The organism is Pseudoalteromonas sp. NZS11 (genome assembly GCF_015864765.1).
GTDB classification, from domain to species: Bacteria; Pseudomonadota; Gammaproteobacteria; order Enterobacterales; family Alteromonadaceae; genus Pseudoalteromonas; species Pseudoalteromonas arctica.
The window spans coordinates 57,672-115,342 of sequence record NZ_JADYWP010000002.1; the positions used below are offsets into that span (position 1 = coordinate 57,672).

Here is a 57,671-nt window from a genome sequence, read left to right on the forward strand (position 1 = left end):
TTCAGCCCCTTTAAAAACATTAGCTAAAAATGGCTTTTTGAGCGACGACTATTCAATATTTGATTACGGGTGCGGCAGAGGCGACGACTTGCGCGAACTCGAAGCCCATGGAATAGATGCATTAGGTTGGGATTTAAACTACCGCCCTGATGCTGATAAAGTTATTTCTGACATTGTTAATATTGGTTTTGTTATTAATGTAATAGAAGACAGAGATGAGCGAATAGAAGCATTACTTGGTGCATGGGAACTTTCACAAAAGCTGCTAGTTGTGTCGGCAATGTTAGGAAACGAAACGCTGATAAGCCAGTTTCAACCTTATAAAGATGGCGTAATTACGAGTCGTAATACCTTTCAAAAATACTACACGCAAGCAGAGCTTAAAGCATTTATAGAAATGAGCGTTGATGAAAACGCCATTGCTGTTGCACCTGGTATTTATTATATATTTAAAGACAAACAGCTTGAACAACACTTTTTACAAAACCGTTATAAACGTGCTTATAAATGGCTGCACCTAACAGCGCCAGAACCTGTTAATGAAGAACAAGCGCGAATTTTATTTACGCAACATCAGCAACTTTTTGAATCGTTTTGGCTCACATGCTTAACGCTTGGCCGCTGCCCAGCAAACAAAGAGTTTGCGCAAAGTGACAAAATAAAAGAAGTTATCGGTTCAAATAAAAAAGCCCTGCAACTTGTTTTAAAATGGTTTGAAGAAGACGAGCTAACGACCGCCGAAACAATGCGTAGAGAAGATTTACTTCTTTACTTTGCACTTGCTATGTTTGAAAAGCGTAAACCTTACGCACAACAGCCAGAAGACTTAAAGCGTGACATAAAAGCATTCTTCGACACTTACAAAATAGCGCAGCACCAAGCCACTGAGCTGCTTTTTCAAATAGCAGATAGTGCATTAATTGAATCACTGTGCCTAGAAGCTGAGAAGATATTACCCGCGAGTAAAGTCGACTTTGAAAATGGGCTACCACACTCTCTAACGCTTCATAAGGATTTTATAACCCTGCTACCTATAGTACTTCGCGTGTATATAGACGCAGCACTACAAATGTATGGTGAGCTTGATGATATTCAGCTTATTAAAATTCACATACATTCAGGCAAGGTAACGTTGCTTGGTTATGAAGGGTTTTATGATTCCCCTCTCCCTCAACTTAGAGAACGAGTTAAAATCAAAATGGCAGATCAAGATGTTGATTTTTTTGATTACATTATTGAAGAAAAACGACCGTTACTACTCAATAAAATTGACTATATTGATGACACTTTTGAAGACTATAAAAAGCAAAAGGCGTTTAATAAACGCCTTTTGAAAAACTTTCAAGAAAAAGGTATTAGCTTTACCTTTAATAATATCTTGAGAATACTTTTACAAAAAAAATTAACAATAAAAGGTTATAGGATAGTTAAAACCCTAGAAAAATAACTTAATTATCTACACATAAATTAACACTTGAATTGAGTGATAGTTTCTCTGCACATTCAATCCATAGTATTTCACAAATATTCTGTTGCCTTCCTTCTATAACTTCTTTATTCCAGTTATCTACAGAAAGTAATGATGTAACTAAAATCCCTAATGAATGGTTTTGATTCATCATTTGTACTACAGGTTTACGGATGTTTATGCCCTGTTTTTTTAGTATGTTTATAGCTATATCAACCTCACTCTCACTACCAGCTACAAAACATTCTAAGTATAACTTTTTAACTCCCCACTCATTATTTCCTATAGCGTCGTTTTCAGCTTGGGGTAAAAGGGTTAAGTTACCCAAACTATTAGCTAAAATGTCACCTCCGGAATAAATATTACTATCCCAATCTTTAGCATCCTTTAAATTTTGGGGAGCTATATGCTCAAGTGTTTTATATCTAAGACTTTTAAAACAGTTAAAATTAAGTAAATTATTGTCATCTCTGAGTTTTACTTTTTCTTTATTTATTGAAGCTGTATCTTTATTTAGTATGCTGGATTTATGGTGTGCTAATAATAACGCAAACCTAGCTGTTGGTTTACTAACATTGTATATTTGAATGCCTCTACATTTGTTATTCCACTCATTAAAATTAGATATTTTCTTCTTCTCTAGCTGCTTAAATAAATAAAATTTAAAATCTTCGATTGATAGTATCTCATTGTCATTGCATAACCCCTTAGAAAAAGCAGTTCTATCCAAGTTTCCTGACATCAACCCTCGTAGAGCATCATCTATACCAGAGGTATTTGAATGCGATAATCTCCATAATAAAACAAAACTAGCTAATGCTTTAATATATTGACAAAAAAGAACGTTTTCACTCCCATAAAATACATTATATATTCTGGTTAAAATAGGAACTAACAGAGTGCTATTTAGTTGCTTAAAATAATAAAAATAAGCCAGCAATTCATCTCTTTCATCCAACTCATCTAGCATTACAGCTAACGTTTTTTCATTCCAAAAATTCTTTCTAAATAAAGTTACTTCCTCTAATGCACTAATGATATGGCTTACTCGATTATTTGAAAATGCATCACTATAGAGTTCTATTAATTTATTTCTTTGCCAGCTTAAATGTTCATTTGGTATTATACCATCGAGATAAAGTACAAAAGAAGATACTAGCTCTCTTATTTCTTTAGTTCTAGATTTCACTGGTATACTAAGCGAATATTTTTCTATATTATCCAGCTTCTGGATGTCATTAGAAGAAATTCCTGCTCCGGCCACTTTACCACTTAAAACTTTTGCTCTAAAAATATCTATCGCAGTTAGAGGCACCCCTGAAGTATTTAAAGCCTCAAATGCATCAAACTGATACTTTTCATGGGTTCTAACTTCAGTAATAACTACATTAAAAAATAAAAACTTGGAGAATGAGATTACCTTCATAATTTGAGACAAATCAGAATATAAACTTTCGGCAACATTACTTATATCGGCCGAAATAACATTCTTATCAAATGCACTTAAACTATAAAACTTATCTTCGTTCAATAGCCTATCGATAGATACATTACAATCACTTAAGAATGAGTCCTCCGAAATAGAAGCTTTAAATACCTTTAAAGCATTCTTTAAACCGAGGTTTTCATCATTGCTTTCTGGTGTATATTGGAAGACCTTCCTACTTTCAAATATAAAATTCGCATATGCTTTTAGGTACTTTGCAACTGGTGATTCATATTGAAAATTATTTTTTCTAAATCCTAGTATATCTACATATTCACGTGTAATCTTTGGAAGCAAATCATATACCGCTTTATCCCTGTCTTTATCTTCAAATAATGTTTTGCGAGTATTCCTATGCAATTCTTTCAGCTCATCTTCCAACCAATTTGATAGCGACTGAGGAATACTGTCTTTAATACCTTCAAACCTTTCTTTTAAAAATGAATCTATTATGGAAATTAAAAGCAGAGTACTGGTCAACCGTTGTTGCCCGTCAACTATATTCAAAGGACACGAAACAACATCTAATTGCTCGTTGATATTAACTGTAATAATGCTACCTAAAAAACAAAGAGTTTGATCTGTTCCCTCTAAATATTCTTTTGAATACCCGATAGCAATATCCTGAATTAACTTCTTTAATTCTGCATCTGACCATGCATAATTTCTTTGGTAAGAAGGGATCTGAAATAAGACTCCATTTTCTGAGAATAAAGTAAATATATTCTTAGTCGAGGGTCTGAAAATATTTTCAACTTCGTTCATTTTTTTTCCTTATAATTCTTAAAACTTCACTTCGTCTACCTGGCATATAAACTTCTACTTCATCGCTCGCATAGAGCTTTAGGTAAGAATATAAATTCGCCTGAAGATCTTTTATTTCTTGCCGGTAAGGCGCTGGGTCGTCTGCTAAAGCATCATGCAACAACCTTGATATTTGCCCAAAGCCTAAATCTCTTTCTGATTGATTTTCAGTGATTTTTGTTTTTAACCAACGGTATGCCTTTGTTTGCTTAAACAAATTTGAAGCTAATACTAAGTCGTTTTTAGTATCTTCAATTTGCGCAAAAGGCAATGAAGGATTGAGTTGATATTCATTCAAACTAACGCCTGGTTTACCTAAAGGGAAGTCTGATACAAACAGTTCTGTTGCTTGTGGTAGGATTTCTTCAGGCCATACTGCAGGAAGTTCAGGTTTATCTGTATCTTCAAATTGATCTAAATAAGCTTGCATTTTATCAAGCGTATTTAGAGTTAGATCAGTTGCAGATTCGACAATCTTATTAATGAATGCTTTTGACTGTTCGCAGGCATTAACTCTGCTACACGATTCTAAATTTCCATTATTAACTAAAGCTAACCCTTTACCTGTTAAATTAGCGCTACCATTAAAAATAGTATCGTGATCAATTTGATAAATTTTTGCATGTAGGTTTGCTAATGCTTTTACTTGGTAGCCATTATTGATGCAATCACGAAGTGCATTTAAATCACTTGCACCTTTGACAAAATCATTTGGTGTAAAACGACCTACCAATTTAACTTTGGGCTTATTAGCTGTAATTAAATGGCCCAACCAGCGCGTGGCTGGTTGGGTCATAAAAGCTGAGATGATGATTAAATCAGCACAATCTGGAAGAAGAATCTCTAATTGTTGCGTAAGCTCAGTATTAGATATTAAACTCGACATCAAAAATCATCCAACTCATCATCCTCAGGCCCTTGAAGAAATTCACTAATTACTAATCCCCACTCCCGGCGAATAGTATTTAGATAATTTAAACGTTTTTCATCTGTTGTTTCATTCATCACTCGTGCAAAACCTGCGATAGTAGTTTGCATTATTTCGAGCTCATCACCACCAAGCTTACTTACAAGTTTTTGATAAAAAACATGATTTGTATTGAATAAAACTAACGTTAAACCTTTACTTGTTGATACATCAAAAAATGCTTCAGAATCACGAGCAACGTCTTCGATTAAAAAGCGATTACCTGTAAGAATTAAGCGTTCTGCCTTTTCTTCGGCTTCTTCTTTGCTCATTCCGCCCTGCTGAGTAAGGTGCTTTACAACATCGTCTTTATTAAGCTCTTTTGATGATTCATCATTTGTTTTATGGCCATGAGTTTCACGATGCGCCGAACCTTGTGTTGCTTTAGATGCGGCACCCTCTGAGGTTGTTTTTGGTTCTTCGCCTTTGATTGCCTTGCCTTCTACATTTATCGTATCTAAGGCCTTTGTTAAAGCAGAAACATGCTTTTTTATAACCGCAACAACTTTTAGCACTTGTAATAAGGAGTCAGAGTTTTCTTCTAAATCCCTTAAATACTCTTGCTCAGAATCAAAGCCTGCTTGCGTAAAGATGCTTTTCATCTCGTAAGGAATTAATCTAATTGCATCTTGTTTGTTATTGGTAACTCCAAACACCGCATCTAATGTTGGAGGGAAAGACACTTCTATACCAATAAATCGCCCTTTACTTTCTCTCAAAGCAGAAGTTAGAAATGAATCTCTTAAAACTAATTCTCTGTTAGCACGAACAATTGAAACGCCTACATTTTTACTACAATGTTTGCCCCAAGCAGTACCACCTAATTTTCCGATAGTATCTTTTAAAATTCGATTTGATATGTTTTTCTTAACCATTGACGTAGTAACGGTTACATCATCTCGTTTAGGTTCACCGTTTTCATCTATGTATTCAATAGATACTATTTCTTTATCCATTTCCTCAAAGAAGGCTTCATTTTTATAACTACCAGGTAACTCTGGTAATGAAGTATTCTTTTTAAGATACATTGGATCATTAGCTTTAAAAGTTTCTTTATCGTAAACATCGAGGCTGTCATCCGCTGATTTACGGTAAGTGATGCTGTCTATTTTTATATTCTCATCGCTAATGAAATTACGATACATCCTCCCAACTAAATGTTCACAGTGGCGATAAATTGACTTACCGGTTTTCCAACTAAGGCGATCTAGTTTAGACCAAATAATTAAAGAGCCAGATTCTGGTTTTTTGGTGAAAAAAGCTTTCTCGTACTTTGCTGGAATTGCTTTTGCTGTTGGCATTGGAACGTCTTCAAGTGAGCCGCTTTTCATTTCATCAACATCTAAATATGTATGATGCGGCTCTCCGCCGGCTTGCCAGCTCCACACATCAACACGCTTACACTGTGAAATAGATGAGTTAGGTAAACCCATACCAAACTTACCCATACCACCGGCATCTTTACGGTGCGTACCGCCACCAAACTGCATGGCAACTCTCAAAGTATCGAGGTCCATACCAACACCATTATCCCAAAGGGAGATTTCTGAAACGGTGAAATTTTTACGGGCTTCTTGTTGTTCTTCTATAAAGCCGACCTCTACACGAGTAGCGGTTGCTTGCAAGCTATTATCAATTAACTCGGCAAGCGCATAGGCAGTATTGTTGTAACCATTATCTCTTAAAGATTCGATTACGGTTTCTGCACTTAAAAATCTATTACTCATTTTTTAGTTTCCTTTTCTGCCCACATATCATTCCAATAGCCAAATGCTAGGCTAATACTTTGAAATTCGGGTATGTTGTCCATTACGGTATAAATATTACACTCTTTATTACCGCCACTTTTATAACCACGCATAGCACGGCCAGCCATTTGTAAATACTGTACTAATGAGTTCATTGGCTTAGCGATGACTGTGACATTTGTTTTAGGGGCATCAAACCCTGCAGTTAGCACGTTAAAATTAACTAAAACTTGTAAATTACCATTTTTGTATTGTGCTATTTTTGCTCTTCGACTCTCTGCTGTATCATTTTTACTATCAATAGAAGCTGCTTTGATACCTTGGTATGCAAGTGCTGTCGCTAAATTTATTCCATGCTCGACAGTACATGCGAAAACAATAATTTGAGAACCAAGTTTACATTCTTCGATTATAGTTTTTAATATTTGCTGATTACGTTCTATATTATTTGCAAGTGCATTCATTGTTTCAACGCCGCCAGCATCTTTTAAAGCGTATGCAGCAATACCTGAATGATCATAATTTAACGACTTAAAATTAGCTTTTGCTAAATATCCCTTCTCAACTAAGTAATCTATTGGTGATAAATAGCCTGAAATTTGCATAGAAACTTTATTGTTATAGAAAAAATTTGCTAAGCGAGCATCTTCTTCTGATAAACCATCTTCAGAATAACTTCTACCAGGGGTCGCAGTTAAGCCGATCAGGTCTGCGTGGAATGATTCATCGTCAATAAAATCTTGAACAACTTCTTGAAACTTTGGCGCGACAGCCTTGTGAGCTTCATCAAAAATTACTAACGTTACTTTTTCAGCAAGCTTGCTATATAAAAGTTGGAGTTGCCTTGAGTTACTTTTACGTAGGCTTAGAAATTTATGTAAGCCAGCAACTACAAAGCCAGAATCAATACCACTCAAACTTTCAGTTGAACTTGAGTAAAAGCCATAAAGTGAAGTAGAGCGATTACCTAATGACTTCCATGCTTTTGAAAACTCGGTATAAGCCTGCGAACAAAGCTCTTCTCTATCGGCTAACCAAAGTACTAAGTTATTTTCAGATTGCCTTAAATGCTCAGCAGCAATATTCATTGCCGTACGTGTTTTACCAGCACCTGTAGGTAAGTGAATTAGAACGCGTTTTTTTTGTTGTTGGAGGTCGTATAATACTTGTTTGCTTATATTTTGCTGGTAGGGATAAAGCCCATAGTCAGGAGTAATACACGTAATACTCTCTAATAGATTATCTTGTTCAAGCTGGCTTTCATATAAAGAAGAAAGCCCTAATAAAGCTGCAAACTTGTCAGGATTTTCTGCTGACCAGCTTATAACAGCATTGTAATGTTCGGGTTTAATTTGTTTGGCTTGAAGCTCAAAGCTTGGGAATAAATCAACCAATTGTAATGCTGATAAACGTTCAATTAATTTATTACGGAGCTGCAAATCAAATATAAAATCAACTTGTTTAACACTTGCAACAATACCTGCTAGCTTATTTTTATTATAAGAACTACTCTCTGATACTTGATTCTCAGCTGCATTAATATTGAGTACAAAAGACATTACATTTTTTGGAAGAAAGCTTAATAGCTCATCCTCAGAAAAGTTTGATAGAATTTTTGCCAGCATTGATATCCCTTTCAATATGAAGTCTAATCTTTTTATTGCTAAATCAAAGTATTAGATAAGTAAAAATGTATAATACAAATAAAGGTACAAATTTGTAACCCAAAAGGCAAATTTTTTATTAATAACAACTGTACAAATAACCAGTTAATTGTAAATTAGAGCTTTCTCTCAGCTGATAATCCGTATAATATGTGCGGCGTTGGACAATTTCTCCAGGAGCAGTTTTAAGCATGAAAGCTAAATTTACAGGGCACGACACCTTCCCCTTACGCTACGGATGGCTATTCAAAGCTATTAATCACTTGAATAATAAAAGCAATTTTTCGTCTAGCGAAGATAGTATTCGCAATTCTGTTGTTGAATTAGGTGTTGGTAAAAATATGGTAAAAGCGATTCAGTATTGGGCTGAATCAAGCAACGTAATAAAAAGAAGTCCTCAAAGTGATTATGGTCATTATGTGACAGATAGTGGTAAATACTTGTTTGGTGCTTTAGATAAAAAAGGACAAGATCCTTTTTTAGAAATGCCTGGTTCTATTTGGTTACTACACTTCTGGTTAAATTTTAATAATGAAAGCCTTACAGCTTATCGTTACTTTTTTAATTATTCTAATGTTCAATATTTTGAGAAAAGTAAACTTACCGATGATTGCTATGACGATGCAAAACGATTAGTAAAAACAGAAATTGGTAATCCTAGTACTCTAAAAAAAGATGTAGACTGCTTTTTAAATACTTACAGTAAAAAACAAAAAAATAGTACTGCTAAAAAAATAACTAAAGTCGATGAAGATCACTTTACTTCACCTCTTTCTGAGCTGAACTTATTACAAGATAACGGTGGTGGATTCTATATAAGCAATCTATCTGAGCGCCCTGAATTACCTGTTGAGATATTTATTTTTGCGTTACTTGAATTTTTTAATAACGAAACTCAAGATTCAAACGTTGGTACTATCGATTTTGACTCGCTTCTAACAAAACCTTGCTCTCCGGGAAGGATTTTTAGGCTTTCAGAATCGGGCTTAGGTCAAAAGTTAGACGAGGCTCAAGAATTTACTGATAAGCACGTAACTTGGGTTGATTCATTAGGATTGAGACAAGTAAGTATATCAGATGATATAAAAAACAACGCTATCAATTACTTAGATATGTACTACGGTAAATAATATGTCAGACACTTTAATTACAATAAATCAACGCTACAAAAGTTCGACACGAATTGATACTGAGAGTACTGATTTTTCTCCATTTATTGATGAATTTGTATTGCATGGCACAGCCATTAATGTACTTGATACCATTAGCCGTGAATTTGAAAATAGCACTCAACGCGCTTTTACTATTACTGGGCCTTATGGGTCGGGTAAATCAACCGTTGCCTTATTTTTATCATGCTTGCTTTCTATAGATGTTGAGCAACGTACCTATGCATTGCAAAAGCTGAATAATGGTCAAAATATTATTACTGATTTTGATAAACGCTTTGCATTAAAAAATGGCTGGCAAACAGTTAAGCATGTATGTGGTTTAGAAGCGCCAGCGAACAGTATTTTAGTTAGCTTACTTAATGCATTTGATGAAGACTTTGATAAAACAGAAATAGCTAATTTTGATGATGATAAATGCTTAGCTGAAATAAAAAAATTATTACAGAAACCCAGTAAAAATGAAGACGGTGTTTTAATTTTACTTGACGAAATGGGTAAAGCTTTAGATTACCAGTCTCGTGAGAACAAAGACTTACATTTATTTCAATCTTTAGCTGATATTGTACAACAAGCAAAACGCCCTGTGTTGCTTATGGGGTTTTTACATCAAGCTTTTTCGGATTATGCTAAAAATAAAGATGTTAAAACTCAAAAAGAATGGAGCAAAGTACAAGGCCGCTACCGTGATTTGAGCTTCAACCCATCAATTGATGAATCTTTAACTCTCGTGGGTGATTCTATTTATAGAGCACCTAAAATAGCTGATGCTATTGAATCAAAGTATGCCAATTTAGTTAATACTGTAAGTGGTGCTTTTGCTAATCAAAATAAAAACGTCAATGCACTGAGTAAAACGTTACCATTAGATCCTATTGTCAGCTTATTGCTTGGCCCTGTTTCTCGTCGTCGTTTTTCTCAGAACGAGCGTAGCTTATTTGGCTTTTTAGCCTCACATGAAAAACATGGTTTTAGAGAGTTTTTAAATAATAGCTACAGTGAGTTTAATGAAGAGCTCGCTTTGTATCGCCCAGAAATGTACTGGGATTACCTTTACCATAATTTACATCACCTAATTGTTACCTCGCAGGACAGTAAAGCATGGCTCGAAGGCTCTGATGCAATATATAGAGCAGAGCAAAAAGGTGGCGTGCTCCATATAGCTATTACTAAGCTTATTGCGCTATTAACTATTTTTGGTTTTCATCATCAGTTACATGCAAAACGAAACTTCATAAAAGAATATTTTGTATGTCGAGGCTATAAAATTGAAGATGTTAATGATGCGATTGCGGAATTAGAAGCAAGCACTGTTGTTATTTATCGCCAGAAACATGATGCTTTATTTGTGTTTCAGGGCAGCGATATAGATATTAATAACCTTATTAGTGAACAGATTGAAGTTGTTAGTGAAGGTATTGATTGGACTGAAGCATGTGCGACACCACAGAATATTTTAGCGACAGCACATTACCACAAAACAGGTACCATGCGCTGGGCAACAACTAAACTTTTAAATAAGTTTGATGCTCAAGTATTTGAGTCGTTTGTAACAAAACCTAAAACAGGTGAAGCATTTTTATCTTTTGTTCTACCAACAAATCCTGATGTTGCCAAAACACTTAAAGAAAATGCTAAAACAATGCCATTTGTTGTAATTGGTACTTTTAATGATTTTAGTAATTTAAAAACAGCTGCAATTGAGTTGATAGCACTTCGCAAAATATTAAAAGATGAGAAAAAAATTGCTCATGATTTAATTGCTAAGAATGAGCTTGAGAGCCGAATAAAGTTTGCGCAATCAAATGTAGAAACTGAACTACAAAATGCTTATAAAAATGCTAGCTGGTCATACTTAGGCAAAAAGTTAGCATTACTTCCTGTGACAAAAATAGCGTCTGATATTGCAGAAGTCATATTTAGTAAGTCGCCTCCGGTAATAAATGAGTTAGTTAATCGCTCTAAACCTTCGGGCAGTGCAAACAGTGCAATACGAAAATTAATGAATGCAATGTTTGAGAGCGGCGATAAAAAAGATCTTGGGTTTGATGATAAATCATTCCCTCCAGAAAAGGGTCTTTACCTATCTTGTTTGAAGAGTAAAGGTTGGCACTGCGAAACACCTGAGGGTTACTTATTCCCGAGTGAGTGGAATAAAGAATCTATAAATGCTAACCCCAAAATGCATGAATTATTTGAAAGCGGTTTTGAGTTCATAAAAAATAACTCAGCTACAAAACATGTAACAATGGCTGAACTTTATGAAATGTGGATGTTACCACCGTTCGGTTTAACCGCAGGGTTGTGTCGCATATATGGTTTAGCATTATTAAAGGCGCTTGAAGGGCAAGTTGCTTTTTATGACTGGGATTCGACAAAGCAGTTTGTTTTTATACCTGAACTTGACGAAGAATTAGTTAATAAAATATATAAACACCCGATTGAAGCAGGCGTTAGGTACTTTAAAATATCAGAAATCCAAAGCCATTTATTGGATAACCTCGCTAAAGCAACTTTAGGTGAAGCTAAAAAAGATGATGCCATTTTAAATATTGCTAAGCATATTGTAGGTATTGTTCATAAACTACCTACATGGGTAAAGAAAACAAGTGGCGAAAGCTTTACTAGCTCAAATGAAAGTGGATTAACTAAGCAAGCGAGAGACTTTAGAAATAAAGTGATCGCCGCAAATGATCCATATAAATTAGTGTTGGATGATTTACCCGCTGTTTTTGGCTTTAAACAAGATGACCCTGAAGTTGAAGAAAAGCTAGGCGCATATCTTAAAACTGCGATAGAAGATTTAAGCGCGCAGCACGAAATGCTACTCAACGGCTTTAAGCAGATTATTATTAACATGTTAGGCGAAGATTTTAATAGTGTTTTAAAAGCTCGCTGCGACATAGTTGAAAAAGAAGCTAAACGCCCTAAAGTAAAAGATTTAGCAAATCGCTTGTCACAATTCATTGATGGTAAATCTAAATTTGAGTTTGTAATTAATATATTAACGGGTGTGCCTGAGCCTAAATGGACAGACAAACTTTTGCGTACTGGACTAGATGAACTACAAAATTTATGCGTGCAATTTAGACGTATTGAATCTTTTAGCAATTTTCAGGCTAAAGGCTCATCGAAACCCATTGCTTTTATAACTACAGACAACGATGGTAATCATCAAGAATATAGTAGCTTTACTAAGCATGATTTAGCTGCTGACGGTGACGTTCAAGCAGCTGTGAATAACATTGAACAAGCTATTGCCGAAATGCCAAAAGAAAAGCAACTGGCTGCACTTACGAACTTATTAACTAATTTGATGGATCAAACACAAATAGAGGTGCCAAATGACACAGAAAGTTAAACATGTTTTAGGCCTCTCTGGCGGTAAAGACAGTAGCGCTTTAGCTCTATTTGTTAAAGAAACTTATCCTGAACTAGACGTAGAGTACTTCTTTACCGATACGGGTTATGAGTTACCTGAAACAAATGAGTTTATTGATCAACTTGAAGAAAAGCTTGGTTATATTCATCGATTAAACGCGCGTTCTTTAAATAATATTGAAGGCCGTGGTGAAAAAGACTTTGCTCATCTTTTAAAAGAGCATGGTAATTACTTACCTTCTCAAAGAGATCGGTGGTGTACTGTTCAAATGAAGCTAAAACCTTTTGAACAGTGGTTAGATAGCTTTATTAAAGATGGTTACAAAATAAAAAACTATGTTGGCATAAGAGCAGATGAGCCTGAACGCGTAGGCTATATGACAATTGAAAAGCCAATTGAATCTGTTTTTCCCTTTAGAGAACACGGCATAGTAAGAAGTGACATCGAAAATATATTACAACGCAATGGTTTAGAACTGCCTGAATATTATAAATGGCGCTCTCGCTCTGGTTGTACATTTTGTTTTTATCAGAGAAAAATTGAATGGGTTAAGCTTATGGAAAAGCACCCTGATTTATTTGAAGAAGCCAAAGCTTTTGAAAAAGGCGATGACAACAATACTACTGTAGGTGAACGCTTTTATTGGATGGGTCAAGGCCAGCCATTAGAAACATTAGAAGACCCAGCAGTACAAAAAAGAATTATTGAAAATCACGAGAAGAAAGTTGCTCGCTTTAACAAGAAAAAGCGTCGCAATGCACTGTTAGGCGACTTTAACGGTGTATGTGAATTCAATGAATTAGATGATATTTATGATGAAGCAGAAGGCGGTGGAGCCTGTGTAACATGCTATAAATAATAAGAAAGCGGCTAAATAGCCGCTTTTTTTATAGCTGAAATCAATAGATTAATATCTGCGGTGGTGATTTCGTTCGTAAAACTTATGCGAAAAGTAAATTCAGCTTCTTCACGACTCAGACCTAATGCAGTTAAAACATGTGACGCTTCAATTTCTTTAGAAGAGCAAGCGGAGCCTTGAGCTAAACAAAAGAGCTCTTCATTGTCTCGTACCAAAATACCTACATTTGTTTTAGGTAAAGTTAAAGAAACCATATGCGGTAAAGCTTTTTCATTACCGTTTATAGAAAAAGGGATTTCAGCAATAGTAAGCTGCTTTAACAAGTAGTTACGTATCCCTTTATCTACAAAGCTTAGATAACTGTGTGGAAATGTATTTATTGCCGTTCCAAAACCGACTATTAGCGGCGCTGCTACTGTTCCGCCTCTAACTCCTTGCTCTTGCCCTGCACCATGAATAACAGGTGTTAGAGAGCGTTTACGCAAGTCTCGAATATAGACAGCTCCAATACCTTTTGGACCACCGATTTTATGAGCTGAAAACGACATAATATCAACATTCAGATCATCTACATCAATCTCAGTTTTCCCGAAGCTTTGCGCAGCATCACTATGAAAAAGAATATTGTGCTCAAAACATATTTCACCAATTTCGGAAATGGGATTAATCGTTCCTAATTCATTATTGACATGCATTACAGAAACAACTGCTGTAGATGGTTTGATCAGGCTTACTATGCTTTTAGGCTCAATAATTCCTTCTTTGTTTGGCAAAACAATGGACACTTCAAAGCCTTCGCCTTTTAAATACTCGCAAATAGCAAAAATACATTTATGCTCAATAGCACTAATAATAATATGATTTTTGTCTTTTGGATGATCGCTATTAAGTAATATGCTCTTGAAGGCTATATTATTAGACTCAGTAGCACCGCTAGTAAAAATAATTTCACTTGGATATGCACCAATCATATCAGCAAGTTCTTCTCTTACTTTATCTACTTTTTGCAAAGCCGCTTCACCTAAAATGTGACCTGAGGCTGAGTTTGCATAACAATTATCGAATGCATCTATTAAAGATGTTTTAACTTCTGGAAGTAGTGGATACGAAGCCGCTGAATCAAGATATATCATTTAATTAATCCTTAATCTGAGCGTTTAATAATACCATAAAGTACTTAATCATTAATTTAAACCCGCTTAATAATGAATTTAAAAAAGCTAAAGCTCACGACCTTCTCTGTCTTCCTCTAGTGTGTTGTCATATTCCAAGGGGCGCTTGCCACCCTTTGTGCTAACTAGGCATGGGCTCGCCTCTCACTAAACTTCTGCTCTAAAATACCCACAAACAAATTACCAATAACTTTTAAATCATCACTTTTATTTGCAAACAAGCCAAATACCGCTAAAATAATCATTAACACCTTAATGACCGAGTAGGCACTCATTAATGAGATCGGAACAAGCTTTAAAAATGGCGCAGCGATTAGGGGATTTAATACGCCAGCACCGCACTTTGCATTACACGCAAAGCACCTTTGCAAAAATGATTGGTGTGTCGCGCTCTACTGTGCAAAAACTTGAGCAAGGCGAGACAGTTAAAAGCGATATTTTATTTGAAGCTTTAGTCGTGCTGCAATTACAAGGCTCGCTCATGGATGAAGTTAATGAATTAGCCGCCGATGTAGGTGGCTACAACGCACGGCAACGTAAAACCAATAAAGTGCAGGTTATTAACGATGACTTCTGAATGTTATGTGTTTATTGACGGACTTGAAATTTATTATTTAAAGTATGGCGCTTTACGAACACAAGCGACATTGATGTTGTACGCTTAACAAGCGTGATTTCTACTATTGAATAAAAAACTCAAAAAGCGGTTATGCACTTCAAAATTGAATCTGCGTTATGTTTAGCGCGATATAAATCACGCTAAACGTTTTTTGTTACTTTTTTCTTAGCCAAAAAAGACTCGCAGGCACCGAAATCCACGCCTGCTTACCTAACGAATCAAGATAAACAGCTACTTCTTCTTTACTGCCTGGGCTGAAATATGACGGCTGTTGTTCTTTTAGTTTTTCTTGCCCTGTAAGTATTTTGCTAAAGTGTTTATTTTGCTGCTGGAGCATTTTTTTATATTCGTTAGCTGGTTTTGAATCACCATGTTTTACAAAAGCACTTAGCGCACGGCTTGCTGTTGCATGTAGTTCTTGAAAATCAAAGTCGGCCAATAGAGCATCCAACTTGTCCCATTGTTTATCAATGATTAGGCAGTTCATTAATAAAAAGCGGTTTGCTTGATTGTCGTTTGGGTTTAGCGTTAACAACTCTTCGAGTTCTGACTGTGCTTTTTGGGTATAACCGTGCAGTGCGTGTATTCGCGCGCGATGCGCGCGCAGCATCATATAAGGGCGGGTTTCGTGCAAGCCCCAAAAGTGCCCTGTGTTGTCTTTAATAAATTGCTTTGTTATGAGCCCTTCCATCATTTCTAAAAGCATCTGCATTGGCTCAAGTGCTTTTAGTTCTGTATCGGCAAGTACCAGTTCAAGTAATTCATCAAGCTCATCTAATTCATTTGATTCTTCGTCTAAAAAGTTGTTGTTAAATTGTGCCTCATCTTCATCACTTAAAGTTAGGTCGTTACTAAATCGAAGTTCAAAAATAGCGTCGGCCATAAAATACACATAATTACGTTTATATTCTTGGGCGTTGTATTGGGCAAATTCACCAAATTCTTTGGCTGCTGCTTTTTCATTAGAAAATGCTTTTAAAACACTGCTTAAGTTATTAAGTGCCTGTTTTTGCCCTGCATCAAGCATACGTTTATTTATATTTTTAAGCGCCTGTAAAACCCCTTTACAGTAACTTGGTAGGGGCATGTTCGGCTTTAACGAATCCCGATAGTCTTGCTTGGATAGGCTGCATTTTGCTGGCATTTTTAATTCGTTTTGAATTACTTTATCCATGCTTTGGTTATACAGAGCCATTAAGCTTTCGAGGTATTTTAGCTCGCTTTCTTTTTGAAAGTTAATATCTCCAAATAAATCAGGTTGCCACTCACTCGGGGTGAGCATTTGAGGTAATGCACCTAACCCCATTAAATAACCTTGTATAAAATAGTAGTTTGGTTGTTTAGTGCTTAATTCACTGAGTTTTATAACATTGTTGCGAATTTTAGTTGGCGACATAACGTGCCCTGCTATGTATAAATTTATTATTAGTGTACCCATAGATAAGGTTACCAACAACGCTAGTTTGGTTGTTTTATCCTAAAATGAATTTTTAACGAAATATTTACAAATTTAAACAAACCCGCGCCGCTAAAATACAAAAGCTGGTTTATACTGTTGTAATAATGAGCAAAAATAATAACTATGAGGCGTAATGAATAAATTAATTACCGTATTTTTATGTTTGCTGTTTACGGCTCCATTTAATGTATTTGCTTGTGAAAGAACCTTTAGCGTGGCATCGCACGATGCTTTTTGGCCGCCTTATGTAATGGGCATTAACGGTAAGCTGCAAGGCTCGGAGGTTGATGCACTTAACATTATATTTGCTGACTCCCCTTTTTGTTTTGAAGTTAAGTTGCTACCAAATTCTAAGCGGGCTTTTATTGAGCTTAAATACGGCCGTATTGATTTAGGATGGGCTGCAAGTTATACAGATGGGCGCGCTAAATATGTGCACTTTAGTGATAACTACCGAACTGAAGTTATGCGCTTATACGAAAACAAAAACAATACGCATGTAGTTAAAAGTTTGGATGATATTTTTAATCAAGGTTTAACCATAGGCGCTAACTTTGGGAGCTACTACGGCGAAGAGTTTGAAAAATATAAAACAACGCATAAAAAGCAGATTGAATACACCAGTGCAACCAGTAAACGCTTTGAAATGCTTAATAAACAACGTATTGATTTTGCTATTGAAGACGAGTTAGTGGGTGCTTATTTTGGCCAAAAGGGCTCAAATATAAAATTAGTAACCAACATTGAGTATGTAAATAAAGACGATATTTATTTAATGTTTAGCAAAAAAACGGTGTCGGTTACTGAGCTTGCAGTAATTAATGAGCATATAAACAAAAACAAAACAGCACTTAAAGCGCTGTTTAAATACTAGGAGTGTAATGAAAACTTTATTTTTAACATTTACTACACTGCTATTTACTCACGTTAATGCCCTTGCGTGTTCAAAAACATTGGTAATGGGCACTAACGAAACCAATTGGCCGCCTTATCTTGTTAAACAAGGTGATACATTTTTAGGCACAGAAGTGGATGCTGTAAACGCTATTTTTAAAGATTCAAAATTTTGTATTAAATGGACTTATTTTCCGAGTTTTTCGCGTGTTCAAGCTGAGCTTAAAAATGGCCGAGTAGATATGACCTACGCGGCAAGTTACACAAAAAAACGCGCACAATATGCGCACTTTAGTTTGCCCTACCGCGAAGAAGTTATACATCTTTATAAACATAAAGATTCGCCTGATGTAACAAGCTTACCTGAGCTTTTTAGTAAGGAGTTTACAGCTGGTATTAACCGAGGAAGCTTTTTTGGTAACGAGCTTGAACAGTTAAAAACTAAGTATTCAACACAGGTCGTGCTTACTGCTCAAGCAAATAATCGATTTAGCATGCTAGATAAAAAACGAATTGACTATGTTATTGAAGACTCTGCTGTTGCGCAGTACTTTGTAAAAAAACACCCCTCAATTACGCAGGTAAAATCCATTACACCAATTAACGTTAACAACGTACATTTTATGCTAAGTAAGGAGTCGCTAACACTTGATGACTTGGCAACCGTTAATCAATTAATTACTAAAAATGCAGCCGCTATAAAGTTAATTTATCAACCTGTGCATTAAAGCATGGGTAATAACTTAGCTCTTTGACTGCAACACTTCTTTAATATTACTGTAGGTGGTGCTTACGCTCCCCTCTGTAAGTAAGCAACACCGCTCACGCTAAAAATAGTGGCTTAAAATCGAGAATTGCCGTTATTTTCGCTTGGTTATAAATTAGCTGCCTTTTATCTTTCATTCGTTGTGGCTGATCTGTATAATTCGCCAGCTAATTTACCCTATTGTCTGGTTCTTGTTTGTGGCGTTTTGCTGCAGCGTACTCCTGTCAGTACTAATCTAGGATTACCCTTTTTGATCTCCACCGCAAATATTACGATGCAGTTTGGCGCAGAGCCGTTGTTTGAAAACATTTCAGCTAAATTTGGTAACGGTAACCGTTACGGTTTAATTGGCGCTAACGGCTGCGGCAAGTCGACTTTCATGAAAATTTTAAGCGGTGCGCTTGTTCCAAGTGCGGGTAATGTATCTATTACTCCAGGGTTGAAATTAGGTAACCTAAGCCAAGACCAGTTTGCTTTTGAGCAATACAGCGTTGTAGACGCGGTAATTATGGGCGACGTGGAGCTTTGGAAAGTAAAGCAAGAGCGCGAACGTATTTACTCGTTACCAGAAATGAGCGAAGACGACGGAATGAAAGTAGCCGATCTTGAAAGCGTATTTGCTGAAATGGACGGTTACACGGCAGAAAGCCGCGCTGAAGAAATTTTGCTTGAAGCGGGTATCGATAAAGAATTTCATTACGGGTTAATGGCAAACGTAGCACCAGGTTGGAAATTACGTGTGCTTTTAGCACAAGCGTTATTTGCAAATCCTGACATTTTGCTACTGGATGAACCTACCAATAACTTGGATATTCATACAATTACATGGCTTGCTAACGAGCTTAACAAACGTAAATGTACGATGATTATTATTTCGCATGACCGTCACTTTTTAAACTCGGTATGTACACACATGGCCGACATTGATTACGGCGAGCTGCGTATTTATCCTGGTAACTACGAGAAGTTTTTAGATGCTGCGGGCCTACAACGCGAGCAACTTTTAGCTGAAAATGCTAAAAAGAGTGCTGAAATTGACGAGCTACAAGACTTTGTTAACCGTTTTGGTGCTAACGCTTCTAAAGCTAAACAAGCAAGTTCGCGCGCTAAAAAAATGGATAAAATTAAGCTTGATGAAGTTAAATCTTCAAGCCGTATGAGCCCATCACTTTCGTTTGACGAAGGTAAAAAAATGTATCGTCAAGCGCTTGAAGTTAATAAGCTTGGCCATGGTTTTGATGGCGAAACATTATTTACTGGTGGCGACTTACTACTAGAAGCTGGCGCTAAGCTTGCTGTAATTGGCGAAAATGGTGTGGGTAAAACTACATTTTTACGCTGTTTAGTAGACGAGCTTAAAAGTAATGAAGGCGAAATTAAATGGTCTGAAAATGCGACCTTTGGTTATTGCCCGCAAGACAGCACTAAAGATTTTGAAAACGATTTAACGTTGTTTGATTGGATGTCGCAATGGCGTACAGCTAAGCACAACGATTTAATGGTTCGTGGCATGTTAGGCCGTTTGTTGTTTACAGCAGACGATTCAAACAAAAAAGCGCGTAACTGTTCTGGTGGTGAAAAAAACCGCCTGTTATTTGGTAAGTTAATGATGCAAGACGTTAACGTGCTTGTTATGGACGAACCAACTAACCACATGGATATGGAAGCTATTGAAGCGCTTAACAATGCGCTTAAAGACTTTGAAGGTACGCTTATTTTTGTAAGCCATGACCGTGAGTTTGTATCGTCATTAGCTACGCGTATCATTGATATTAAAGATAAAAAAGTAATCGACTTCCAAGGTACGTTTGACGAATACCTAGCAAGTTGTGAAGAGAAAAAAGCATAAACTTTTTCTAATTGCTTATAAAAACGGTGCTAAATTTAGCACCGTTTTTTTATGTGTGGAATTTGAGTTTAACTATAAAATTAATTAATAAAGGCTTAAATAAATAATTCACTAAGAGGTTAAGAGACGCTACGCTTTTAGAGTCAGTGATAAAATACTCGTTTCTGGCTTGGTTCTTCTCATTTACTCTTCTTTGGCTTCTCCTAGTGCAATAGTTTTTCAAGTAAATAATTCACTAATGATGATATAAGACGCAGCGCTTTTAAAGTAAATGATAAAATACTCGTTTTCAGGCTTGGCTCTTCTCATTTGCTCCTCTTTGGCTTCTCCTAGTGCAATAGTTTTTCAAGTAAATAATTCACTAATGGTGATATAAGACGCATCGCTTTTAAAGTGAGTGATAAAATAAAAAAGCACTGTTTTTTTGACTTTATTTTTCTTAGTTACTGCTGCTTCGCTTTTCCTTATGCAATTAATGGCTCTTATCGCAGAGCTAATTATTCACATTATTTTATTGGTAAATTCTGCATACATCACTGCTTTAAATCTAGTCATATTCTCCTGTAAGTCTTTGTCACTTAATGCTAATGTTTATGGAGTGAGTTATTTAAAACTTTAATGGCTAAACCAAGAGGTAACTATGTCTAATTGGGTTGAAGCAACAGTAAAAAGCGTAACATGGTGGAGCGAAACGCTCTTTAGCTTAACCGTTAATGCTAATGTAGAGCCGTTTAAAGCAGGGCAATTTACAAAGCTTTCTATAATGGATGGCGACAAGCGTATTGCTCGGGCTTATTCATATGTAAACGCCCCTGAAAACCCCGATCTTGAATTTTACCTTATTAACGTTATTGACGGTTTGCTTTCTCCTCGTTTAGCTACATTACAACCTGGCGAAACCGTATTAATAGAACAACACGCAACTGGCTTTTTTACCCTTGATGAAATACCACAAAGCGATCAGCTTTGGATGTTAGGTACTGGCACTGCCATAGGGCCTTTTTTATCAATATTGCAACAGCCCGATGTGTGGAAAAAATACAAAAGCATAAACTTAGTGCATGGTGTACGTTTTAATAACGATTTAAGCTATCAGGCACTTATTAACGAGTTATTAAGAGTGTACCCCGAGCAACTCAACTATATTCCTGTTGTAAGTAGAGAAGAGCCATTACAAGGCTTAAGTGGGCGGATTACTAACGCAATTGAGAGCAACGGCTTGTTTGAACATGTAAAATTAAACCCTGAGCCTAGTAATGCACAATTTATGATTTGCGGAAACCCACAAATGGTAAAAGACACCACCGCGCTACTTCTCGATAAAAACTTTACGCGTAACCGCCGTAAAGCACCCGGTAACATTACTGTAGAGCAGTACTGGTAGGCTACAGTGGTGGTATTAACTACCCGATAACGTTAAAATTTGCTATGTTGCACCCTTATACCAATATTATCAAAAATATGATCATTCTATCGCATTAAATAACTCACTAACTGCGTTAAAAATTATTCATATAGAACAACTATATGTCACAATTTTCGCCTTATTATTGTGCTATTTTCTTGACGCTATAATAGATCGCTTATTTAATGTAATTGGTATTACACGTGTTTAGTGTTCATTTTAGGAAAGTTATGAAACCGTTATCTATTATTTTTGCCTCGTTAATTACCACCGTTGCGCTTATTACTTACGCCGCAGAACAAAGCGAGCCTGAGCAAAAAGAGCAGCAAGTTGAAGCTCAAGCAAACGTTGAAAAACCAAAAGTTGAAGATGAGCAATCAGTAACTCAAGTCAAAGCTGACGACAAAGTAAATACGCTTGAATACAAAGCACCTGAGCTTAAAAAGCCAACAATTGATGCGACTAAACCAGACGATTCAAAGGTATTGGGTAACGAGCAGATTAAACCTACTGAAAAGCCTAAAAATAAAATAGAAAAAGCAGTGGCTGTAGCCGAAGCTGAAAAAGCAGTTACGCAAGCAAAAGAAGCGCTGACAGTTAAGCAACAAACTAAAGCTAAGCAATCGCGCGAATCACTTGCGGTAGTAGAGCAGTTAGTTAAAGCGTATAACGCGCGTAACATTGAAGAGTTTCTGCGGGTATATGCCGAAGATGTTGAGTTTTATATTTTCCCTAATGAGCTATTATTTAAAGGTAAAGAAAAACTAATAGAACGTTATGGGCTAATGTTTAAAAAGTTAAAGTGTATTCACTCATCACCCATTAAGCGCATAGTGCACGGTGATATAGTGATTGATCACGAACTATCAGAAACCTGCTCAACTGACGAAAAGGTAGTTGATAAACGCTCAGAACTGATTTCGAGTTACCAAATTAAAGATGGAAAAATAGTACGCGTACTGTTTTTTAGATAAAGGCTTTATATGCAAATAAATGACGACAAAAAAATTCGCTTAATGTATCGCATTGAGCCCGGTTGCCTTGGCCCTAAGGGTGCTGAGCATGTTGAAGATTTTTGTCGTTTTGCAAATAAACATATTAAGTCACCATTTTATGGCCAATTTGTATTTTTACCTCGTTACGATAAAGCCATAGACGAGCGACAATATAGCGTTAACAGCCGTAATTTATCACTTGCTCAGGCTCGAGCTTACTTAAAGCACTTTGATATTAATATTGAAGAATTTGAAGAACAACTCGACGAGCTCCTCACTAAAGCGATTGATTTATACTTTAAGCGATAGCGTTTAATTGCTGTTGCTTAGGTATTCTCCCCCTTCCACAATGCGTTTTTATTTATTTTAATTATTATTAAAAGTATAAGTAATTTCTTTCACAAAGATAAAGTAATCAGTAATAACTGAGAAAAACCAGATCGGCCAATATGTATCACTTACTTTAAAAGCGCAGCGCCTCTTAACCTCTTTGTGAATTAATTAGCTCTTTAAAAGCTTTTATTTGCACAATGAGAAGTAAAAGAGGAGTAAATGAGAAAAGCCAAAAACAGTATTTTTATGTTTTATCACTACTCTAAAAGCGCAGCGCCTCTTAACCTCTTTGTGAATTAATTAGCTCTTTAAAAGCTTTTATTTGCACAATGAGAAGTAAAAGAGGAGTAAATGAGAAAAGCTAAAAACAAAAACCAGTATATTTATGTTTTATCATTACTCTAAAAGCGCAGCGCCTCTTAACCTCTTTGTGGATTAATTAGCTAAATATTTTAAAAGCCCTAAAAACAAAAAAGCGGTGTTAATTTTAACACCGCTTAATGCGAAATATATTTAGCTGTGTGCTTTAGTAAGCTTGGTTACAACATAGGTTTTATAACATCAAACACAGCTTCTATATGGTCGTCTCTGTCGTTTAGTGCTGCTATGTAACGGTATTTTTCGCCGCCTGCGTTTTCGAATATTTCACGATTTTCGCCTTCTAGCTCTTCAAGTGTTTCTAGGCAGTCGGCGCTAAAAGCAGGGCTGATAATAGCTACATCGGTAATACCCTCATCAGGCAGGGCTTCAAGGGTTGCATCGGTATATGGCTTTAACCACTCGGCTTTACCAAATCGACTTTGAAAAGTACTAATTACTTTGTCTTTATCAAGACCTAGTTTTTCTACAACTAAGCGCGTGGTTTGTAAACATAGGCAATGGTACGGATCGCCGCGCTCTAAGAAGAGTTTAGGCATACCGTGATACGAAAAAACAATTTTTTGTGGCATACCATTCGCTTCTAAATCCTCACTAATACTATTAGCAAGGGATTCAATGTAACGGGTGTTTTTGTGATAGCCATTAACAAAATGCAGCTCTGGCACCCAGCGCCATTTACGCAGTACGCTCGATACGGCATCAAAGGTTGAGCCTGTAGTTGGGCTAGAATATTGCGGATACATTGGCAGTATAATAATACGCGTTAAGCCTTTATCTCGTAGCTCTTCAAGGCCTGCCTCTATTGAAGGATTGCCATAACGCATAGCCATTACCACTTCAGTATTTGTATACCCTTGCTGTTTTAATAAGGTATTTAGCTTTACGCTTTGTTGGCGAGTGATGTGAGTAAGCGGTGAACCATTTTCGGTCCATATACTTTCGTATAATTTAGCCGAACGCTTAGGGCGCACACGTAAAATAATGCCATGTAATATTATCATCCATACTAGGCGTGGTATTTCTACAATGCGTGGATCTGATAAAAACTCACGTAAGTATATACGAAGCGCAGCAGCTGTTGGTGCATCAGGGCTACCTAGGTTAGTAAGCAGTATTCCCGTTTTTTGGTTAAAACGCCCATCATGGGGATTGTCAGTAACCGCAGAAAATCGCGACACAGAGTGCTCCTTCAAGCAAATTCAATAATGTATTTTATGCACATTGTAACGAAAAAAACTGCCGTTTAGATCAATCATTTAGCAGTTTTAACCATAATTCTAAATGGGGCTGGTTTTTTAGATTCTAGTTGCTGCAGTTTTTCTATTGATTTACGGCTAAATACATGACCTTTAGGCAGCAACATTATACCCGAATGGCTGTGCAGAGCATGGCCGAGTATCATTTGCTCTTTGAGTTCATGGGCATTACAAATTAGTACTGATCCTGCTGAACTTTTTTGTTCGTGTAGTTTTGCATGGCTTGCTTCAAGCGCACGAACTATTTTAGGGTGGTAAAACGAACCACTATAAAGTTTTACACTTTCGAGTGCGTCCTCATGGCGTTGCTTTTCATCGCTTGCATTACTTTGTTCAAACGCATCCCAGTAATCGCGCGCTAACCCTAATACCATAGCCCCTATCGGTATGTCGTTTCCAGCAAGGCCTTTGGGCATTCCATTTCCGTTAAAACGTTCAAACTGATAATAAATAGCATCCGACAAATCGTGTAAATGTATTGCTGGCATTAGCATTAATTGTGCAGTACTTGGGTGAGTATAAAAGGTCTTACGCTGTTGCTCATTTAACCGATTTAACGGTTTTTTATAAAGTTCAGGGTCCATAGCAAGCAAACCTATTTGTGCTAAATAACCAGCCATTGGGGCAAGATCAATGCTTTTTTGCGACAGGTTTAGGTAAAGCGCTATTTGTGTGCAGGTATTTGCAATATTTTGTGCTTTGTTGCCATCAAGGTAAGGATTCGCGTTAACAAAATTATATAGCAGCTCAACGGTCGATTTGTGCTCTTGTTTTTCGCGTTCGTTGGCGTCTTCAAGCTTTTTTAAAACTTGTTTGATTTGTAAGGTACGTTTTTCTACTCGTTGCTCTAACGTGTTGTTTAGCTCAAGTAGTTCTTGGTTTTGTGCCTTAACTTGTGTTTCTAATTTTTTGTTTTGCTTTTTTAGCGCAAATTTTTCTAGGCTATCTTTAATGCTTCGAAGTAATAAGTCGTTTTGCCATGGTTTTTGAATATAACCATTTATTTGCCCTTGGTTAACAGCCGCTAGGGTTGTTTGTATATCGGCGTAACCGGTTAATAAAATGCGTTGAGTGTCGGGTGCCAGCGCACGCGCTTTTTCTAAAAACTCGGCACCGTTCATTACTGGCATCCGCATGTCACTAATAATTAAACCAAATTCATGATTTTTAAAAAGTGTTAATGCGTTTTGCGGATTATCGCAAACAATAACCGTTAAGCCATTTACTTCAAGTAGTCGTGTTAACGTGCGTAGTACTATTTCGTCATCATCAATACAAAGTACATCAACCTGATTCATTGGTGTGTTTGGTGTTACTTGAGTCATTGCGCCGCCTTTAAATTACTTCTGGCTAAATAATAGCTTAAAAAAACATCCGTGACCTGTTTATGCTTACCTTTTGTATAGAGTAGAAGTCACTTAATGTGGTTATTATCTATAAGTAGATAAATGCTCACACTAAAGTTGCAAATTTACATGTAGACGACTAAACGTTAAGTATAAAGTTATCTATATGGATGAAAGGAATGAATGGATCAGATGGTAATTTTGAACGTGCTTTTTTAAACGAACAAAAGCTGCGCTTGGCCGCAGAACAATTACTTAAAGATAAAAGCACCGTTTTAGTTGCCATAAATAATGAATTACAAAAAAAAGTAGCCGATTTAGAACACCAGCAAATGCTGTTTGTGCAAACCGAAAAAATGGCAACCTTAGGAACGCTTTGTGCAGGCGTAGCCCATGAAATAAATACCCCGCTTGCCTATGCAATGAGTAATATAGAAAGCTTACAAAATTCTACCCCTTTGCTCATCACGTTGCTAAAGCTTAACGAGCAATACTTAAACAACGAAATTAAAGAGAGCCGTTTTAAACACGAAATCGACATACTCAACTTACAGTATCCGTATGCGTGGCTTTATAACAATTTGCAGGGACAAGTTAACGACAGCGTTGAAGGACTCAAACGAATAAAACAAATTGTGCATGACTTATTAAACTTTGCCCACCCCTCCTCCTCGCAAGATAAGCAACTAACCGATGTAACAACGGGTGCTAATAATGCTTTAAGGTTATTAAGTAACAAACTCAAACTATGCGAGATAAAAACGCGGTTTGAACCACTACCACTTATTTGGTGCAATTTATCATCAATTAATCAAATTTTTGTAAATCTCTTAATGAATGCTTGGCAAGCATGCGAGCTTGATTTAGAAAAAGGCTGCATTATTGAGGTGAATATTTTTGAACTAGACACAAATATCTGTATTGAGGTAAAAGATAATGGCTGTGGAATGAGTGAAGACACAATAGCGCATATGTTTGACCCTTTTTATACAACAAAAGAAGTTGGAGAAGGTACCGGTATGGGTATGACACTTGTATACGCTATGGTGAGCGATCATGGCGGAAAAATAGAAGTTAACAGCACATTAGGGACAGGTACGACCATCCGCTGCCTATTACCTTTAAAAGTATAAACAAACGAGCAAAACCACAATGTAAATAAAAAGTTAATAGATCTTTTTTTGAAGTTTAATGCCCTTGCAGCATGTATTTTAATCGATTAAAGGTGGTTTTTTCTTATCTTGAAATTTATTTGCATACTTAGACCAAATATTTAGTTTTTTTCATTTCTTTTTGTTTGCATATGTTGCTAGGATGTTTGCAACAGGTTATGAGCATCATAACCACACACATATTATAAGAACACAAAAAAACAGGGTCGTCACTATGCCAACATACCGTTTAAACACACTTGCTGTAGCCGTTGCTTTCGCGTTTAGCGCACCAAGCATTGTTAACGCAGAAGAAGCACCAGTGCAAGCTGCTAAAAACATTGAGCAAATATCTGTATTAGGATCGCGTGTATCTAACCGTACTTCTACTGAGTCTTCTTCTCCTATTGATTTAATTGACGCAGATGATTTAACCAAAGGTGGTTTTACCGAGCTTGGCCAAAGCCTGCAAGCGACAGCGCCTTCATTTAATTTTTCGCGTACACAAGTATCTGACGGTTCTGATTTATTTAGACCCGCCACACTTCGTGGCTTACAGCCAGATCAAACTCTTGTATTAGTAAATGGTAAACGTCGCCATAACCAATCAATTTTTGGCCTTAACGGTACAGTAGGCGCAGGCGCTGCGGGTACTGATATGAATGCGATTCCGCTAACGGCCCTTAAAGGCGTTGAAGTATTACGCGATGGCGCAGCGGCGCAATACGGCTCTGATGCTATTGCAGGCGTAATTAACTTATCTCTTAATAACTCAACCGGTATTACAACGGGTTTTGTACAATACGGCGGCACAAGTGAAGGTGACGGCGACACTATTTCAGCAGGTTTAAACCGTGGTTTTGAATTAGGTAACGAAGGCGGCTTTATTAACCTATCGCTTGAGTACCGTGATGCCGATGGCACTAACCGCGCCGAGCGTGATACGGGGGGGTCGCTTAATGTTGAACCAGGTACGTTAAGTGAAGACGTACGCTGGGGCCAAGGTAACTCAGAAAGTGAATTTACGTCGTTATTTTACAACATGGCATTACCAATGGGCGACGGCGAGCTTTACTCGTTTGGTGGCTACTCTGAGCGCACGGCGCTGGGTAATGGTTTTTACCGTAACTTTAACGAAGCGTCTAAAAACGTAACTCAAGTATATAGCGATGGTTTTTTACCGCGCATATATAACGAAGCACAAGATATTTCAGTCGCGCTTGGTTTTAAAGGCGATATAAACACAGATTGGAATTACGATGTATCGGCCGTTTATGGTGAAAACCAATACGACTTTACATCACGTAATACATTAAACGCTTCTTACGCGGCTGAGTATTTATTTAACAACCCAAGTGCAAGCGATGCCGATATTGCAGCAAATTCAGGCCCTAGTGGCGGTTACTCAGGTGGTTTTAGATTTGATCAAACAACGGTTAACCTTGATGTAAACGGTATTGTAGATATTGGCCGTGGTGAACCTTTATATGTAACAGTAGGCGCTGAATACCGTAAAGAAAACTACGAAATAGTACCTGGCGATGAAGCATCATACGCCTGTGGACTAGCAAATATGGATACCTCGTACCCATCAGTAAATGATCCAGACCAATTTGCACAGTGTGGTTTTCAGGCTTATAACGGCCTACGCCCTGAAGCGGCTAACGATAGTGACCGTAACAGCTACGCAGTTTATGTAGACGTAGAAACTATGATCACCGATGCATGGAACGTCAGTGGTGCGCTACGTTATGAAGATTTCTCAGATGCTGGGGATGATTTAATTGGTAAATTAGCAACACGTTATGAATTTTCAGATGACTTTGCCGTACGTGGTGCGGTATCTACTGGTTTTAGAGCACCATCACTTCAACAAAGTGGTTATACAGCCTTTACAACTAACTTAGGCTCAGACGGCACATTAACGCAGTCGTTCACTGCAAACACCGGTACAGCCTTCCCAAGTGCGTTAGGCGTAGATAGCTTAGAGCTTGAAACTTCAACAAACTACAGTGCTGGTTTTGTTTACGATGTAACAAGCGAGCTTTCGCTAACGGTTGATTTCTACCGCGTAGAAATTGAAGACCGTATTACACTTGGCAGCTTACTTACGGCTGACGACGTATCGTTTAGCGGTGATGCAGTTGCAGCGCTACAAGCAACAGGCGCAGTGCAAGCTAACTACTTCTCAAACTCAGTTGATTCTACTACGCAAGGTGTTGATATTATTGCATCGTACCGCACTGAAGTTGAAGGCGGCAATTTAGGAGTAACCTTTGCAGGTAACCTAAACGATACTAAAATTGACGGCGTAAATGCTGAAGACGGTATTCCTGAAGCGGTTGCTTTTGATGATTTACAACGTAGCTTTTTTACCGACGGACAACCTAGTGAACGTGCAACGCTTACGTTTGACTACGAACGCGATGCCTACACATCAACCATTCGCTTTAACTACTTTGGCGAAACAGACGTAAAATACTTTGGTAATGACCATATTTCATTACCAGGTGAGCTTTCGCCTACCGGTTCATTTAAACCAACAAGTACGGTTGAATCTGCTGTGTTAGTTGATTTAAATGTTAGTTACCAAATTAACGACATGTTTGCGCTTTCGGTGGGTGCCGATAACGTATTTGACGAAACGCCAGACGAGCTAGGCGACGACGAAGTACTTAACTTCATCACCAACGGTGCATTTAAATACCCTGTACGCGCATTGCCATACGGCTTTGACGGCAGAACGTACTATGCAAAAGTAAGCTTTGAATTTTAATTATTTGAGCTAAACCTTGTTACTAAGCGCAGTTATTTACTGCGCTTTTTTTATGCGTTTTTATTATTAAAAAAGTACCTGTTGGGCATTAAAAATACTTGCGCGGTTGAAAATTCAGCCTACAATCGCCATCTCTTAAATAGGCTAATATAAAAGCCTCTTTATTATTTAACTTAAAATAACCATTGGCTGATAGGAAATATATGACTAAAAAATCTAAAGCAAAAACCGCAAACACCAGCGCGGTAGATACAGGGCGAGGCGTTATAAACCACAATGCACTAGCGGCGATGGTCACCTCTAAATTATTTAAACCACAAGTGGTTAAAGCTAAAAAAGGCAAAGGCTCGTTTAAACGCAGCAACAAGCATTCAGGACAAGAGTCCTATTTAATCGCGGCTTAAATAGCACCGATCAAATAGGGCTTTTGAATATAGTAAGCGAGGTTTTATACCTCGCTTTTACTTTTAAAGCATACAAGCCACGTTACATAAGCGCGAAATAAATTCGCACCTACGGGTTTGGTGTTTGCACGATGTAGGTGAGGTTTTATACCTCGCTTTCACTTTTAGAGCATTAAAGCCATGTTACATGAGCGCGAAATAAATTCGCACCTACGGGTTTGGTGTTTGCACGATGTAGGTGAGGTTTTATACCTCACTTTCACTTTTAGAGCATTAAAGCCATGTTACATGAGCGCGAAATAAATTCGCACCTACGGGTTCGGTGTTGATGTAGGTGAGGTTTTATACTTCGCTTTCACTTTTAGAGCATTTAAGCCACGTTACATGAGCGCGAAATAAATTCGCACCTACGGGTTTGGTGTTTGCAAGATGTAGGTGAGGTTTTATACCTCGCTTTTACTTTTAAAGCATTTAAGCCACGTTACATAAGCGCGAAGTAAATTCGCACCTACGGGTTTGGTGTTTGCACGATGTAGGTGAGGTTTTATACCTCGCGTTCACTTTTAGAGCATTTAAGCCATGTTACATAAGCGCGAAGTAAATTCGCACCTACGGGTTTGGTGTTTGCACGATGTAGGTGAGGTTTTATACCTCGCTTTCACTTTTAGAGCATTTAAGCCACGTTACATTAGCGCGAAATAAATTCGCACCTACGGGTTTGGTGTTTGCACAATATAGGTGAGATTTTATACCTCGCTTTTACTTTTAAAGTATTAAAGCTAAATTACATAAGCGCGAAATAAATTCGCAGCTACGGGTTTGCTGTTTGCACGATGTAGGTGAGGTTTTATACCTCGCTTTCACTTTTAGAGCATTAAAGCCACGTTACACGAGCGCGAAGTAAATTCGCACCTACAAGTTTGTAGAGCACGGTGGTTTAAACTGCTGTGCTGAATTTTTAACTGTTTGTGATGGGTTTTCACCAAATAGTTGCGTGTAATCTTTAGCAAATTGTCCCGCATGCCAAAATCCCCAGTTGGCTGCGATTACTGAAATTGGCTTATCTTGGTTTAATTTTTTTAGTTCCCGCCTTACATTATTTAAGCGTGTTAAACGTAAAAACCGCAAAGGGTTAATTCCTAAAATACTCTCAAAGCTATATTGAAGTGTGCGCCTACTTACAAAAGCAAGCTCGCACAGCTCGGTTATGGTTATTGGGTTTTGTGGATTTGTGGCCACGTAATCTTTTACTTTATCTACTACGGCTTTTCGATGTTTATAACTTGGCGCAATATTTTGTTGTGGATTATCTGCCTGTAATAAGTGTAGTGCCAACATGTTTAGCATATCTTGTTGCGATTCGGTTTTAAGTCCAAAGCCCTTGCCTACAACCATGCTATTAATTATTTGCCTTGCCGTTTGTAATGATGAGTTGCTCACCGATAAGCGAGCTGATTGTGCAGATGACAGGTTTTTCAATGTTACGCCTTGTAGCTGCGCCATATATTCAATTGAATTCCAATCGATTACCAAACCATAAATATTAAATTGCTCAGGGGTTATCAGCTCAAAGTCATTATCACTTGTACGGCACATAAATTGATTACTTGCCACACTTAGACCATTAATCTTACTTTGCTGCGACTGACAAGGAATGCCAAGCCAAACAGAATTGGGGGCGATGTTACATTGCTGACGAAGCGCTCGCTCGGTGTATTCTTTAAACACATGAATATTGGCGTAATCTGTTTCTTCAATAAAACCATAAAAGCTGCCGTCGCTCATTTGATCGTACTTTTGTTGCCATTGAGTAAGGCTATGCGCTTGCTCGTCTATATCGTGTGTTTGCACCTTGCTCTTTAGTGGTGCGTTGTAGCTACTTTGCTGCGCCATATAGGGGATGCTCTTTTTCGTTACACTTTTATTATGGTTAAGTTAACACCGCTTTGCGTATGTAACCAATTGAATTGGATTAATAAATAATCTTTTGCCGAAATTCGATAGTTACTTGGTACAAAATAAGCTGTCTTGTAACTATTGAAAATTGATTTATAGCTAAAGATGCAGCAAAACCTATACCAAGGTTTATCATATTAGTTATGTGGAGTAAATCATGGGGCAAGCGTACAGTTACACTTTAGGTACACACACTTATAAATTCAAGAACTTAGCCCAGTTAATGGCTAAAGCAACGCCGCAACGTTCGGGTGATCGCTTAGCGGGCGTCATTGCACAATCAGCACAAGAACGTGCTGTGGCACAAATGACATTGGCCGATGTACCTCTTAAAACATTTTTAAATGAGGTACTTATTCCCTACGAAGATGACGAAATTACACGCTTAATTATTGACGAGCACGATGCCAATGCCTTTATGGCTATTGCACATTTAACTGTAGGCGATTTTCGTAATTGGCTTTTAAGCGACTTTGCAACACCCGCTGTACTTGCAAGTATAAGGCAAGGTATTACGCCCGAAATGGCTGCTGCTGTTAGCAAAATAATGCGCAATCAAGATCTCATATTAATTGCTAAAAAGTGCCATGTTACAAGTGCTTTTAGAAACACTATTGGCCTCCCTGGGCATTTATCTACACGTTTACAACCAAATCATCCAACTGACGATATTAACGGTATTGCTGCATGCATGCTTGATGGGCTGCTATACGGTAATGGCGATGCCGTAATAGGTATAAACCCAGCAACCGACAACGTTGCCCAGGCCATTAAATTAATGACATTAATGGATGATGTTATTCAAAAATACGCCATACCGACGCAAAGCTGTGTGCTTACACATGTTACTAACACTATTGAATGTATAGAAGCTGGCGCACCGGTTGATTTGGTATTTCAGTCGATTGGCGGCACGGAGGCTACTAACTCAAGTTTTGGTTTTAATTTAAATACCTTAGCTGAAGCGCAAGATGCCGCTTTGAGTTTAAAGCGCGGCACTGTTGGCAATAATGTGATGTATTTTGAAACTGGGCAAGGCAGTTCGCTTTCAGCAAATGCGCATCATGGGCTTGATCAGCAAACGTGTGAAGCTCGCGCTTATGCAGTTGCTCGTAAGTTTGATCCGTTACTGGTTAATACCGTGGTGGGGTTTATTGGCCCTGAATATTTGTTTGATGGTAAAGAAATTACCCGAGCAGGACTTGAGGATCACTTTTGCGCTAAGTTACTAGGCATACCGATGGGGTGCGACGTGTGTTACACCAATCATGCAGAGGCCGATCAAAACGATATGGATAATTTGCTAACGCTATTAGGTGTTGCAGGTTGCTCGTTTGTAATGGGAATACCTGGCTCTGACGATATTATGCTTAACTACCAAACTACGTCGTTTCATGATGCATTATATGTGCGTCGAGTTCTTGGCTCTAGACCCGCCCCTGAGTTTGAAGCATGGCTAAGCAAAATGAAAATTATGCAAAGCACTACCGATATGACACTTTCAGATACCTTACCTCCCGCTTTTGCAAAACCTCTGGGTGCAATTGCTGGAGGTGGCTCATGAAATCACGTTCAAAACCGACCACTCCATTAGATAACTCAGTAAATGAGCATAAAAATAACGGTAATGTAGTGCACAACCCTTGGAGTGATTTACGGCGTTTTACCGACGCCCGTATTGGGCTTGGTCGCGCTGGTATAAGTTTGCCAACCTCTGAAATGCTGGCTTTTCAGCTATCTCATGCACAAGCGCGCGATGCGGTGAGTTTTCCGCTTGATATTAACGAAATGACTGAGCAACTAGGCAGTATTAGCGTATTAAAAGAGGTTGCCCCTCCCCTGCATTTACACAGCCAAGCCGTTGACAGAGTTACTTACCTTCAGCGACCCGATTTAGGCCGCAAACTTGATGAAAATGGTAGGCAAATACTTCTCAGCTATATGAATAAACAAAAGCACACTACGCAGGCTAAATACGATTTAGCGATTGTAGTGGTTGATGGACTCTCTTCGTTGGCGGTACAAAAAAATGCATACCCATTTATAACAGAGCTATTAACGCATCTTACAACAGACAAGCAATTTAAAATTGCTCCCATTACTTTGGTTGAGCAAGGGCGAGTAGCGATTGGAGATGATATAGGTGAGCTGCTAAATGCGCAGGTGGTTATGGTGTTAATAGGAGAGCGCCCAGGACTTAGTTCGCCAGATAGCCTTGGCTTGTATTTAACATGGGAGCCCAAAACAGGACTTAACGATGCATGTCGTAATTGCATATCGAATATTCGCCCTGCAGGCCTACCTTATACAGAAGCGGCGAGACGCGCACTGTACTTATTACGTGAAGCTAAAAAACTGAAACTAACTGGGGTTAATTTAAAAGACCGCACACAAGATGATGTAATTGAGCATCAGGTTTCAACCACTAACTTTTTAATTGCTGAGTAATTTTAATTAAAAACACATGAAATAAAAAAATAAAAACTAAACATCAACGGAGAAAGGTTATGTCTACTAATAATAATACAGAGTACCTTGCTAAAAGACAGTTAAAACGTGGTACTGCGGGGTGGTTATTGCTCGCAGGTTTGGGTGTGTCGTATGTAATATCGGGTGACTTTGCAGGCTGGAACTTTGGTATCGCCGAAGCCGGTTGGGGTGGTTTTGCCATTGCTGCAGTATTAATGGCGGTTATGTATTTAGCGCTTGTACTATCGCTTGCTGAAATGTCAGCTGCAATACCTGCTGCAGGCGGTGGTTATAGTTTTGCGCGTCAAGCTATGGGGCCAGCGGGAGGCTATTTAACCGGGCTTGCCGTATTAATTGAATATGCCTTAGCACCCGCTGCTATTGTTATTTTTATAGGCTCGGCAGTTGAAGCCCTCACCGGATTTAATGGCCCATGGGTATATGCATTATTTTACTTACTATTTGTGGGAATTCATTTAGCGGGCGTAGGAGAAGCGCTTAAAGTAATGATGGTAATAAGTGGTTTAGCGGTATTAGCTATTATTGCAACGGCTTTTGTTTTAATCACAAATTTTGATGCATCGCGCTTATTTGACGTCCCCGTAACAAATGCAGTGGGAGCCAGTGAGTTTTTACCTTTAGGTTGGTACGGGGTTTGGGCTGCATTACCGTTTGCCATGTGGTTATTTTTAGCGGTTGAAGGTGTACCGCTTGCTGCTGAAGAAGCAAAAGATCCCGCTAAAGATGTGCCAAAAGGCATTATTGGTGCAATGATCTTTTTGTTATTTACTGCTTTTTTAGTTGTTGTTTTAGTACCTGGTGCTGGCGGTGCGGCTGCAATGGGCGCAAGTGCAGTGCCTTTGGTTGATGCATTAAACGCATCGGGTAGTGAGGGCTTAGCAACCGTTGTAAATATATTAGGGCTTGCGGGGTTAGTCGCTTCATTCTTTTCTATAATTTATGGTTATAGTCGCTTAGTGTTTGCTTTATCTAGAGCCGGTTATTTACCGCGTTCGTTGTCTATTACTACTAATCGCAAAGTGCCAGCACGTGCGTTAATTGTACCGGCAGTATTTGGTTTTTTAGTATCACTCAGTGGCGAGGGTGACTTAATACTCGCAATGGCTGTAGTGGGAGCAACGGTATCGTATGCATTAATGGCGCTGAGTCATATTTTGCTACGCGTTAAACAACCTGATTTACCTCGCCCGTACAAAACTCCTGGTGGTGTAGTTACTTCAAGTATTGCTTTAGTGCTTTCGCTTATAGCATTAACGGGTGTGTATGCATTTGACCCTCGTGCATTTTTATACACTATGGTGCTGTTTATTGTGGGTGCAGCTTATTACTTTGGCTATAGCTCAAAACACTTAGTTGCTAAAAGCGCGGACGAAGAATTTGCAATGCTGGCGGATGCAGAATCTGATTTAGAAATGGCTAAGTAGACATTAATAGCTATTAAATATAAGTGAGGAGACCCCTCACTTATATTTTTATGCACGCTGTAGGATGTAAAAATAGCGCCTACATTTAGACATCAAGTCCCCTCTATATTTTATTTATACCGTTTAAAACTAAAACTTAATGTTGCCGCGTAGCGCTTTGTTTTGCCCATGTTTAGTTTTTTTATCCATACGTTTGCGCTGTGAATTACGGCTAGGCTTGGTGGCACGACGCGCTTTATTAACAACGGTAGCACTGAGTATTAAATCTTTTAAACGTTTAAGGGCATCTTCTCGGTTTAGCTCTTGTGTACGGTGGCTTTGCGCTTTAATTATTAAAACGCCCTCTTTGGTGATTCTTGAATCATTTAAGGCAAGCAAGCGTTCTTTGTAGAAATCAGGTAATTTAGAGCGGTTAATATCAAAGCGTAAATGAATTGCACTTGCGACTTTGTTAACATTTTGACCACCGGCACCTTGCGAACGAATAGCCGTTAGCTCTAGTTCCCATTCATCGATAGTGACAGTATTTGAAATTGTTAACATTGTGTTCAGCTCTATTTGTCAAAAATGTATTATATCATCAGTACATTAGCTTGTGGTGAATGAACTAAATTCTTAGAACTTAAATAAATTCTCATAAATTGTACTATAAAATCAGCCAATATATTATTTTGTGTTGGCAAGTGTTGCTTATTAGTTTCTAATTGGCACAACTTTAATACTAGGAAATGCTCAATGAAAAAAATACTTGTATCACTTAGCTTATTAGCAATGAGTTTCTCAAGCCTTGCAGTAGATATTAACGAAGGTCAACTTCAAAGCTATATGAAAGCACTGCCAGCTGTAACGAGCTGGGCAAGCAGCCAAGAGTCTTTAAAAGACTTAGACTTAGCAAGTATGTTAGGTGGTTCTGCAGATCAAAGTGTTGACGAGCAAAGCTCTCTAGCTAATAGCGCACTAAGCATGATTAAAGAGCAAGACCTATACAAAAGCTTCGCGGGTGTTACAGGCCGCTACGGCTTTACACCAGAGCAACTAGTAACTGTAGGTTCTGAAGTATCAATGGCTTATATCGAAAACCTTAAATCGGGTTTATCTGCTGATAATCAAGAAACAGCGAATAAAGTAATGGGCGGTTTTCAAAGTATGAAAAGTGCTAAAGATAAAGGCGCTAGTTCGTTAATGGGTTCGTTTGGTAAATCGTCAAGCGCAGCTGAGGAGTCTACAGAGTCTTTAGTAAGCGAAAGCAACCTTGAACTTGTGAGCGAATACATGCCACAACTACAAAAGCTTTTTGCACTTCTATAAGTTTTATTGTTTTATAAAAAGGTGGCTTTTGCCGCCTTTTTTAATGCCTAATTTTTATATGACTTAGATAAATTACAATATTTTATAAGTAATACTGACCGGGACTATATGCAAAAACGGGGGAGTAAATTATTACTCCCCCGTTTTTATTTAGCGTACAGATTATTTAAGATCGAATCTGTCTGCGTTCACTACTTTTACCCATGCATTTACAAAGTCATGTACAAAGCGCTCTTTGTTGTCGTCTTGTGCATAAAACTCAGCAAGTGCGCGCAATATAGAGTTTGATCCAAATACTAAATCAACGCGTGTTGCAGTCCATTTAGTAGTGCCACTTTTACGGTCTACTATATTGTATAAACCTTTTTGAGTTGGCTCCCAACGGTTTGACATGTCAGTTAAGTTTACAAAGAAGTCGTTGGTTAATGAGCCTACGCTATTTGTAAATACGCCGTGTTCGCTGCCAGCATAGTTAGTACCTAGTACTCGCATCCCACCAATAAGTACCGACATTTCTGGTGCACTTAATCCCATTAGTTGGCTGCGCTCTAGTAATAACTCTTCCGCTGACACTGCGTAATCTTTTTTCAGCCAGTTTCTAAAACCATCGTGAATGGGTTCTAGTACATCAAACGATTCTGCATCAGTCATTTCATCTGTTGCATCTCCACGTCCTGGAGCAAACGGCACGTTTACATCAACACCGGCTTGTTTTGCTGCTTGTTCGACAGCAGCTGTACCACCTAAAACAATTAAGTCGGCGATGCTAACAGGTTTACTCAAGCCAGCCTGCACTTTTTCAAGCGCACTAAGTACTGATGCTAAACGTTCTGGCTCATTACCTTGCCAATCTTTTTGCGGTGTTAAACGAATGCGTGCACCATTTGCGCCGCCACGTTTATCAGAACCACGATAAGTACGTGCGCTATCCCAAGCTGTATTTATTAAATCAGCGGCACTAACACCACAATTTAATAATGTCGTTTTTAAATTGCTAATTTCGTCGTCTGTTAATGTGTAATCAACTGCTGGAATTGGATCTTGCCAAATTAAGTCTTCGCTTGGTACGTCAGCACCTAAGTAACATGATTTAGGGCCTAAATCGCGGTGAGTTAGTTTAAACCAGGCACGTGCAAACACGTCTGAAAAGTATTCAAAGTCGTTATAAAAACGCTCAATAATTTTACGGTACGTTGGATCCACTTTCATGGCCATATCAGCATCTGTCATCATTGGGTTTAAACGAATTGATGAATCTTCTACATCGACAGGCTTGTCTTCTTCTTTAATATTAATAGGCTCCCACTGATGAGCGCCTGCTGGGCTTTTAGTGAGTTCCCATTCGTAGGTTAATAAAAGCTTACAGTATTCGTTGTCCCATTGTGTTGGGTGCGTAGTCCATGCGCCCTCTACACCTGATGTAACTGTATCGCGGCCAATCCCACGTGTTGTAGTGTTATTCCAACCAAGGCCTTGCTCGTGTACGTCAGCAGCTTCTGGTTCTGGTCCTAAGTTTTCTGCTTTGCCATTACCGTGCGCTTTACCTACTGTGTGTCCGCCTACCGTTAATGCAGCGGTTTCTTCGTCATCCATTGCCATACGTGCAAAAGTTTCGCGAATTTGGGCCGCTGTTTTAAGCGGATCAGGAATACCATTTACACCTTCAGGGTTTACATAAATTAAGCCCATTTGTACTGCGGCTAATGGGTTTTCCATGGTGTCTGGTTTATCTACACTTTCGTAACGGCCGTCACTTGGCGCTAACCATTCTTTTTCGGCTCCCCAGTAAACGTCTTTTTCAGGGTGCCAAATATCTTCTCGGCCGCCGGCAAAACCAAAGGTTTTTAAACCCATTGATTCGTATGCCATGTTGCCCGCTAAAATAATTAAGTCGGCCCATGAAAGCTTGTTACCGTATTTTTTCTTTATTGGCCAAAGTAAACGGCGCGCTTTGTCGAGGTTACCGTTGTCTGGCCATGAATTTAGTGGCGCAAAACGTTGATTACCTGTACCACCGCCCCCTCTACCATCGGCCAAACGGTATGAACCCGCTGAGTGCCATGCTAGACGAATCATTAAACCGCCGTAATGTCCCCAATCGGCTGGCCACCAATCTTGGCTATCGGTCATTAAGCTTTTTACGTCTGTTTTTAGCGCGTCAAGATCGATTGATTTAAATGCTTCAGCGTAATTAAAGTCGCTATTGTATGGATTTGATTTGGTGTCGTGCTGATGAAGAATGTCTAAGTTTAGGGCATTTGGCCACCAATCAGTATTGGGATTAGACGTTTTAGTATTACTGCCGTGCATGACCGGACATTGGCCTGCTTTAGGGTTGCTCATTCTGGAATCCTTATAATAGAAAAGTAAAATACTTAATCAATCAGTATTGTTGTTTATGTATTTATAACTTTTTAAAAAGTAACGGTTATTTTTATTTAATCGGCTTACTTATTATTTAGTGTGCCTGCCTAAACACTTACGTATCCTTAATATAGGCGCATAAATTATGCTACGCCAGCCTCAACATACTATTTAAAACGATTGCTCCAATTTATATTTTTGATTGGCCTTTTGCTAATGATGTATTTAACAATAGCTTTGTAATTACGTTCAAAATAATAGTAAAAATAAATCTGATGACGCTCTTGTAAGGTATTACGTAAGATAAAAAAACAAATTAGTGAATTAACCTTAACCTTTTTACTAGACCTGTGATCGAATTGAAAAATTTCGGCGTAATGGTATGTGAAGGGTTTGAAAGTGGCTTTAATTTATTTAAAGCGCACATTGGAATACCCCCCTTCACCATGAAATTGTAGTTATATAGTTATAATTATAAAGGTGCATTACTTAAGCCCAATGCACCTTTACTTTATAAACCGAATACTTTGAGTATTCTTATATTTTTAACTAATTGAATTGAATTAAGTATTTGTTCATAAAGATTCAGTTAGTATGAAGTTGTTCTCCTGTGAATCCCTACGACATATTGTTGTTTTAAGCAGTTTTTGCCAGCTCATATTGAGCTGGTTTTTTTTGCCTATTTTTTCTTAAAACCACCTAAGTATTAGCAAAATGCTCATGCTTTACCCTATTATTGCTAAGCTCACTGGGCTAAAAAATTCTTACAACTATTGCTCCTATCTAAATTAGGTCAATTTTAATCCTGAAAAGTCAACGCGCCCTAGTGCCATTCAGCCCTGCATGTTAGAGTTATTACAGTAATTAATTTAATTAGGCGTACCGATGCGTTATTACCTATCTACACTTTTTGTTTGTTTAACTTTTTTTTCGGGCATAGTAAATTCTGCTGAACAAAAACCAGCAGCCCCTACAGCACAACAAGAGCAACAAGCCCTCAAACAACTTAAAGAGTCTATGTTTAAACCGCTAATGGAGCGCTACATACTCGACGAGCTAAAAGCCGTAAGGCAAGATCAACAAAAACTCCGTGAGGATGTAACTAAGCAAGTTACTCATGCACAGCTTGATACTGCAGATCGCGCATTAACGTACACTACCGATACTATTAATAATGTATTTTTTATAATTACCGCTACGGCTTCTATTTTGGTTTTAGTGGGCTGGAACTCACTACGCGATGTTAAAAACAAAGTAGAAGATATTGTAAATACACGTGTAAGTGTAATTACTGACGAGTATGAAGACCGATTAAAAATTCTTGAAGAAAAACTACGCGTACGCTCAGAAGAAATACTCAGTAACCAAGAGCGCATATCAGTTACCAACGAGGTTCATTCGTTATGGATGCGCGCCAATTTAGAAAGTGATTTTGCTAATAAAATTGAAATATTTGATGAGATTTTAAAACGTAAACCAGAGGATGTTGAAGCCATTGCTTATAAGGCCGATGCGTTATTAGAAATAAATGAAACAGCGCAAGCCATTGAGTTGTGTAATCAAGCCATTGATATAGATAGTGTCTATGGTTATGCCTATTGGCAACGAGCATGTGCTTATGCGCTAACACATAAGCATGCTGATGCATTAGCCGACATTAAAATGGCACTTGAATACTCTCCAAATTTACGTAATGAGCTATTACATGAGAGCGCATTTGCAAGCTTACATGACAACGACAGCTTTAATACGATAGTAGCTGGTGAAGTTGTTTAAGCACTCAGTATTTGGCCTGTATGATTAGGCGCAACATCATAAAAAAGGGCCTTGGCCCTTTTTTTTTTTTAAAAGGTAAAGTTTGTTGTGTAATTAAGTAATTAGAAGCTACGCTTCTCGCGCGAGCAAGCTTAGCGCCTACCCGAGAAACTTACACTCAGCAGTTTAATTTACCTGTAGACGCGCTGCTTGCGGGCGTTTAAAAATGTAGTTTTTAGGATGGGTGATTAAGTAATTAGAAGCTGCGCTTCTCGCGCGAGCAAGCTCTGCGCCTACGTGGAAAACTTAACGCGGTGGTTAAAATTCACTTGTAGACGCGCTGCTTGCGGGCGTTTAAAAACGTAGTTTTTAGGATGGGTGATTAAGTAATTAGAAGCTGCGCTTCTCGCGCGAGCAAGCTCTGCGCCTACGTGGAAAACTTAACGCGGTGGCTAAAATCCACCTGTAGACGCGCTGCTTGCAGGCGTTTAAAAACGCAGTTTTTAGATGGTTGAATTAATACCAACCCGCAATAATACTTAATCATTTTTAGGGGCTAAACGTGTCGCTACCTGCGTTAAAAAATTCTCATTTAGAACAACTAAATAGCGAATTTTTTGCCTAGCTATCAACACGTTTTTCCATCCTCAAAATAGATCACTTAATTAAGCGAATTGGTATAAGTAATTAGAAGCTGCTACCCATTTTCTTCAGGCATAAAAAAAGCCGCATAAAATGCGGCTTTGGAGGTTTAGTCTCACTTCACTTTGGGCGTGTCTCCAAAACTTAGTGAATACGTTACCAAGGAACTGTTATGTGTTATTTAAGCTATTGACTCTAATGCAATTTTAACCATTTCGTTAAACGTGCTTTGACGCTCATCAGCAGGTGTTGCTTCGCCAGTGATTACGTGGTCACTTACTGTAAATAATGCCATTGCGTTTGCGCCGTATTCAGCTGCAACGCCGTATAAACCTGCTGTTTCCATATCTACTGCTAGCATGCCTAACTTGTCTAAGTCTTTATAGAACGAGTCATCTGCTTGATAGAATGTGTCTGTCGTAAATACGTTACCTACTTTTGCTTTAATTCCTAGCTCTTTAGCAGCGTTTACGCCGTTTAAAAGTAGGTCAAAGTTAGCAATAGCAGCAAAATCGTAGCCACGTACGCGTGCACGGTTTACGTTTGAATCTGTGCTTGCACCTTGTGCAAAAATTACGTCACGAATTTTGATATCTGTGCCAATACCGCCACACGTACCAATACGTATAATATTTTTAACGCCAAAGCTTACAATTAGCTCACGTGCATAAATAGACATTGATGGAATGCCCATGCCTGAACCCATGATACTTACTGGCTTACCTTTGTAAGTACCAGTGAAACCGTACATGTTACGAACGCCTGTAACTTGTACTGCATCATCTAAAAAGTTTTCAGCAATATATTGCGCACGTAGCGGATCGCCTGGCATTAATACTGTTTCGGCGAAATCACCAACGTTTGCACTGATATGCGGAGTACTCATTAATTGTTTTCCTTTTTATTTGGCGTTTTTAGCTCATTTAAAAAGCTGTCGCCGTAATCAAGCGCAGATAAGCTAAACCACTGTGCCAGTGTTTGACCTATATCTGCAAAGCTGTTGCGTTCACCTAATGGTGTGTTACTCATACCTGGTTGGTATGCAATAACAGGTACGTATTCACGAGTGTGCTCAGAACCTGGAAAGGTTGGGTCACAGCCATGATCTGCAGTGATCATTAATACGTCATCTGCTTTTAACTGATTTAGTATAGTTGGTAAATAGTCATCAAATTCTTTTAATGCTTTTGCGTATCCTACTGGATTACGGCGATGACCAAATTTTTCATCAAAATCAACTAGGTTAGTAAAGATTAAGCTACGATCTGGCGCGCTTTCCATTACTTCGCTGGTTTTTTCTAGCAAGTTCATAAGCCCAGGTGCTTTATGCTTTTGGGTTATGCCCTGATGCGCGTAAATATCTGAAATTTTACCAATACTAATTACTTCGCCGCCGTCTTTTGCTAGTACATCTAGCAATGTTGGTGCAGGCGGAAGTACTGAATAGTCACGACGATTACCCGTTCGAGCAAAGTCTTGGCTATTTGAACCCAAAAATGGCCGCGCAATCACTCGTCCTATATTCATTTCATCAAGTAGCGCCCGTGCGATTTCGCAAACTTGATAAAGCTTCTCTAGGCCGAATGACTCTTCATGCGCGGCTATTTGAAACACGCTATCAGCTGAGGTGTAACAGATTGGTTTACCTGTTTTTACGTGCTCTTCACCTAGCTGTTCTAAAATGGTAGTTCCTGATGCATGGCAATTGCCTAAAATGCCAGGAATACCTGTACGAGCGATAAACTCGTCTATAAATTCTTGTGGGAAACTTGGCTGTGTTTTTGGGAAATATCCCCAATCAAATAACACAGGTACGCCTGCCATTTCCCAATGACCTGATGGCGTGTCTTTTCCGCTAGAGATTTCTTTAGCGTAACCCCATGCACCTTGAGGAGCTTGGCGGTCTGAAATTAAACACGGTTCGCCACCGGCAGCTTCACATGCATCCACTAACCCAAGTTTTGATAGGTTAGGAAGAGACAGTGCACTGCCTGTTTCGTCGTAATATGCTTTTAGTAAGTGAGCGAATGTATTAGCCCCAAGATCGCCGAATTTATCTGCATCTGGTGCTGCACCGATTCCTAGGCTATCTGCCATTAAAATAATTGCTCTTGCCATTTTGACCTCACTTTGATTCTAGGTGGTTACTTTATCCGCTGATCGAATTTTCCGTACAGGACAAAAGTCCTGTTTCATAAAACCTAAACATTATAAATTTGCACCCTTGAGCGAAGCAAAAGAGATTAATCGTGTCTTTTTTGCTATTGTGATCTACCAACAATATATCTTTCTGTGTGGATGAGAACTTTAGTGACACGAACTACTATTATAGCCATTGCAGGCGCATCAGCGTCGGGCAAATCTCTTTTTAGCCAAACAATTTACAATGAATTGGTTAATGAGCTTGAACCAGGCGCTATCGCCATTATTGAAGAAGATGCTTATTACAAGGATCAGTCGCATTTGCCGATGGCTCATCGTACGCAAACAAATTACGACCATCCAGATGCATTTGAACACGCATTAATGCTTGAGCATTTAACGCAACTTCGTTGTGGTAACTCAGTAGAAGTACCAACGTATGATTATGCTCAGCACACGCGTAGCGCAACCACACGCCGAGTGCCAGCTGCTAAAATACTCATTGTTGAAGGTATTTTACTACTGAGTGATAAAGCGCTTAATAAAGAATTTGATATTAAGGTGTTTATAGACACACCTTTAGATATTTGTTTAATGCGTCGTATGCAACGTGATATGGAGCAACGAGGCAGAACATTACAATCTGTTGTTGAGCAATATCAGGCAACTGTTAGACCGATGTTTTATCAATTCATTGAGCCTTCTAAGCATAACGCTGATTTAGTTGTGACTCGAGGCGGCATGAACCGCGTTGCGATTGATATAATAAAAAGTAAAATTAAATATTTACTACAAGAATAACAACGGGAAACATTTGTATGACAACATTTATGAGCTTAGTAGGCATGTGTGTGCTACTAAGCATTGCCTTTGCTGCGTCAACTAATCGCAAGGCAATTAATTTAAGAACCGTTGGTATAGCATTTGCGATGCAAATTGTTATAGGTGGTTTTGTTCTGTTTTTCGAAGCAGGAAAAAATGTGTTAACTAGCATGTCATCAGCCGTATCGTCGGTTATTGGTTATGCTAATGATGGTATTGGGTTTTTATTTGGTCCACTCGCCTCACAAGACACATTAGGTTTTATTTTTGCAATTCAAGTTTTGCCAGTTATCGTGTTTTTCTCAGCGCTTGTTGCTGTGTTATATCACCTTGGCATTATGGATTGGATAATTAGGATTTTAGGCGGCGGTTTACAAAAATTATTGAAGACCTCTCGCACAGAATCGCTTTCAGCAACTGCAAATATTTTTGTAGGCCAAACTGAAGCACCGTTAATAGTTAAGCCATTTATAGCAACGATGACAAAGTCGGAATTGTTTGCAGTAATGGTAGGTGGCTTAGCCACTGTAGCAGGCTCTGTAATGGCCGGTTACGTAATTATTGGCGTAGATCTTAAGTATCTTATTGCTGCAAGCTTTATGGCTGCACCAGGTGGTTTCTTAATGGCAAAAATGATTGTGCCAGAAACTGAAACGCCTAGAGATAACTTAGCTGATTTAGATTTAGATGACGAAGATAAGCCTGTAAATGTAATTGATGCAGCTGCATCAGGTGCTGCAAACGGTATGCATTTAGCACTTAATGTAGGTGCAATGTTACTCGCTTTTGTAGCGCTAATTGCACTATTAAATGGTTTATTAGGCGGTATTGGCGGGTGGTTTGATTACCCAACATTAACGCTTCAAGAAATATTAGGTTATGTATTTGCTCCAGTTGCATGGTTACTAGGTGTGCCATGGGATGAAGCGATTATAGCCGGCAGCTTTATTGGTCAAAAGATAGTAGTGAACGAGTTTGTTGCTTACTTAGACTTTATAAATTATCGCGATACGTTAAGTGCGCACACACAAGCAATTGTTACTTTTGCTTTATGTGGGTTTGCTAACTTATCATCGATAGCCATTTTACTAGGTGGGTTAGGCGGTATGGCGCCTAGTCGGCGGAAGGATATCGCACGCTTAGGGCTCAGAGCAGTGTTAGCAGGATCTATGGCTAACCTTATGAGCGCAGCAATTGCTGGGTTTTTCCTCTCGCTAGCTTAGAAACTTATTGAGATGAACACCGGTGTTGCAAAACAAGAGGATAGCGCTTTAAGGGGTTAAAGCTCTATCTGACTTGAACGATACTTCACCAAGGGCCGCAAGGCCCTTTTATCGTTTTAGGCCTTAATTTTTTAGCCTCACCTACTTCAAACTTCAAGCCACTTATCTATCTAGCCTCCTTTATAGTTATACATAACTCAAATAAACCAATATCTTAGTAACAAGTTCACATAAATAATTTTTTGTGTTTTTCATATTTTCAGCCACACTTATTATTACTTAAGCTAACCGAATGACGATTCGCTATTGTGAAATATATTCTTTATTCTCTTTTTTTAATTTGCTCTGTGTATGTTCAAGCAAAGGAAGCCCTGCTTGTTGTTACAGAGTTAGCACCACCAAACCAAGTATTGATTAATGGCGAGGTAGCAGGTGAAGGTACTCAATTTATTAGAGATATATTTGCTGAGGCTGATCTAACACCTAACATTCAAATGTATCCTTGGGCACGTGCTTATAAAACTGCAGATGAGTTAAAAAACACCTTTATATACAGCCTTGCACGCACTGTAGAGCGAGAAAATAAATTTTATTGGATTGGACCAGTTGGACGATTTGAGATGGGCTTTATCGGCCTATCAGAACGAAATGATCTTATTATAAATAATACTGAACAAGCAAAAGTGTATAAAATTGCAATGCAACGAAATGACTTTTCAACACAAACCCTCACGGGACTTGGCTTTGAAGTTGTTTTAACCTCTGATATTCAAAAATCATACTCCTTACTATTAGCTAAAAAAGTAGATTTAATTGTAGACGATCCTTTATATATGCAGCAGATGAGTGATTATCTAAAGCTCAAACCAGCACACTTAAAGTTTATTTATAAAATAGATGAGCTAACAATTGATGCTTATTTAGCTGCAAATAAAAAAACAGATATGCATTTAATAGAAGCACTGCAAGCTGCATTTTTAAAAATAAAGCAAAATAAAGGGCTGCCTTACGAAAGATAAATCATTGAAGGTAAGTATGCTTATAGGCGGCAAAATCATCTTTCATTTTTAACTTTTTATATTCTTTGTTAAATCGCTTTATGGCACACACAACTACTTACTTATTAAATGCGATGCAATTGCTAGCAAGCGCACAAAGATGTAATTTTTGCAGCCTTTCAGCACCTTCCCCACTTTATAGTCAAAGGTTCCAGCTGATGCATTATTGTCATTATGAGCCCAAAATTAGATCTATTTTTCTTTTTAAAAACAAATCCATATATTGTTTTCGCCTCCAAACATTAGTAAGTTTTTACCCGCTTTAAAACCAATTTTATTTACTATGATTCGTATATATCACCCCTTACAATTTTAAAGAAAACTGCTTTGCATCTTTTTGATTATTTATACTAATACCAATTCCAATAAATAGAGGTTCACGTTCGGTGTTTTCGCTATTGAAACAATGCCTAAGTGAGGGTCTTTATGAACTAAGTTATAAGCACGCTTCCAAAGAAGCAATTTAAACTCGCAGGTTATATCAATAGCTGTGCAAATATCTTTTACAATATCGAGAGTACTACTAACAAGCTGGTCTTTGTCGTTTTGAATTTGTTGTTTTGAAATTATAAGGGAGAAATGTTCGGTATAAGTTACAAGCTTCAACTCACTTGCATTAGCGTAATGGTTTAGAAGAATGACTTAGAAGAATAGAAAAACAAATATTAGGAGGGGCTTAATAATAGCAATATCATTTAGTTAATTTACATTGATAATGGACGTTGCTTGGTTTGAGTCAAATTTCAGACACAAAAAAAGCGCCTTAAGCGCTTTTTTTCATTTTACTTAAAAAGTAAAATTATACAGCTGTGATGTTATCAGCTTGTGGACCTTTTTGACCTTGTGAAAGAGTAAACTCTACACGTTGGCCTTCAGCTAAAGTTTTGAAACCTTCGCTTTTGATTGCTGAGAAATGTGCGAAAACGTCTGGGCCATTTTCTTGCTCGATGAAACCAAAACCTTTAGACTCGTTAAACCACTTAACTGTACCTGATACGATGTTAGACATTGTAATATCCTGAAATAAAAATAAAAATATGCTCATAAGAGCGGGTGTAGCAAAAAATGAGATGGTACTTTAAAAACTTCAGGACGGTACTACAAGTATTACTTATATCGAAATGGAGATTTATAGCTTACATGCTTTCTTTCTAGCTGCGGCCCACTATATAGAGTTTAAATAATATGTCAAGTACCTATCTATAATCAGAATAATAAACAACCAAAACTACTTTTAGTTGTTATTAAAATTCAAATTCTAATGCGAGCCTAAAACTATGGTTTTTTTCTGATTGGCTTATCTCAGTGATGAAACCCGCTTCCCATTTTAATTGCTTTTGCCCATCAAAGCGCTGTAAACCTATAAAGCCAGGCCCTATACCAATAAAGTCTTCACCTACGTAAACCTCTATAGAAGGCTGGAAAGCAGAGCGATATCGATAGCGATATTGTGCTCTAAACTCACTTTCCCATTCGTTTTTAATGTCTTGCCCCCACTCATAAACCAAAAAAGCGTTTAGCGTAAGACTTGTTTTTCCAAATTCTTTTTCGATCACAAAACCCGAAGTTGCCTCATACACATCTTCGTTATGCTTTTTTTCAAGCTCAAATAACGCGCCCCAATCAGCCCATAATTTACCTTGCTCAATTAATTGCCAACGTAGCTCAAGCTCATAAGCTTCTAAACCAAAATCGCCGTTATCGTCTCGCTCACCAACTAAATAGCCTTCCAGTGCCATTGTATCGTTAATAGCACCACCGCCACCCAAACGCTGCGCTAGTATGTTGCCACTATCTGTTTGGTGCGACACTAATCGCCACTCAAACTCACGCTCAAAAGGCAAAACATAGGGGTGATATACCTTATCAACAACAATACCATCAGCCTTTACTTGGATTGAGAATACCAACAAACAAAGAGCGGTAAAACTAAGCGCTAAATATAGGTTGAGTGCTTTCATACACGTTCCTTAGTTATTGAAGCCGAAATAACATAACAAAGTAATAAAAATAACACGCTGCTTGTACTATATATAAGTACACTCATTAAATCAGGAGTGGCCTCGTAACCAACAAGAGCACGCAATACGCGGCCTAGCTCAGAGTTTTCGTTTAACAAATCACGTAAATCCCACACCGTTGAGGTGTTTGTAATTAAATCTATTTGGCTTGCCAAATCCAGTGCAACTAATAACTTAGCCGCGCTGTTAAAAGCAAGCAAAGTAAAAAGCGGATACATACCAAAACGGTGCTTAATTGCATTCATTAAAAAGTACAGCAATACGCTAAAACTTAAACAAATTCCAACACCTAATAAAGTGCCAATAAATAAGCTTTGCCCTGCATCATTATTTTGCCAAAAACTGGTGAGGTAAATAATATAATGGCTTAAATAGAGCGTTATTGTGCTTATAACTGCGATATAAAATGCCGCTGACTTTTGCTTTAGTGCAAATACCAATACAGCAATAAATATAGTGATACATAGCCCTATTTGTGAGTACTCTAACCCTTGGTGTTCAAACCACTGGCTCACCCACGACGCACTTTGCATGTACAAAAACGACATTACCGCGCCTATTACTAAAACAGAGCCTATTTTTAAAGAGCTTTGTTTTTTAACTACTTGTAGTAGCACTAATAAAATAGCCACTGGTAGTAATTGGTTAAGGCTCATGACTAAACTAGTTATTAGCATGCTGTGCCCCTTCATCGCTAACTATAACAACGCCCCTTGCTGTATTTGGCGAAAACTCACCAAAAAACTCGTAATGCCCTTTACTTAGCGGTCCTATATAAATAATACTTTTACGATTTGGGTAGAGTACTTTTTCTCTGTTTAGATCAAAGCTATCAAACTCTTCTGGTGTACTATCTTGGTTTTCTATCAATAGTTTTACTTTTTTATTTGCGGGAATAATTATTTGCGAGGGATAAAACAAATGATCTTTTAAAATAATAAGGTACTCTTTACTCGCCGCGTTAAACGACAAAAATAGCAAACAACAAAGACATTGATTAAATAAACGTTTAGTCACTTTTTACTCCTGTAAAAGTAACCTTAACGGTTAGTCCGCCTAAAGGGCTATTCGCTAAATGAATACTTGCGCCATAAATAGCAATTATGTGTTGAACAATCGCCATACCTAAACCCGCACCTTGCTCGCCTGATGGATGTTGATCGCCACCCACGCGATAAAAGCGATTAAATATTCGGTCTTTTTGCTCTTCGGTCATGCCCGCACCAGAATCATCAATTTGCCAACTAAAGCCGTTATTACTTGACGCTAATTTAATTATAATTTGACCATTATCAGGTGTGTATTTTATGGCATTGCTAAGTAAATTAGCGATGAGTGTGGTTAATGTAAATTCATCACCATTAATTACAAAATCATCACCTTCGAGGCTAATCGTTTGATTTTTTCCGTCTATTTTGTCGTATTGCTCCGATACAACTTGCTGAGTAATCGCTAGCAATGACTGCTCGCTAAACTGCCTCTGCCATTGCTCAGGCTGAGTGCGCCCTAAAATTAGCATTTGTTCAACAATATTACTTAAGCGATTAATGCCTTGTGACATTGCTTGGAGTTCTTGATGGTTTTGCGAGTTGCTTTGCTTACTAGCTAAATTGTGTACATTAATTTTTAAGCTACTGAGCGGGGTACGTAATTCGTGAGCTGCATCTGAAGCAAAAAAGCGCTCTCGTAAGTAAGCGGTTTCTACTCGTTTAAATAAATCGTTTAAACGATTAATAACAGGTTTAATTTCTTCGTCGGTTACCTGCCAGTTAATTGGCGTAAAGTCGTTTGCTTGGCGAGTAGCCAACTGCTTAGATAGTCGGGTAAGAGGGGCTAATGCGTATTTAACAAAAAAACTTATAAAAATAGCAAGCAGAGGGACAGCCCATAACATAGGTAACATTGCAGATAAAATAACGGCTTCAGCTAATTCAAACCGCTTTGACATAGGCTCAGCAACGATGACTTTACGGGTATTTTTTCTCATCACAAACACTCGCATGCGCTGCCCTGCTACATTGGCAGTTTGAAAGCCCTCGCTAAAACTAATTTGGTTATTTGATAAACTCGATGAGCCACTAAGTAAACTATTATTTTGCCAAATTTGATACAACAACTGAGCACTATTATTGCTTACTTGTACTGCATTTGTGCTTAGTGCTAATGGTTGTTCAATTAAAACGCCAGCCACTATTTTAAGTTCATTATCAAGCAAGTTTTCGCCGTGGTGCATGCTTTTTTGATAGCCTTTTACTAATGCTAAAAAGCAAGTAAGCACCATCATTGAAAGTAAAATTAAGGTCAGACGTTTACGAATAGACATTTTCAACCTCGAAAGATAAACACACCCTAACGCTTACCAACCACGTAACCAATGCCACGTAAGGTTTTAATAAAATCGCTAGGGAATTTTTTACGAAGATGATGAATATGCACCTCTATGGCATTAGAGCCAACTTCTTCACCCCATTGGTAAAGTTTGTTTTCGAGTTGTTGTTTTGATTGCACCCTTCCCTGATTTTCCATCAGCGCTTTTAAAAGCATGTATTCTTTACGCGGCAATGTAAGTGATTTCCCACTAACTGTCACCGTATGCGCTGAGCTGTCTATTACGACTTCTCCGTATTGTAACAAACTAGATTGAGTTTGATTAACACGTCGACTTGCTACACGTAGTCGAGCAAATAACTCCGCGGGGTCAAACGGCTTTGCAAGGTAATCGTCAGCGCCCATGTCAAGCCCTTGAACTTTGTCATCAATACTGCCGCGAGCAGTTAAAATAACCACCGGAATAACTTTTTTTTGCGCTTTAATATGCTTTAAAACCTGCGAGCCGTCGCCATCAGGTAATCCTAAATCGAGAATAACAAGCTCAATTTCACCACTAGAAAGGCACTCTAAGGCGTGTTTTACTGTGCCACTATGCTCTACGCTGTAGCCCTCTTGACGCAAAGAGCGAATAAGCCCTTGCGCCACTAAATGATCGTCCTCAACGAGTAATAAATGCATTATGTGTTTATCTTTTTAGTTTTTTATCTACTTTTACCAATAGCTGGCTTATTGCTTGTTGGCGATATTTATCTGCTTTTGCACGAGTATCACGAATGCCCGCGGCTTGTGCTACAAGTAGTCGTGCTTTAGCTTGTTTATAATCGCCTTCGTCATACAAGTATTCACCGTATAAGTAATTAGTATCAATGCCTTCGAGATTAAAAGCGAGCGCTTGTTTAAATAATTTTTCAGCTTTGTCGTCATCACCAAAACCAATTGGCCAACCAGGTACTTTACTGTAAAGCGTTGCAAGGCTTGCGTAAGCTGAGCCATTTAGTGCAGTGCCATCAATTGAGAGTGCATTTTCGAGTGACGTTTTTGCCTCTTTTGCTAAACCAAGTGCACCCAACCCACCTTTTGCACCTGCAAAGCTGGCTAAGACAATGCCATTCCAAATATGTGTTTGTGCCGAGCTTGGGTAGTTTTTAACAAATAACGCGCTTTGCTCACTTAATTGCGTAAACGCGTCTATTTGCGTATCGTCTTCAAGTTCGTAGTTAGCAATTGCCCAATTTTGTTGAATAGAGGTTAAGTCTTGTGTTTCATCTGCGTGTACTGCGGTTGCAAGTACAGTTGTTAGTACTAAATAAAATGCGAGTGTAAATTTATACATAATTTTTCCCTTGTGTGTTTGTTAACTTAAAAAACGTTTAATTTTAGGAAGTTGCTTTGCAATAGCGTTATCAACAACGCTTGGGAATGCGCCATTTATGCGTGCAAATAATTTTTCAGGAAAACCAATAAAACGCCTTGTTTGATTCGAATTTATAAGTGCTAATAACTCTTGAGCAACTAATTCTGGCGAGTCCATTTTATTACCGAGTTCTTTATTCATTGCACGCGCTTTACTGCTATTAATAGATGTATCTGTTGCTCTAGGCGCTAAATAGGTCACTTTAACGCCTGAGCCGTTAAGCTCACGCGAGAGCGCTTCTGTAAAACCACGTAAACCAAATTTACTGGCGCAATAAAGTGTTTGAAACGGGTAACCAATGCTGCCAAACGATGAGCCCACGTTAACAATGGTGCCTTTGGTATACTGTAACTGCCCTAAAAATAGCTGGCATAATTTAATAGGCACCGACAGATTAGTAATGAGCATATTATCTATTTGCTCATTACTTGTGTGCTCTAAGCTTTGCATTGTATTTATACCGGCATTGTTAATAAGTAACTTAACGCCGCCGAGTTGCTTGGCTTTTATTGCTAAGTTAATGCGTGTTGTATCGTCGGTTAAATCGCCCGTAAATATTTCACTGTCTGGGCATGCACGGCTCAGCTCTTCAAGAGCTTGCGTATTTCGCCCTACAAGCAGTAACTTCCACCCTTTTGCATGTAGGGCTTTAGCAATCGCTTGCCCTATTCCGCCTGTTGCGCCGGTTAACACACATAAAGCGCTACTCATGCCAATTTACCTTTTGCACGTGCTTTAAAAAACGGTTCGTCATCGAGTCCACGAAATATATCGCCGTATAAACGATAAAAGCGCTTTGCACCATGAAGTATGGCTTGTTGATCCGCCTCGTCTGTTATTTGGTTCATTAGGTTTTCAAAAAACTTTACATGCTCTATATCAAGCGCGCCGTGAGAGGTTAAATAACTAAATGCTTTTTTAGGTAAGCCCACAGCGCTTGCAATGTTTGAAGCTGCACCATCAGCAAGTGCTATAGAAGTGCCTTCAAGCACATGTACCATGCCAAAAAAGCTCAACGGATTTTTACGTGTAATGGAGTCGTACGCATACGACACCATCATTTCGGTAGCAAATTGCGGCTGACTACACCGTACTGTTTCTTTGTCAAAACCACAGGCTGCAATATCATTAAGTACCCACTCTTGATGACCTATCTCTTCTTCAATGTATTCTGCAACGGCTTCGCGTAGCCATTCTTGATTGTCGGTTAATCGTGCACCAACCGACATCATTAATGGCACTGTGTGTTTAACATGGTGATACGCTTGTGCTAAAAACGAGGCGTATTCTTCAAGTGATGCTTCGCCTTTAAAAACACGCTGAATAATAGGTGCTGCAAGCAGATAGTTTTGCTCTTGCTTAGTTTGCTCTTTAAGGGTGTTAAAAAAATCACTCATTAATTACTTCTCCAAGTCGGTAAAATTGCTCAAACACAGCATGGTACTGCTTACTTATGGCATCTCGTTTTGGACGATTATTTGTGGTTAATAATCCTTGTTGCACACTTAATGGGGCAGCTAAACGATGCCATTTTTGAATTCGTGCATAGTCGGGTAGTTGTTTATTAATTGCGTTAATGTATTGAGCTAACGCTGGGTTACTTAGCTTTGAATCGGCATAAATAATGGCGGTTAAAAAAGGTCGACCTTCACCAAACACAACCGCTTGTAAAATACCGCTTTGACTAAGTAATAGTGATTCAGGCCACTCGGCACTGATATTGCGCCCCATGCTGGTAATAATTAGGTTTTTTAGGCGGCCTTTAATAAATAAGGTATTTTGATGCTGCTCGACTAGATCACCGGTTGCATACCACTGGTTTTTGTCGTGAGGTTGATGATTTAAGTAACCTAAAAACAAATCGCCTTTTATAAAAAGCTGGTCATTTTCAATTTTGGTTTGAATATGAGGTAACACAGAGCCTGCACTGTGAAGGTTATCGTTTGTGGGCGTATTTAAACTAACTACAGATGCCGCCTCAGAAAGCCCATAACCTTGGTATACCGGTAAATTTAAGCTACGCGCTTTGGTTAATAGCATTTCGCTGACAAGCGCACCACCTACTGCAATAAACTGTAACGAACTAGGCGGTTGCCACCCATCTTCTGCAAAAGCAACTAAGCATGCTAATAGTTCAGGCACTAAAATAAGCGTATTTGGCTTAACTTTATCAATAGCAGCTATAAGCTGTGCGGGTTGTTTTAATACAGTTCCAACAAAGCCTAATTCATTTAACGGCATTAAATGCACTGTACCGCCACTTTTTAAGGGGGCATACACACCGGCTATATTTTCAAGCAATACAGCAAGCGGCAATAAACATAAATGAACAGGCTTTTTAATATTAATCTTATCGCACAGAGATTGAGCTACCTGCATTTGGCTATTTGCAGATAAACACACGCCTTTTGGTTGCCCAGTCGATCCTGATGTAAACGTTACTTTTTGAGTTTCTGGAAAATAACTGACGGGTTTAGCTACAACGATTTCGTAAATATATAATGTGTAAAACTCAAATAAAGTAATCGATGCAGTCGGCTCCCCAAGTAAAGGGTTTAGCGTGTCGCAAATAAGTAAATTAGCGCCGCATTGAGCTAGTACATATTGAGTTTGTTGTTCACTAAAAAAGTGAGCAATTGGCACAGCCACTTTGTTAGAAACTGCAGTAGCGGCATCAATAACAAGCCAAGCTGGCGTATTATCGAGCTTATAAGCGACACATTTGCCGTTAAAGCTTTGTAGTATTTTTACTACTTTTTGTATTTGCTGGTTAAACTCACCACCGTTAATTTCAAGTGTTTGCTCTTTATTATGGGCAATAATTAATGGCGATATTGAATGTGTATTATAGTAATTCATACATTCACCAATGCATTTACCAAAGAATTAATACTTGAGTGGTTTTGCTGCATCAAACTATAAAGCATTGGGGTATTTAATACTTGTTGGTGAGCTTGCTCTAGGCTCACAATGCATACTGTTGGTTGGTTGGCGTAATAGCTGCCCCACTTTAATGGGTTCTCAACTACAAAACTGCTCGCAAGTGCAATTTCAGTACACGTAACACCAAGTAAGCGCAATAAAGCACGCACTTTGTTGGTTGCACAAAACACTAAATGTTTTGCCCCCACACTTTGCAGAGCTTCGTTAACAATAATAAAATGTGCAAGTGTTGCTCTTCGATTTGTAGAGCAGAGATTACCAAGTTCAAAAATCTTATTGCGAGAAATGCTCTCATCTAAAAAATCTTCAACGGGTGATGCTAAATATTGCTCAATAAACAATGGCGAAGTTGCTTGCCTTAGCCCTAACGTGCACTTTCCTTGCTCGGTAACGTATTGGCAAAGTAGTGGCATAAAAGAGGTAAGCTTAGCGTTATACGCAACTAAAAAACCTTCTTTCACTGTGTTTTCGAGATTTTTTCGATGCACATCATCAATACGAGCACTAATAAACTGACTGTTATTTTGTGTTAAACCTAATGATGTAGAAGTGTGGGCTAATTGCATAAGCTCGCTCATTTAAACCTGTTTATATTTCAGGATTTAAACTTAACGAGTGAAACTTAAAGAAAACTTAAGAAACTTAATTTAAATGAAAAAGCGTCTTAAGTGTTAAATCGCGAGGGCCTAGGCAAGCTAAATAGATCAGAATTCAACTAACTAACAAATTGCTATAACAAAGCTTCTTTTTTAAATTAAACTTAGGTTAATCATTACCCTAGGGCCTATTTATCTTTCGAGGTTAAATTTGCAGCAGCATGTTTGGTTTTTAGGCAAGGCAGAGCCCATGTAGTGTGGTTATTCCCCATTAATGGGCGATAACGCAGCATAAATACCAAACATGCGCTGCCCTCTGGGTTCTTTCTAGGGACGATTAACTCTTTGTTGCTCGGTTTTTACTTAGCCCACTAGGTTACAAACCTCACGCCGCGATTAAATCGCCCCTAGTTAGAACAAATTTTAATCCTGAAAGGTCAACAGGCCCTAGCAGCTTTGTATGCATCACGTTAGTATAGTGTTCTACTTAAGTTACATAACGATAATTACATGAGCATAAAAACAAACGCGTTAATTTACTTTTTAGCTTTTTGCAGCGGCTTTTGCATAATGGGCATTGAGCTTTTAGGTGGGAGAATTCTTGCCCCCTTTTTTGGCAGTAGCGTGCATATTTGGGGCAGTATAATTACTGTGTTTATGCTTAGTTTATCTTTTGGGTATTTACTTGGTGGTAAACTCAGCACTAAAAATGCATCCCTTACCAAATATGGTCTAATATTTTTAATTGCCAGCATTATGGTTGTGCCTATTACATTATTTTCGCAGCCTATAATGGAATTTATATTTACCCATATTGAAGATAGCCGCT

Annotated in this window: 47 protein-coding genes (2 of these 47 cut by a window edge); 23 read left to right on the forward strand and 24 right to left on the reverse strand. The window is 38.3% G+C overall.

The features are described from left to right. On the forward strand, positions 1-1,447 hold the 3' portion of the coding sequence (locus I6E82_RS04060; RefSeq protein WP_197116851.1) for a DNA phosphorothioation-associated putative methyltransferase. Its footprint begins 584 nt before the window's first position; the window shows 1,447 of its 2,031 coding nt (coding positions 585-2,031); the start codon falls outside the window, past its left edge; it ends in the stop codon at positions 1,445-1,447. A gap of 1 nt (position 1,448) precedes the next feature. Here the strand turns inward: I6E82_RS04060 and I6E82_RS04065 are convergent, their stop codons facing one another. The 4 genes from I6E82_RS04065 to I6E82_RS04080 are packed head-to-tail and all read right to left on the reverse strand — an operon-like array spanning position 1,449 to position 8,098. Beyond that, positions 1,449-3,719, reverse strand: coding sequence for a DUF262 domain-containing protein (locus I6E82_RS04065; RefSeq protein WP_197116852.1), 2,271 nt, complete (start codon positions 3,717-3,719; stop codon positions 1,449-1,451). After that, the gene (locus I6E82_RS04070) at positions 3,706-4,644 is read right to left on the reverse strand and encodes a phospholipase D-like domain-containing protein (RefSeq protein WP_197116854.1); all 939 of its coding nucleotides are present in this window, start codon (positions 4,642-4,644) and stop codon (positions 3,706-3,708) included. Before I6E82_RS04070 ends, I6E82_RS04065 begins: the two co-directional genes overlap by 14 nt. Then, positions 4,644-6,452 carry an ATP-binding protein gene (locus I6E82_RS04075; RefSeq protein ID WP_197116856.1) on the reverse strand — a complete coding sequence of 603 codons (1,809 nt, stop codon included), beginning with the start codon at positions 6,450-6,452 and terminating at the stop codon, positions 4,644-4,646. Before I6E82_RS04075 ends, I6E82_RS04070 begins: the two co-directional genes overlap by 1 nt. Continuing rightward, complete coding sequence (locus I6E82_RS04080) at positions 6,449-8,098, reverse strand: DEAD/DEAH box helicase (RefSeq protein ID WP_197116858.1); 1,650 nt, start codon at positions 8,096-8,098, stop codon at positions 6,449-6,451. The genes I6E82_RS04075 and I6E82_RS04080 overlap by 4 nt, the downstream gene beginning before the upstream one ends. 230 nt (positions 8,099-8,328) lie before the next feature. Between I6E82_RS04080 and I6E82_RS04085 the strand changes: the two genes are divergently transcribed. Genes I6E82_RS04085 through I6E82_RS04095 form a run of 3 tightly spaced genes read left to right on the forward strand, consistent with a single transcriptional unit; the run spans position 8,329 to position 13,547 of the window. Next, positions 8,329-9,267, forward strand: a complete 939-nt coding sequence (locus I6E82_RS04085) for a DUF4007 family protein (protein ID WP_197116860.1) — start codon at positions 8,329-8,331, stop codon at positions 9,265-9,267. Between the two features lies 1 nt (position 9,268). Further along, positions 9,269-12,667 (forward strand): hypothetical protein, encoded by a 3,399-nt coding sequence (locus I6E82_RS04090; protein ID WP_197116862.1) that lies wholly within the window; start codon positions 9,269-9,271, stop codon positions 12,665-12,667. Further along, entirely contained in the window at positions 12,651-13,547 is an 897-nt protein-coding gene (locus I6E82_RS04095) for a phosphoadenosine phosphosulfate reductase family protein (protein ID WP_197116864.1), read from the forward strand. Before I6E82_RS04090 ends, I6E82_RS04095 begins: the two co-directional genes overlap by 17 nt. A gap of 11 nt (positions 13,548-13,558) precedes the next feature. Here the strand turns inward: I6E82_RS04095 and I6E82_RS04100 are convergent, their stop codons facing one another. Beyond that, the gene (locus I6E82_RS04100; RefSeq protein WP_197116866.1) at positions 13,559-14,680 is read right to left on the reverse strand and encodes a cysteine desulfurase family protein; all 1,122 of its coding nucleotides are present in this window, start codon (positions 14,678-14,680) and stop codon (positions 13,559-13,561) included. A 316-nt stretch (positions 14,681-14,996) separates the two neighbouring features. Here I6E82_RS04100 and I6E82_RS04105 point away from each other — a divergent pair, with 316 nt between their 5' ends. After that, positions 14,997-15,296 carry a helix-turn-helix domain-containing protein gene (locus I6E82_RS04105; protein ID WP_197116868.1) on the forward strand — a complete coding sequence of 100 codons (300 nt, stop codon included), beginning with the start codon at positions 14,997-14,999 and terminating at the stop codon, positions 15,294-15,296. Between the two features lie 196 nt (positions 15,297-15,492). Here I6E82_RS04105 and I6E82_RS04110 read toward each other — a convergent pair whose 3' ends face one another. After that, on the reverse strand, positions 15,493-16,734 hold the full coding sequence (locus I6E82_RS04110; protein WP_197116870.1) for a UPF0149 family protein: 1,242 nt from the start codon (positions 16,732-16,734) through the stop codon (positions 15,493-15,495). Positions 16,735-16,930: 196 nt separating this feature from the next. Here I6E82_RS04110 and I6E82_RS04115 point away from each other — a divergent pair, with 196 nt between their 5' ends. The 6 genes from I6E82_RS04115 to I6E82_RS04140 all read left to right on the forward strand — a co-directional run bounded on the left by I6E82_RS04115 (position 16,931) and on the right by I6E82_RS04140 (position 23,015). Continuing rightward, complete coding sequence (locus I6E82_RS04115) at positions 16,931-17,671, forward strand: substrate-binding periplasmic protein (RefSeq protein ID WP_197116871.1); 741 nt, start codon at positions 16,931-16,933, stop codon at positions 17,669-17,671. 7 nt (positions 17,672-17,678) lie between these two features. Then, a complete protein-coding gene (locus I6E82_RS04120) occupies positions 17,679-18,419 on the forward strand; it encodes a substrate-binding periplasmic protein (RefSeq protein WP_197116872.1) in 741 nt (246 codons plus the stop codon). A gap of 288 nt (positions 18,420-18,707) precedes the next feature. Continuing rightward, a complete protein-coding gene (locus I6E82_RS04125; protein WP_010555514.1) occupies positions 18,708-20,306 on the forward strand; it encodes an ABC-F family ATPase in 1,599 nt (532 codons plus the stop codon). 640 nt (positions 20,307-20,946) lie between these two features. Continuing rightward, complete coding sequence (locus tag I6E82_RS04130; protein WP_101164395.1) at positions 20,947-21,690, forward strand: ferredoxin--NADP reductase; 744 nt, start codon at positions 20,947-20,949, stop codon at positions 21,688-21,690. A gap of 251 nt (positions 21,691-21,941) precedes the next feature. Continuing rightward, entirely contained in the window at positions 21,942-22,685 is a 744-nt protein-coding gene (locus tag I6E82_RS04135; RefSeq protein WP_165728790.1) for a nuclear transport factor 2 family protein, read from the forward strand. Positions 22,686-22,694: 9 nt separating this feature from the next. Beyond that, on the forward strand, positions 22,695-23,015 hold the full coding sequence (locus tag I6E82_RS04140) for a hypothetical protein (protein WP_024608461.1): 321 nt from the start codon (positions 22,695-22,697) through the stop codon (positions 23,013-23,015). Positions 23,016-23,578: 563 nt separating this feature from the next. Here I6E82_RS04140 and hemH read toward each other — a convergent pair. Next, on the reverse strand, positions 23,579-24,598 hold the full coding sequence (hemH, locus tag I6E82_RS04145; RefSeq protein WP_197116873.1) for a ferrochelatase: 1,020 nt from the start codon (positions 24,596-24,598) through the stop codon (positions 23,579-23,581). A gap of 74 nt (positions 24,599-24,672) precedes the next feature. Next, positions 24,673-26,001 (reverse strand): HD domain-containing phosphohydrolase, encoded by a 1,329-nt coding sequence (locus I6E82_RS04150; protein WP_024591139.1) that lies wholly within the window; start codon positions 25,999-26,001, stop codon positions 24,673-24,675. Positions 26,002-26,201: 200 nt separating this feature from the next. Between I6E82_RS04150 and I6E82_RS04155 the strand changes: the two genes are divergently transcribed. The 3 genes from I6E82_RS04155 to arfA all read left to right on the forward strand — a co-directional run bounded on the left by I6E82_RS04155 (position 26,202) and on the right by arfA (position 30,353). Continuing rightward, positions 26,202-27,155 (forward strand): sensor histidine kinase, encoded by a 954-nt coding sequence (locus I6E82_RS04155; RefSeq protein ID WP_197116874.1) that lies wholly within the window; start codon positions 26,202-26,204, stop codon positions 27,153-27,155. Positions 27,156-27,408: 253 nt separating this feature from the next. Continuing rightward, a complete protein-coding gene (locus I6E82_RS04160) occupies positions 27,409-29,949 on the forward strand; it encodes a TonB-dependent receptor plug domain-containing protein (protein WP_197116875.1) in 2,541 nt (846 codons plus the stop codon). Positions 29,950-30,152: 203 nt separating this feature from the next. Beyond that, positions 30,153-30,353, forward strand: a complete 201-nt coding sequence (arfA, locus tag I6E82_RS04165; protein WP_007583517.1) for a ribosome alternative rescue factor ArfA — start codon at positions 30,153-30,155, stop codon at positions 30,351-30,353. Positions 30,354-31,265: 912 nt separating this feature from the next. Here arfA and I6E82_RS04170 read toward each other — a convergent pair. Beyond that, a complete protein-coding gene (locus I6E82_RS04170; protein WP_121954138.1) occupies positions 31,266-32,246 on the reverse strand; it encodes a helix-turn-helix domain-containing protein in 981 nt (326 codons plus the stop codon). Between the two features lie 220 nt (positions 32,247-32,466). Between I6E82_RS04170 and I6E82_RS04175 the strand changes: the two genes are divergently transcribed. The 3 genes from I6E82_RS04175 to eat are packed head-to-tail and all read left to right on the forward strand — an operon-like array spanning position 32,467 to position 36,223. Further along, positions 32,467-33,873: an ethanolamine ammonia-lyase subunit EutB gene (locus tag I6E82_RS04175; protein WP_197116876.1), complete on the forward strand. Its 1,407-nt coding sequence runs from the start codon at positions 32,467-32,469 to the stop codon at positions 33,871-33,873. After that, positions 33,870-34,757 carry an ethanolamine ammonia-lyase subunit EutC gene (eutC, locus tag I6E82_RS04180; protein ID WP_197116877.1) on the forward strand — a complete coding sequence of 296 codons (888 nt, stop codon included), beginning with the start codon at positions 33,870-33,872 and terminating at the stop codon, positions 34,755-34,757. The genes I6E82_RS04175 and eutC overlap by 4 nt, the downstream gene beginning before the upstream one ends. A 59-nt stretch (positions 34,758-34,816) precedes the next feature. After that, a complete protein-coding gene (gene eat / locus I6E82_RS04185) occupies positions 34,817-36,223 on the forward strand; it encodes an ethanolamine permease (protein WP_197116878.1) in 1,407 nt (468 codons plus the stop codon). A 129-nt stretch (positions 36,224-36,352) separates the two neighbouring features. On the opposite strand, the gene arfB is transcribed toward eat, so the two are convergent. Further along, positions 36,353-36,766, reverse strand: a complete 414-nt coding sequence (gene arfB, locus I6E82_RS04190) for an alternative ribosome rescue aminoacyl-tRNA hydrolase ArfB (protein WP_024599421.1) — start codon at positions 36,764-36,766, stop codon at positions 36,353-36,355. Between the two features lie 192 nt (positions 36,767-36,958). Between arfB and I6E82_RS04195 the strand changes: the two genes are divergently transcribed. Continuing rightward, complete coding sequence (locus I6E82_RS04195; protein ID WP_010555231.1) at positions 36,959-37,531, forward strand: hypothetical protein; 573 nt, start codon at positions 36,959-36,961, stop codon at positions 37,529-37,531. A 162-nt stretch (positions 37,532-37,693) separates the two neighbouring features. Here the strand turns inward: I6E82_RS04195 and katG are convergent, their stop codons facing one another. Then, positions 37,694-39,874: a catalase/peroxidase HPI gene (gene katG / locus I6E82_RS04200; protein WP_197116879.1), complete on the reverse strand. Its 2,181-nt coding sequence runs from the start codon at positions 39,872-39,874 to the stop codon at positions 37,694-37,696. A 906-nt stretch (positions 39,875-40,780) separates the two neighbouring features. Between katG and I6E82_RS04205 the strand changes: the two genes are divergently transcribed. After that, on the forward strand, positions 40,781-41,671 hold the full coding sequence (locus I6E82_RS04205) for a tetratricopeptide repeat protein (RefSeq protein ID WP_007583526.1): 891 nt from the start codon (positions 40,781-40,783) through the stop codon (positions 41,669-41,671). Between the two features lie 802 nt (positions 41,672-42,473). On the opposite strand, the gene deoD is transcribed toward I6E82_RS04205, so the two are convergent. Together deoD and I6E82_RS04215 are read right to left on the reverse strand one after the other, a co-directional pair. After that, the gene (deoD, locus tag I6E82_RS04210) at positions 42,474-43,178 is read right to left on the reverse strand and encodes a purine-nucleoside phosphorylase (protein WP_002959109.1); all 705 of its coding nucleotides are present in this window, start codon (positions 43,176-43,178) and stop codon (positions 42,474-42,476) included. Further along, positions 43,178-44,410 carry a phosphopentomutase gene (locus I6E82_RS04215; RefSeq protein ID WP_010555228.1) on the reverse strand — a complete coding sequence of 411 codons (1,233 nt, stop codon included), beginning with the start codon at positions 44,408-44,410 and terminating at the stop codon, positions 43,178-43,180. Before I6E82_RS04215 ends, deoD begins: the two co-directional genes overlap by 1 nt. A gap of 192 nt (positions 44,411-44,602) precedes the next feature. Between I6E82_RS04215 and udk the strand changes: the two genes are divergently transcribed. The 3 genes from udk (at position 44,603) to I6E82_RS04230 (ending at position 47,498) form a co-directional block, all read left to right on the forward strand. Then, positions 44,603-45,235, forward strand: a complete 633-nt coding sequence (gene udk, locus I6E82_RS04220; RefSeq protein WP_007583533.1) for a uridine kinase — start codon at positions 44,603-44,605, stop codon at positions 45,233-45,235. A gap of 17 nt (positions 45,236-45,252) precedes the next feature. Continuing rightward, the gene (locus tag I6E82_RS04225; RefSeq protein ID WP_007583535.1) at positions 45,253-46,479 is read left to right on the forward strand and encodes a NupC/NupG family nucleoside CNT transporter; all 1,227 of its coding nucleotides are present in this window, start codon (positions 45,253-45,255) and stop codon (positions 46,477-46,479) included. 308 nt (positions 46,480-46,787) lie between these two features. Continuing rightward, positions 46,788-47,498 carry a substrate-binding periplasmic protein gene (locus tag I6E82_RS04230; protein ID WP_197116881.1) on the forward strand — a complete coding sequence of 237 codons (711 nt, stop codon included), beginning with the start codon at positions 46,788-46,790 and terminating at the stop codon, positions 47,496-47,498. Positions 47,499-48,336: 838 nt separating this feature from the next. Here the strand turns inward: I6E82_RS04230 and I6E82_RS04235 are convergent. From I6E82_RS04235 to I6E82_RS04285, 11 genes are all read right to left on the reverse strand, one after another. Then, the gene (locus tag I6E82_RS04235; protein ID WP_002959120.1) at positions 48,337-48,546 is read right to left on the reverse strand and encodes a cold-shock protein; all 210 of its coding nucleotides are present in this window, start codon (positions 48,544-48,546) and stop codon (positions 48,337-48,339) included. A gap of 235 nt (positions 48,547-48,781) precedes the next feature. Next, positions 48,782-49,498 carry a hypothetical protein gene (locus tag I6E82_RS04240; RefSeq protein ID WP_024607818.1) on the reverse strand — a complete coding sequence of 239 codons (717 nt, stop codon included), beginning with the start codon at positions 49,496-49,498 and terminating at the stop codon, positions 48,782-48,784. Beyond that, positions 49,495-50,235, reverse strand: coding sequence for an iron transporter (locus tag I6E82_RS04245; protein ID WP_101216026.1), 741 nt, complete (start codon positions 50,233-50,235; stop codon positions 49,495-49,497). The genes I6E82_RS04240 and I6E82_RS04245 overlap by 4 nt, the downstream gene beginning before the upstream one ends. Further along, a complete protein-coding gene (locus tag I6E82_RS04250) occupies positions 50,222-50,575 on the reverse strand; it encodes a cupredoxin domain-containing protein (RefSeq protein WP_024591521.1) in 354 nt (117 codons plus the stop codon). Before I6E82_RS04250 ends, I6E82_RS04245 begins: the two co-directional genes overlap by 14 nt. Beyond that, positions 50,568-51,881: an ATP-binding protein gene (locus I6E82_RS04255; protein ID WP_024607816.1), complete on the reverse strand. Its 1,314-nt coding sequence runs from the start codon at positions 51,879-51,881 to the stop codon at positions 50,568-50,570. Before I6E82_RS04255 ends, I6E82_RS04250 begins: the two co-directional genes overlap by 8 nt. Before the next feature lie 26 nt (positions 51,882-51,907). Further along, a complete protein-coding gene (locus I6E82_RS04260; RefSeq protein ID WP_007376647.1) occupies positions 51,908-52,567 on the reverse strand; it encodes a response regulator in 660 nt (219 codons plus the stop codon). A 7-nt stretch (positions 52,568-52,574) separates the two neighbouring features. Continuing rightward, the gene (locus tag I6E82_RS04265; RefSeq protein ID WP_197116883.1) at positions 52,575-53,222 is read right to left on the reverse strand and encodes a tetratricopeptide repeat protein; all 648 of its coding nucleotides are present in this window, start codon (positions 53,220-53,222) and stop codon (positions 52,575-52,577) included. A 21-nt stretch (positions 53,223-53,243) separates the two neighbouring features. After that, positions 53,244-54,014: an SDR family oxidoreductase gene (locus I6E82_RS04270; RefSeq protein WP_197116885.1), complete on the reverse strand. Its 771-nt coding sequence runs from the start codon at positions 54,012-54,014 to the stop codon at positions 53,244-53,246. Then, positions 54,011-54,700, reverse strand: a complete 690-nt coding sequence (locus I6E82_RS04275) for a TenA family transcriptional regulator (RefSeq protein ID WP_197116887.1) — start codon at positions 54,698-54,700, stop codon at positions 54,011-54,013. The genes I6E82_RS04270 and I6E82_RS04275 overlap by 4 nt, the downstream gene beginning before the upstream one ends. Then, positions 54,693-56,162 (reverse strand): AMP-binding protein, encoded by a 1,470-nt coding sequence (locus I6E82_RS04280; RefSeq protein WP_197116889.1) that lies wholly within the window; start codon positions 56,160-56,162, stop codon positions 54,693-54,695. The genes I6E82_RS04275 and I6E82_RS04280 overlap by 8 nt, the downstream gene beginning before the upstream one ends. Further along, positions 56,159-56,812, reverse strand: coding sequence for a thermostable hemolysin (locus I6E82_RS04285; RefSeq protein WP_197116891.1), 654 nt, complete (start codon positions 56,810-56,812; stop codon positions 56,159-56,161). The genes I6E82_RS04280 and I6E82_RS04285 overlap by 4 nt, the downstream gene beginning before the upstream one ends. Before the next feature lie 540 nt (positions 56,813-57,352). Here I6E82_RS04285 and I6E82_RS04290 point away from each other — a divergent pair. After that, a protein-coding gene (locus I6E82_RS04290) for a fused MFS/spermidine synthase (protein WP_010555216.1) crosses the window boundary here: on the forward strand, positions 57,353-57,671 show its 5' portion. The gene runs 305 nt beyond the window's last position; 319 of the gene's 624 nt are visible here — the first part of the coding sequence; its start codon is at positions 57,353-57,355; its stop codon lies beyond the right edge, outside the window.

What these genes read in the sequence shown, in the direction of transcription:
- I6E82_RS04065 (WP_197116852.1), bottom strand. Translation starts at nt 3,719, where the DNA reads ATGAACGAAGTTGAAAATATTTTCAGACCCTCGACTAAGAATATATTT.
- I6E82_RS04070 (WP_197116854.1), bottom strand. Translation starts at nt 4,644, where the DNA reads ATGTCGAGTTTAATATCTAATACTGAGCTTACGCAACAATTAGAGATT.
- I6E82_RS04075 (WP_197116856.1), bottom strand. Translation starts at nt 6,452, where the DNA reads ATGAGTAATAGATTTTTAAGTGCAGAAACCGTAATCGAATCTTTAAGA.
- I6E82_RS04080 (WP_197116858.1), bottom strand. Translation starts at nt 8,098, where the DNA reads ATGCTGGCAAAAATTCTATCAAACTTTTCTGAGGATGAGCTATTAAGC.
- I6E82_RS04085 (WP_197116860.1), top strand. Translation starts at nt 8,329, where the DNA reads ATGAAAGCTAAATTTACAGGGCACGACACCTTCCCCTTACGCTACGGA.
- I6E82_RS04090 (WP_197116862.1), top strand. Translation starts at nt 9,269, where the DNA reads ATGTCAGACACTTTAATTACAATAAATCAACGCTACAAAAGTTCGACA.
- I6E82_RS04095 (WP_197116864.1), top strand. Translation starts at nt 12,651, where the DNA reads ATGACACAGAAAGTTAAACATGTTTTAGGCCTCTCTGGCGGTAAAGAC.
- I6E82_RS04100 (WP_197116866.1), bottom strand. Translation starts at nt 14,680, where the DNA reads ATGATATATCTTGATTCAGCGGCTTCGTATCCACTACTTCCAGAAGTT.
- I6E82_RS04105 (WP_197116868.1), top strand. Translation starts at nt 14,997, where the DNA reads ATGAGATCGGAACAAGCTTTAAAAATGGCGCAGCGATTAGGGGATTTA.
- I6E82_RS04110 (WP_197116870.1), bottom strand. Translation starts at nt 16,734, where the DNA reads ATGTCGCCAACTAAAATTCGCAACAATGTTATAAAACTCAGTGAATTA.
- I6E82_RS04115 (WP_197116871.1), top strand. Translation starts at nt 16,931, where the DNA reads ATGAATAAATTAATTACCGTATTTTTATGTTTGCTGTTTACGGCTCCA.
- I6E82_RS04120 (WP_197116872.1), top strand. Translation starts at nt 17,679, where the DNA reads ATGAAAACTTTATTTTTAACATTTACTACACTGCTATTTACTCACGTT.
- I6E82_RS04130 (WP_101164395.1), top strand. Translation starts at nt 20,947, where the DNA reads ATGTCTAATTGGGTTGAAGCAACAGTAAAAAGCGTAACATGGTGGAGC.
- I6E82_RS04135 (WP_165728790.1), top strand. Translation starts at nt 21,942, where the DNA reads ATGAAACCGTTATCTATTATTTTTGCCTCGTTAATTACCACCGTTGCG.
- I6E82_RS04140 (WP_024608461.1), top strand. Translation starts at nt 22,695, where the DNA reads ATGCAAATAAATGACGACAAAAAAATTCGCTTAATGTATCGCATTGAG.
- I6E82_RS04150 (WP_024591139.1), bottom strand. Translation starts at nt 26,001, where the DNA reads ATGACTCAAGTAACACCAAACACACCAATGAATCAGGTTGATGTACTT.
- I6E82_RS04155 (WP_197116874.1), top strand. Translation starts at nt 26,202, where the DNA reads ATGAATGGATCAGATGGTAATTTTGAACGTGCTTTTTTAAACGAACAA.
- I6E82_RS04160 (WP_197116875.1), top strand. Translation starts at nt 27,409, where the DNA reads ATGCCAACATACCGTTTAAACACACTTGCTGTAGCCGTTGCTTTCGCG.
- arfA (WP_007583517.1), top strand. Translation starts at nt 30,153, where the DNA reads ATGACTAAAAAATCTAAAGCAAAAACCGCAAACACCAGCGCGGTAGAT.
- I6E82_RS04170 (WP_121954138.1), bottom strand. Translation starts at nt 32,246, where the DNA reads ATGGCGCAGCAAAGTAGCTACAACGCACCACTAAAGAGCAAGGTGCAA.
- I6E82_RS04175 (WP_197116876.1), top strand. Translation starts at nt 32,467, where the DNA reads ATGGGGCAAGCGTACAGTTACACTTTAGGTACACACACTTATAAATTC.
- eutC (WP_197116877.1), top strand. Translation starts at nt 33,870, where the DNA reads ATGAAATCACGTTCAAAACCGACCACTCCATTAGATAACTCAGTAAAT.
- eat (WP_197116878.1), top strand. Translation starts at nt 34,817, where the DNA reads ATGTCTACTAATAATAATACAGAGTACCTTGCTAAAAGACAGTTAAAA.
- arfB (WP_024599421.1), bottom strand. Translation starts at nt 36,766, where the DNA reads ATGTTAACAATTTCAAATACTGTCACTATCGATGAATGGGAACTAGAG.
- I6E82_RS04195 (WP_010555231.1), top strand. Translation starts at nt 36,959, where the DNA reads ATGAAAAAAATACTTGTATCACTTAGCTTATTAGCAATGAGTTTCTCA.
- katG (WP_197116879.1), bottom strand. Translation starts at nt 39,874, where the DNA reads ATGAGCAACCCTAAAGCAGGCCAATGTCCGGTCATGCACGGCAGTAAT.
- I6E82_RS04205 (WP_007583526.1), top strand. Translation starts at nt 40,781, where the DNA reads ATGCGTTATTACCTATCTACACTTTTTGTTTGTTTAACTTTTTTTTCG.
- deoD (WP_002959109.1), bottom strand. Translation starts at nt 43,178, where the DNA reads ATGAGTACTCCGCATATCAGTGCAAACGTTGGTGATTTCGCCGAAACA.
- I6E82_RS04215 (WP_010555228.1), bottom strand. Translation starts at nt 44,410, where the DNA reads ATGGCAAGAGCAATTATTTTAATGGCAGATAGCCTAGGAATCGGTGCA.
- I6E82_RS04225 (WP_007583535.1), top strand. Translation starts at nt 45,253, where the DNA reads ATGACAACATTTATGAGCTTAGTAGGCATGTGTGTGCTACTAAGCATT.
- I6E82_RS04235 (WP_002959120.1), bottom strand. Translation starts at nt 48,546, where the DNA reads ATGTCTAACATCGTATCAGGTACAGTTAAGTGGTTTAACGAGTCTAAA.
- I6E82_RS04240 (WP_024607818.1), bottom strand. Translation starts at nt 49,498, where the DNA reads ATGAAAGCACTCAACCTATATTTAGCGCTTAGTTTTACCGCTCTTTGT.
- I6E82_RS04245 (WP_101216026.1), bottom strand. Translation starts at nt 50,235, where the DNA reads ATGCTAATAACTAGTTTAGTCATGAGCCTTAACCAATTACTACCAGTG.
- I6E82_RS04255 (WP_024607816.1), bottom strand. Translation starts at nt 51,881, where the DNA reads ATGTCTATTCGTAAACGTCTGACCTTAATTTTACTTTCAATGATGGTG.
- I6E82_RS04260 (WP_007376647.1), bottom strand. Translation starts at nt 52,567, where the DNA reads ATGCATTTATTACTCGTTGAGGACGATCATTTAGTGGCGCAAGGGCTT.
- I6E82_RS04265 (WP_197116883.1), bottom strand. Translation starts at nt 53,222, where the DNA reads ATGTATAAATTTACACTCGCATTTTATTTAGTACTAACAACTGTACTT.
- I6E82_RS04270 (WP_197116885.1), bottom strand. Translation starts at nt 54,014, where the DNA reads ATGAGTAGCGCTTTATGTGTGTTAACCGGCGCAACAGGCGGAATAGGG.
- I6E82_RS04275 (WP_197116887.1), bottom strand. Translation starts at nt 54,700, where the DNA reads ATGAGTGATTTTTTTAACACCCTTAAAGAGCAAACTAAGCAAGAGCAA.
- I6E82_RS04280 (WP_197116889.1), bottom strand. Translation starts at nt 56,162, where the DNA reads ATGAATTACTATAATACACATTCAATATCGCCATTAATTATTGCCCAT.
- I6E82_RS04285 (WP_197116891.1), bottom strand. Translation starts at nt 56,812, where the DNA reads ATGCAATTAGCCCACACTTCTACATCATTAGGTTTAACACAAAATAAC.